The following is a 56,563-nucleotide window of genomic DNA, read 5'->3' as shown; positions in this document are numbered from 1 at the left end:
GCCCGGACCGTGGCCGACGGCGCGGCCGCACTGCGCGACGGCACGGCGCGACTCGCCCCCGGGGCCCAGGGCGTCGCCGCCGGTGCCGAGGACCTCGCGGCCGGCGCGACCGCCCTCCGGGGCGGCGTCGAGTCGGCCCGCCAGGGGTCGGTCGCGCTCGCCGACGGCGTGCGCGGCGTCGCCGACGGTGCCGGCCAGGTCCACGACGGGGCGGCCGGCCTCGCGACGCAGCTCGCCGGCCTCGCCGCCGCGACCGACGACCCCGCGCTCCGGGCGAAGCTCGAGGCGCTCGCCGGTGCGGCCGGCTCCGTCCGCGACGGCGCCGCCCAGGTCGACGCCGGGGCCACCGGGCTCGTGACCGGCGCGGCGTCGCTGCGCGACGGGCTCACGGGCGCCGCCGACGGCGCGAGGCAGCTCGACGCCGGCCTCGCCTCGCTGCGCGCCGGTGCCGCCGAGGTGTCCGCCGGAGCGGCGTCCGCGCACGACGGCGCGACGCAGGTCGCCGGGGGCGCCGCCGCGGTGGCCACCGGCGCGGCGCAGGTGTCCGCCGGCGCGCAGGACCTCGCGCAGGGCACCCAGGCCCTCGCGGGCGGGGCCGAGTCGGTGCTCGCCGGGGCGAGCGACATCTCGACCAACAGCGTGCTCCTCGCCGCCGGGACCAGCGAGCTCGCCGCCGGGTCCGCCCAGCTCGCCGGGGGCGCGAGCGAGCTGCTCGCAGGCTCCTCGGACGTCGCGGCCGGGGCGGCGAACGTCGCCGAGGGCAACGCCAGCGCCGCGACGGCCGCGTCGACCCTCGCGCAGGGCACCTGGACCCTCGCCGACGGCGCCTCCCGGATCGCGGCCGGCAACGCCCAGCTCGCGGCCAGGACGATCGAGCTCGCCACCGGGGCGGCCGAGCTCGCGACGGGCGCGACGGACCTGCGGGGCGGGACGACCCGCGCCGCGGCCGGCGCGGCGGACCTCCGGGCCGGGACGACCCGCGCCGCGACCGGCGCCGCCGACCTGTCCGCCGGGACCGACCGACTGCGCACCGGAGCCGCGGACCTGTCCGCCGGAACCGTCCGGCTGCGGACGGGCGCGGGCGACCTGCTCGACGGCACCACGCGCCTCGAGGACGGCACGCTGCGCCTGCAGAACGGCCTCACGACGCTCTCGACCGGCGCGACGACCCTCGCGGCGGGCAACCTGGCGCTCGCGGAGGGCTCCGCGACGCTCCACGCGGGCACCTCGACGCTCGCCGACGGCGCCGTCGAGCTGCACGACGGCAGCACCCGGATCGCCGAGGGCGCGGCCACGCTGCACACCGGCACCGGCACCCTCTCCGACGGCACGACGGAGCTCAAGGACAGCGTCGAGAACAGCCCGGTCGGACGGCTGTCGCTCGGCATGTCCGCGCTCGTCGGCGGGTCCGTGCTCGCGGGTGTCGCGGGCCTCGGGCTGCGCCGTCGGCTCGCGGCGGTCTGACCGACCGTCTCGCCCGGCCGGGCGGCGCTCGCCGCCCGGCCCACGACTCGGGGGCGGCCTCACGTCGACGGTGCCGCCCCCGCGGGCGGCGGTCCCGGTGGACAGGACTCCGGGACCGCCGCCCTCTTTCGTGCCCTCCGGCGTGGACCCCGGCGGGCGAGGCCGCCGTCCTGGCGGTCCGGCGCCCGTCCCGGCGCGCGCCCCACGGTGCAGCGCCCGGTCAGGGCCGATCGCACTCGGGTGCCGCGCCCGCTCAGGGTCGGCCGTGGCGCCGCGCCGCGGCGTACGCGGGGTCGCGCAGCGCGTCCTCCCACGCGTAGGTGCCGAGCCGGCGCGGGGCGCGCCGCGTGGGGTCGAACCGCACGCGGAGGTCGTCGCCGTCGTGCTCGGCCCGCTCCGGGCCGTGCAGCTCGAGCGCGCCGAACCGGTGCCACTCCCCCAGCGGTGTCGCCTCCAGCACCTCGAGCACCGGGACGCCCCGGGCGCGCGCCGCGTCCCGGTCCGGCCGCAGCGCGAGCACGCGCGGCCCGTGCGGCGACCGCAGCGGCATGAGCGTCGAGAACCACCCGCCCATCGGCTCGCGCCGCAGCAGCATCGCCCAGCGCGTGAGCCGGCCCCGCCCGGAGGACGAGAAGAGGACGTCCTGCAGCGCGCCGTCGTCGGTCCAGCGCACCGCGACCCCGACGACGTCCGGCCAGCCGCGCGGGGCACCCGCTCCGAGCGAGACACGCACCGTCGCCGGGGTCCGGCCCTGCGGCACGACGGCGGCGCCCGCCTCGTCCTCCGCGACCACGAGCGTCGCGCGCAGCAGCACTCCCCGCGCGTGCATCGGCCGCCCGCGGCGCACGCGCGCCACGGTCCCGGTCACCGCCGCGAGCGCCGCCCCGGCGGGCCGCGCGACCGCCTCCACGAGTCCCGTCATCCCGCCACCGTCGCACCGCCCCGGGTAGCCCGCACGGCTGCGCACCGGGCGCGCGCCGCGTCCCGCGGTCGCGGCACCCGAGGCGATGACACAGATGGCCGCTACGCCGACACGTTGCAGTTCCTCGACGACGCCGACCACGACCTCGGGCGCCTGCTCGTGCTGTGCCGGGATCACACCCTCATCGTGAACACCGCGCGCGTTACGCAGCTCTGCGGTGTCGATGCGACGTCCGTCGAATGATCGGTTGGTGGGAACTCGTCGACGTCCGCCGGCTACGTCTCATTTCAGCTCCCTCCGCACACGACAGCCACCAGCCAAGACCAGCCGCACGGCACGACGTACACCGCGAACCGGCAACAGGTGATGGGTGACCTCGCGGCCACGATGGCGTGGTTGAGCGAGGTCAGCGCTAGACACGTAAGGACTGGGGCACCTCGGCCAGCGCATCGAGGGCTCGGGCTCGGTAGCGCTGCCCGGACCGGGTGCTCACCGGGCGGCCACGACGCGTCAGTTCGTCGGCCAGGCTAGCGCCGGTCGCGTCGGGATTCTCGCGCGCCACCTCGACGGACAGGGCCAGCGATTCCGGTCCGGCGTCGGTCGAGTCGTCGGACGCCTTGACGGGGAACAGCGCCGGCTGGCGGCTGGCCGTCCAGCATCGAAACCGTGCGCTGCGTGACTACGCTGAGCCCGCGCCCGTGCTTGCACGCCGCGGCCTACCGATCGTGCGGCCCGAAGAACCCCTTCCCGAACTTGCGTGGCTCAACAAGCGGCAGACCGGACCCGCGTCGCCGGCGAGGCTCTTGCATGGGCCGGGCGAGCCGGTCCAGGTGCGCTTTCTCGACCCGAACGGGCGCGAGGGCTGGGTCTGGCTCTGGGCTGACGCCGCTGAGCGCGCGCGGGGCTGTGGGCCAGACCCAGTACCGTCCCCTGCAGCCAGAAGAGCCAGGCGGAGGCAGAACCTCCCCCCAGCGAGGACGCCTACGACATCGTCTTTTACGTGCACGACGACGAGAGCATGCCCGCAGAGGACTTCCTCGACTCCTGCCCCGACTCGGTGCAAGACGACTTCGCGGCGATCCTCATTGCCGTAGCCACCTCGCCTCCCCACAAGTTCGCTGGCGGTGGGATGTGGGAGGCGATGCACGGAGACATGAGGGGGTGGTACGAGGCTCGGAAGGACTTCCAGCGTCGCCACTACCGGCTCTTCTGTCTTCTGGACACCAAGGCTAGAAGTCGAGCGAAGCCGCTCCTGGTCGTCGTCGACGGCCGCGACAAGGCCCGCGGCACGGTGATCGACGACAAGGAGTACAAGAAGATCCGTTCTCTCGGGGAGCGGTACCGCAAGACGCAGCCCCGCCCGATCGCCTAGCGATCGGACGGGGCTGTGGAGAATCGTGCGCCTCGGCAGTCAGGCCACGGCAACTTCATGGTGGGCGCGCGCGCCCGCAAGCATGGGCTCGGTTGTCTCGCGCCGCTCTTCCTCACTCATGGGTACGAGCACCAGCTTGAGTCCAACGGCGGCCGCCATCTCTCCCACTGTGCCAACGGTCGGGTTGCGGGTCGAGGCGGACAGCAGCCGCCGTACGGTCGACGACTCTGCGCCGATCGCGCGCGCGACGTCAGCCTTGGTCAGTCCGAGAGTTTCGATCTGCTCAGCAAGAGTGTTCACCACCTCGTCGATCGCGCGGATGCGCGCGAGCTCGGTGGCGAAGCGCCGCGCGGACTCTGGGTCCTGCATGCGCTGGTTGTGACGGTCCCAGAAGCGTCCGGTACGTGCCATAACAGTCACCTCCTGGGGTGACGAGCAAGAGATGTGATGGTGTTGGTGATGATGGTTCGGCGTTCGTATCGGGCTTCATCGTTACGATACGAACACTGCCGATCGTGACATCTATGTCACACGGGGTCAACATGAAACACATCACTCTCGCGCGCGCATCACGGCCCCTGCAAGCCTCCGGCGAGGTCGTCGAGGTAGACCGAGAGGTTCCATGGCACAACGTGCCCAGCCGCCCTGAACTAGCGGCGACGCACGGCCGCGGTCAGCGGCGGCGGCGGCGCACGACCGCGGTCAGCGGCGGCGGCGCGCGAACGCCCAGGCCGCGCCGCCGAGGAACACCACGGTCAGGCCGGCGCACCACGCGAGCGCGAGGACCGCAGTCGTGCCCAGGTCCGTGACGGGGCGGGCGTCCGACCCCAGCCCGACGAGCAGGCCGCGGATCGTCTCGATGACGGACGTCACCGGCTGGTGCTCCGCGAACCCCCGCAGCCACGCCGGCATCGTCACCGGCGGCACGAACGCGCTCGACACGTACGGCAGGAACAGCATGAAGAAGCCGAACCCTCCCGCCGCCGCGGGCGAGCGCACGAGGACCCCGACGAACGCCGCGACGCTCGTGATCGCCACGACGTACGCCGCCACGACGCCCACCGCGGCCACCCACTCGAGCGGCGTCGCGACCGGTCGGAACCCGACGAGGAGCGCGACGACCAGCACGACGGCAGTCGTCACGAGGTTCTTCACGACGCTCGCGACCAGGTGCCCCACGAGCACCGTCGACGCCACGATCGGCATCGACCGGAAGCGGTCCATGATGCCGCCGGACATGTCCTGCTCCACCGCGATCGCCGTGTTGGACGCGCCGTACCCCGCGCACAGCAGCACGATCCCCGGCGTCGCGTACGTGACGTAGTCCGTCCCGACGCTCATGGCCCCGCCGAACACGTAGACGAACAGGATCATGAGCATCACGGGCAGCACGAGGCCGAGGACGAGCTCGTCCGGCTCGCGCCGCACCAGCCGCAGCGACCGCGCGACCATCGCGCCGGCGTCGGCGAGCACGTGCCGTCCGGGACGGGGCGTCGGGGCAGGGAGCCGCGGGGTCGTGCCCGACGGCGCGGCGAGGCTCGGGGCGGTCATGCTGCGGTCTCCTCGTGGTCGGCCGGCGCGCCCGCGCCGGGTGCGGTCGAGCCGGTGTCGCGCGGGGCGCGGGCGCGGGTGGCGTGGCCGGTGAGCGTGAGGAACACGTCGTCGAGCGTCGGCTCGCGCACCTCCCAGCGCTCCGGCTCCGCGCCCGTCGCGGCGACGGCGGCGAGGACGTCGCGCACGTGACCGACGGAGCCGTCGGTCGGGACGCGGAGCGTCGACGAGGTCGCGACGTCGGGTCCGGGTCCGGGGACGGTGGCGTGCGCGTCCGTTCCCGGCCACGTGCTCCCGACCCGCGCCGCCTCCTCGGAGGTGGCGAAGGTGAGCTCGACGCGTGCGTCGCCGACGCGGCGCTTGAGGTCGGACGGGGAGCCCTCGGCGACGACGCGGCCGTCGACGACGAGCGCGACGCGGTCGGCGAGCTGGTCGGCCTCCTCGAGGTACTGCGTGGTGAGGAACAGGCTCGTGCCGTCGGCGACGACGGCGCGGACCACCTCCCACATGGTCTGGCGGCTGCGCGGGTCGAGGCCGGTCGTCGGCTCGTCGAGGAACATGACCTGCGGGCGCGTGAGGAGCCCCGCTGCGAGGTCGAGCCGACGGCGCATGCCGCCGGAGTACTCCCCGACGCGGCGGTCGGCGGCGCCGGCGAGGTCGAACGCGTCGAGCAGGTCGTCGACGCGTGCCCGCACGACGCGGCGCGGCAGGTGCGCGAGCCGACCCATCATCGCGAGGTTCTCGCGGCCGGTCTGCTTCTCGTCGACCGCCGCGTACTGGCCGGTGAGGCTGATGAGCCCGCGGACGCGCGCGGCGTCGCGCACGACGTCGTGGCCCGCGACCGTGGCGGTGCCCGCGTCCGGGCGCAGGAGCGTCGCGAGGATGCGGACGGTCGTCGTCTTCCCCGCGCCGTTGGGGCCGAGCACGGCGAGGACCTCGCCGCGGTGCAGGGCGAGGTCGAGGCCGTCCAGCACCCGCACGGGCCGGCGGGGGGAGCCGTAGCTCTTGCGCAGGCCGCGCGCGTGGACGAGCACGTCCGAGGTCATGAGGGCTCCCGAGGTCGGGCGGTGGCGTACCGCGTCGAGAAGAAACTGTTTATGTGATCCGCTGTTCTGTGTACGGTAGACACGGTTTCGCGGGCGGTCAAGGCCCGCGGGAGGATGGGGCGATGAGCACGAGCGACCCGGCCGACCGGCGCGGCCCCGACGGACCGGACCGGGCGGCGGACCTGCCGCCCGTGATCGCGCGCCTGTGGGGACGCAGCGCTCCCCCGCGACGCGGCCCCAAGCCCGCGCTGAGCGTCGAGCGGATCGTCCGGGCCGCCGTCGACCTCGCCGACGCCGAGGGCCTGGCCGCCGTCTCGATGGCGCGCGTCGCCGAGTCGCTCGGGTACTCCTCGATGGCGCTGTACCGGTACGTGGAGAGCAAGGACGAGCTCCTCGTCCTCATGGCCGACGCGGTGGCCGAGTCCCTGACCCTGCCGCCCCTCCCCGAGGGCGACTGGCGCGCCGGGCTCGAGGCGTGGACGCGCGCCCAGATCGAGGGCGTGCTCGCCCGCCCCTGGTACCTCGACCTCCCGCTCACCACGGCGCCCGTCGGACCGCACCGCCTGCGCTGGATCGACCGCGCGTTCGCGATGCTCGAGCCGCTCGGCCTCACGATGGACGAGACGCTGCAGATCGTCGGGCTCCTCGCGCAGCACGTGCTCGGCGAGGGCCGCGTCCAGGTCGAGACGCGGCGGGCCGCGGCCGAGACCGTCCGCAGCGCCCAGGGACTGCCCGGCGACACCCCCGAGCGCGACCTCGACGAGCGCGCGCTCGCCGCGGCGAACCCGTACGCCGACTACGAGCTCGTGCTCTCGCGGCTCGCCGACCCCGAGACGTACCCCGCGCTCACGCGCGCGCTCACGACCTGGGAGCCGGCGCCGGCCGCGCCCGACGACTGGGAGAGCGACGTCGGGTTCGGGCTCGACATCGTGCTCGACGGGATCGAGGCGTTCGTCGCGCGGCGGACGGGCGGGCGCCCGGGCTCGGCAGGGCCCGCAAGGACGGCCTGACGACCGAGCGGCGCGAGGCGGACGCCCCCGCGAGCGCGCGGCCCCGGGTGCGGGGCGTCAGGGGGTCGGCTCGACGGGGGCGTCGGGCACCCGGACGTCCGGCAGGTCGGGCAGCTCCGGCACGTCGAACGTCGGGACGTCGATGCTCGGGACGTCCAGCTCCTCCATCCGGTCGCGGAGCTCCTCCTGGCGGACGCGGTTGTTCTCCTGGATGCACGCGAGGCGTCCGGCGGGACGGCCGGTGCACTCCTCGACGCCCGAGCCGGGGTCCCGCGGGGAACGCGGCGCCTGGACGTAGCGGCCGTCGGCGTCGTGCTCGCCGGGGGTGACGGGCAGCGCGGCGAGCGCGGCCCCCTCGGCGAGGAGCAGCAGCACCGTGGTCACGACGAGGACCGCGGCACCGAGCCCCGCGCGCACCGCCGCGGCCGCGCTCACCGGCGCACGCTCGTCGGACGCCGCGCGCTGCCGGGCCGCGACGCGCCATGCCGCCCACATCCCCACGACGAGCGGCAGCACGTACGCCACCGCGGCCAGCGCCGCGACGGGGCGCGCGTCCTCGCGCGCGACCGCGCCCGGGCCGACGCTCGCCACGACGACCGCGACGACGCCGACGACGAGCGCCCGTCGCACGACCGCCCCCCGCAGGCTCGCGCGCAGGGCCGCGACCCGCGCCGCGCCCGCCGCGCCCGGCGGCAGGTACCCGAGCTCGCGCGCCTGCGTGAACATCGCCGCGTGCAGCACGGCCGAGGTCACGGTCGTCAGCGCGAGCACCACCCCCAGCCCGACGAGGAACCACCGGACGGCGACGGCGTCGCGCACGACGTAGAGCAGGACGAGCCCCGCGAGGACGCCCGCCCAACCGACGGCGACCGCCACGACCGTCCCGCCGCGCAGCGGCGTGCGGCGCAGCGTGCGGCGCAGGAGGCCGCGCGGCACCTGGAGCAGGACCGGCACGACGCGCAGCGCCGTGACCGCCGTCCAGAGCAGCACGACGATCCCCCACAGCGGCACGCCGCCCACGTGCGCGTCGCTCATCGCGAACGCGACGACGAGGGCGACCGCCCCGACGAGCAGCACCGGCATCTCGACGAGCCGCAGCACCTGCTGCCACACGCCCAGGTGCAGCAGGAACCCGGCCTCGGCGTGCTCGGGGTTCGTGGCGAGGACGCCGCGGTAGCCCTGGGCGCTGCGGCTCGCGTCGAGCGCGAGGGCCGCGTCGAGGTAGAGCAGGTCCTCGTGCTCGGGCGCGACGGCGAGGCCCTGGCGCACGAGGGCGCGCGCCCGGTCGTCGTCCCCGAGGCGGGACCAGAGCCGGGCGGCCTGCGCGAGGCGGTCCGGGTGCTGCGGCGCGAGCGCGAGCGCCGCGGCGACCCGCTCGCGCGCGAGCGCCCGGTCGGCGTGACGCACGCGCCCCGACAGGTGGGCGTCGGCGAGCTGCAGGTGGTACCGCGCGTCGTCGGGGTCGAGCTCGAGCGCGCGCCGCGCCGCAGCGCGCGCTCCGGGCACGTCGCCCGTGTTCTGGCGCGCGACCGAGAGCAGGTGGAACGCGCCGTCCGCCTCCGGTCGGGCGCCGACGACCTGCTCGAGGAGCGGCAGGGCCTCGGCGGACCGCTGCAGGTGCAGGCGCACCCACGCGGCGACCACGAGCAGCCGCGGGTCGTCGGGCGCCGCGGCGAGCGCGGCGTCGACCTCGTCGAGCGCACGCTCGGCGCGGCCCGCCTGGACCAGCAGCTCGGCGCGCGCGACGACGGCGCGCGGGTCGGTCGTGGTGGTCACCGTCAGCGGCCTCGGCGGCTCAGAGCATGCGCCGCGCGCGCAGGTACGCGGCGAGGTCGTCGTAGCGGCCGTCGTCGTTCGCGAACGTCACGACGTTGCGCGCGGACTGGAGCCACGCCGTCGTGGACGGCCGCACGTCGGCGAGCGCCGACTCCAGGTCGGCCATCGTGATCGGACGGACCTGGCCGGTCGCGATCGAGTCCATCATCGCCTTCTCGGCCGCCGTCGCGGCGAGGTGCTCGAGGTCGGCGCCGGAGAAGCCGTCGGTGCGCCGGACGACCGCGCGCAGGTCGATCCCCGCGAGCGGCCGGCCCGCGAGGTGGTGGCGCAGGATCGCCTCGCGCGCGGGCTCGTCCGGCGGGAGCACGAGCACGACGCGGTCGAACCGTCCCGGGCGCAGGAGCGCCGTGTCGACGTCCCACGGGTGGTTCGTCGCGCCGAGGACGAACAGGCCGTCGTTGTCGGAGCCGATGCCGTCCATCTCCTGGAGGAGCTGGTTGACGACCGTCCGCATGCCCGACGAGCCGGAGTACTGCGCGCGCCTGCCGCCGATCGCGTCGACCTCGTCGAGGAACAGGACGGCCGGGGCGAGCCGGCGCGCCCTCTGGAACAGGTCGTGCAGGTTCTGCTCGCTCTCGCCCATGTACCTGTCGAGGACGTCCGCGAGCGTCACGGTGAGGAACCGCGCGCCGAGCTCGCCCGCGACGGCGCGCGCCATGAACGTCTTGCCCGTCCCGGGCGGCCCGTAGAGCAGGAGGCCCCCGCGTAGCGACTTGCCGAACGCCCTCGCGATGGCCTGGTTGCGCATCGGCTCGAGGAACGCCTCGCGGATGCGCTTCTTCACCGGCTCCAGCCCACCGACGTCCGCGAGCGTCACCGTCTCGCGCGAGACCTCGAGCAGCCCCGACCCGTCGTCGGGTGCGTCGTCGCGCGCGGGGACGAGGAACGGCTTGCCGCCCGTGGGCTCGGTGCCCGGGGCGTCGTGCGGGCGGTCCGCGTCCGGGGCGGGCGACGTCGGGCGGGGCGACGCCGGGCCGGGCGTCGGGCCGGGCGTCGGGCCGGGCGTGGAGTCGACGCCGTCCACGAACGGCGGCGGCACGCGCACGTCGAGCTCACCCTCGAGCCGCTCCCAGTCGATGCCCGACGCGGGCGCGTCCGGCGCCGCCGCCGGCGCCGGGGCGGGCGAAGGGGCTGGATCGGCGCCCGGCGCGGGGGCCGGCGCGGGGGTCGCGGGACGCGTCGCCGCCGCGGCGGCGGAGTCCTGCACGAGGCGCAGCGCCTCGCCGTCCGCAGGGTCGATCCGCAGCGCGGCGCTCGCCTGCTCGAGCGCCTCGACCGACCGCCCGGCCGCGAGCAGGAGGCTCGCGTAGTGCACGCGCAGCGGTGCGCTCGTGGGGGCTGCCGCGACGGCGGCGGCGAGCGCGGCGAGGGCGTCGGACATGGGTCTCCTCCGGGAGCGGGGGTCGAGGCGTCGCACGCCCCGGGCTGGGTCGGTGCCGGGATCAGTCTGCCCGGACCGCCGTCGGCCCACCAGGGGGAGAAGTCACCACGGCAAGTACTTGCCAGTCTGGAAAGTAGATGCTTGACTGGCATGCATGAACAGCGCCGACCAGCCCGCCACGCCGCCGCACGTCCCCGACCCCCGCGAGGCGGCGGAGGTCCTCGAACGGGTCTCGCGGCTCGCCGGACGGACGCGCGCCCAGGGGTGGCGCTGGGTCCGCCTCTACCTCACGGGGTGGGCCGTCGCGAGCGTCGGCCTCGTGCTGGCGATCGGGCTCGGCGGGCGCGTCGGGTTCTTCGTCGGCATGGGCGCCTGGGCTGTGATCGTCGCCGTCGGCACCACGTGGGCCAACCGCCAGGGCGCGACCGCACCGGGCACCGCGCGCCGGATCTTCGCCGGCGCGATCACGTGGGCGGTCGTCTACGGCGTCACCATCTTCGTCGGGACGACCCTGTGGCCGGGTCTCGTCACGTTCTGGGTCCCGGCCGCGCTGGTCAGCGCCGTCCCGCTCCTCCTCGCGGCGTGGCGCCCCGTCCCGCGCGACGTGACGGTGCCCGCATGACCGCCGACCGCCCCGGGAGCAGGTCCGACGTCGAGCACCACCCGCGCCACGCGCTCGACGACGTGCTCCAGTCCCCCGTGCGCCTGTCCGTCGTCGCCGCGCTCTCGGGCGTCGAGCGGGCCGACTTCACGACGCTGCGCGACACCATCGAGGTGTCCGACTCGGCCCTGTCGAAGCAGCTCACCGCGCTCGAGGACGCCGGCTACGTGGAGATCACGAAGGACCGCGTCGCGCGCCGGGCCCGCACACGCGTCCGCCTGACCGACGCCGGGGCCGCCGCCCTGCGCTCGCACCTCGCCGCGCTGCGCGCGATCGCCGAGCTCTCGCTGCCCGCCGCCGCCGACTGAGCCGGCGGGGCCGGCCACCCTGGCCCGGCCGGGGACGACGACGGGCCCGGCAGCAGGTGCTGCCGGGCCCGTCGTGCGGTGCTCGTCAGGCGGGGGACGCCGCCCCCGCGCTCACGGGCGGCGGCTCAGGCGCTCAGCACGTCGCCCCGGCGTACGGGACGTCCGCCGTCGCGACACCCCCGTCCGTCGTGACCTCCACCTGCGCCGTCCCCGCCGCGACCTGACCGGCGCGCGCCGAGAACGTCGCGTACGCGGCCCGGCCCGGGGCGACGTCCGCGAACGTGCGCGACCCGTGCGCCGTCGTGATCGCCACGTCCGCCGTCTCCTCGGGCCGCACCACCACCGCGACGTACGCCGTGCCGGCCAGGCACCGCACGGTCGCCTCGGCGTCGATCTCCGCGCCGCCGGGCGTCGTGCCGCGCACCTCGACGTCGTACAGCGACAGCCACGGCTCCATCGCCTTCGCGGTCACGGTCACGCGCAGGTGCCGCGCCGTCGTCGGCTCGACGGTCACGACGTCGGTCCGCGCGGCCGCCTCCATGCCCGTGCGGGACGCGACCTCGGTCCACGTGGTCCCGTCGTCGGACACGTCGAGGCGGAAGCCGGACGCGGACGCCCGCTCCCACCGCAGCGTCACCTCGTCGATCGTGCGCGGCTCGCCGAGGTCGACCGCGAGCCACGGCTGCGCGGAGTAGTCCGCGGACCAGCGCGTGCTCGGGTCGCCGTCCACGGCGTGGGCGGGCACGAACGTCGTGCCCGGCTCGGTGCCCGACGCCGTCACCGCCGCGCCCAGCGCGAGGTCCGGGCGCCCGAGCACCGACAGGCGCCACGCCCCCAGACCCTGGTCGGTCGCCGGCACGACGGCGGTCAGCCGCACCCACCGAGCGGCGTCGCCCGGCAGGTCGACGCGGTCGACGCCGGGACCCGCCACCGTGTGACGCGCGGCGCGCGTCCAGGCCGAGCCGTCGAGCGACGTCTCGACGTCGTACGAGGCGGGGTGCGCCGTCGTCCACTCGACCTCGACCGCGCCGACGCGCTGCGGCGCCCCCAGGTCGACCGTGATCGTGGCCGGGTCCGTCGCTGCCGTGGCCCAGCGCGTCGTCGTCTGCCCGTCGGTGAGGTGCGCGGCGTCGTGCCCGGCGTCGGCGGAGGACGCCGTCACCTCGGCACCGTGGCTCAGCTCGCCGGGGCGCTCGCTGCCGCCCGTGAACTCGACGACGTCGATCCCCGGCCCGAGGCCCAGCGTGCGCGTCAGCGCCGAGAAGCCGGAGAACGGGAGGTCGGGCGTGCGGGCGGCCCACGTCTTCTGCGCCATCGCGGGGAAGGTCAGCTCGACGAGGCCGTGCACGTCCTGCTCGGTGTAGTCGGCGTGCACGAGGTCGTTCCAGACCGCGAACATCGCGCCCTGCGGCGCGCCGGGAGCGACCGTGACGTTGCCCGCCACGTGCGGCAGCCACGTCTCGTAGATCCACCGGTCGTCGAGACCGTTGCCGTGGTAGTAGTCCGCGAACGGGACCACGTAGTGAGTGGCGTCGTTGGTGTTGATGAAGTCGTACCCGTCGGCGACGGCCGACGCGCCCGAGTACCACCCGTTGTTCCAGGCGTTGATCGTCACGTCGCGGTCGTAGCCCGCCGCGCTGCCGTGCATCTGCGTGAAGCTGCCCCACGCGCGCGGGTGCTTGCCGAGGTCGCGCAGGTGCGCGGCCATCGTGTTGAAGTACTCGCGGAACAGCGCGGGCGACGCGAAGTACTCGTCCACGCCCATGTGCACGTCGGGGCCCTCGAACCACGGCACGAACTCGTCGTAGATCGCCTTCATCGTGGCGGTCGTCTCCGGGTTCGCGAGGTCGAGGTGGTCCGAGTTGCCGCCGGCGAGCCCGACCTCCGGCTTCCACCGGATGACCGACCGGGCGTGCGCCGGACCCTCGATCTCGGGGACGATCTGCACCCCGTGGGCCGCGGCCGCGTCCTCGAACGACTGCCAGTCCTCGCGGTCGTACGCGCCGTCCGTGGACGCGAGACCCGCGAACGCCGGGTCGTCGCTCGCGAGGCGGAAGCCGTCGTACGCCGCCGACCAGTCCCCGCCCGCCGGGCTGATCTCGTTGTCCATGAGGTGGATCTGGAACTCGTTGAGCTTGAACCAGCCCATCATCGCGATGTAGTCGCGCACGAACTCGGGCGTGAAGAACCGCCGCCCCACGTCGAGCATGAAGCCGCGCGTCTCGTAGTCCGGCCAGTCGAGGCTCTCCCCCACCGGGACGGCCGAGCGCGCGTCGTCCTGCACGAGCACCTGGAGCACGCTGCGCGTGCCGTAGTAGACGCCCGTGCGCGTGGGGGCGGTGATCGTCAGGACGTCGGGATCGACGTCGAGCGCGTAGCCCTCCTCGTCGAACCGCTCGCCGCCGGGCGCGTGCCCGAGCGCCGGGTCGAGCACGAGGACGACGTCGCCGTCGCGCGGCTCCGCGCCGACCGCGACGTCCACGCGGTGCGCCGTGAGCTCGAGGACCTCGTCCGCGAGCTGCTCACCGAGGTCCGAGAGCGCGGCGGGCACGACGACGCGCGCGCCGTCGTCGAGGCGGAACTCGCCCGTGCCGCCGGTCCACTCGCGCAGGGACGGCACGACGAGCGGCGCGGCGTTGACCGGCTCGTCGGCGAGCGCGGGCGCGGTCGTCGTGAGCGCGGCCACGGCGGCGAGGCCGGCGACGGTGACGGCGGCCGTCGCCGCGGCGCGCGGGCGGCGCGCGGAGCCCGGTCTCGGGGGCGTGGGGTCGGGTCGACGTGCGGACGCGTGCTGCATGGGACCTCCGTTGGTCCGGGAACCGGGCGTCGCGCGCCGTTCCCGCTGGTGACGTTTCCGTTCGTTCGGAAGGGGTACGAACCCGTCCGGCGCCAGTTCAGCGGAGGTGGAAGAGTCTGTCAATACCTTGGCCAAAACACGCAGAAACACGCAACGCGTCCTCGCAGACATCCGGCCGTCCCTCCGCAGGGAGGGTCCGCAGCGCCGGACGTCCCCGTCACCGCCGCGGCCTGACGGGCGGTCCGGGCCGACTTCGGCGGTTCGTGCCGGGATCGGCAGTCGCACGTGCCGATCCCGGACGGAGATGCCGATCTCGCCTCGCGCCGAGTCCAGCCGACCACAGGGCACGGCGGCGGCAGTCCCGTCCACAGGGCGCTGAGGGGGCGCGCGCCGTGTCGGCAGGGCGGGGCACAGTGGTGCCATGACGACCGAGACCGGCTCCGCGCCGACGACGCCCCTCGCGGTCCCCGACGACGTACCCGAGCAGCCGCCCGTCGGGGCGCGGTGCTTCGGCGACGGGGACCCGCTCTACGAGGAGTACCACGACACCGAGTGGGGGGTCCCGGTCCACGGGGACACCGCGCTGCTCGAGCGGCTGGCGCTGGAGGGCTTCCAGTCCGGCCTGTCCTGGATCACGGTGCTGCGCAAGCGCCCCGCGTTCCGCGAGGTGTTCGCCGGGTTCGACCCGGAGGTCGTGGCCGGGTTCGGGGAGCAGGACGTCGATCGGCTGCTCGGCGACGCCCGCATCATCCGGAACCGGCAGAAGATCGGCGCGACGATCGACAACGCGCGCGCCCTGGTCGCGCTCCACGACAGCGGGCGCACGCTCGACGAGCTCGTGTGGTCGTTCGCGCCCCCGCCCCGGGCCCACCGCCCCGTCGCATGGGGAGACGTCCCGGGCTCCACGCCCGAGTCGACCGCGCTGTCGAAGGCGCTCAAGAAGCTCGGGTTCCGGTTCGTCGGGCCGACGACCGCCTACGCCGCGATGCAGGCGTGCGGGCTCGTGGACGACCACCTCGCGACGTGCCCCGTCGCCCTCCGACGCCGGCCGGGCGCCGCCGGGGCCTCCTCGGCGGGCGAGGGCTCGCGCTAGGGACGTCGACGACGGAGACGCCCTCGGGGGGACGCACGTCCGGGCCGAACACCTGTCCCGAGGCGGCCACGGGGTGGCCGGGCGCTCCGGGCGCCGGCCGACGGGGCGCCCGACGACCGCCCGGGCTCGTGGTGCGGTGCGACGATGGACCGCATGAGCACGTACGTGTCGGTCCTCGACCTCTTCTCGATCGGCGTGGGGCCGTCGAGCTCGCACACGGTCGGGCCGATGCGGGCGGCGACGGCGTTCGTCACCGCGCTCGCGGAGCGGGGCATGCTCGACCGGGTGGCCGGACTGCGCGTCATGCTGTGCGGGTCGCTCGGTGCGACGGGCGTGGGGCACGGGACGCCGGACGCGGTCGTGGCAGGCCTGCTGGGCCTGGACCCTCAGACGTGCGACCCGGACGTCGTGCCCGGCTCGTGGGAGAAGCTCGGCGACGGCGCCTCCGTGCCGCTGCTCGGCCGCCACCGCGTCACGATGTCCCGCGCCGACGTGCGTCTCGCACCCCTGACGCGCATGCCGGGCCACCCCAACGGCATGCGCTTCACGGCGCTCGACGCCGCCGGGGACGTGCTCGCCGAGGAGGCGTACTACTCCGTCGGGGGCGGGTTCGTGCTCACCGCGGCCGAGCTCGAGGCGGCCGCGACGACCGAGGCCGCGCAGGTCGGCGCGGAGCTCGCGGGCGAGCCTGTCGACCCGCGCGACGAGCCGACCGGGGTGCCGTACCCGTTCGCGAACGCCGCCGAGCTGCTCGCGGTGTGCGCACGCGAGCGCACGTCGATCGCCGCGGTGGCCTGGGCGAACGAGTCGGCGCTGCGGCCCGCGAGCGAGGTCGAGGCGGGTCTCGACCGCATCTGGGACGCGATGAGCGCGTGCGTCGACGCGGGTCTCGACCGGGACGGCGTGCTGCCGGGCCGCCTCGCGGTCCGCCGCCGGGCGCGGGCCCAGCGCGAGCGTCTCGAGGCCGCCGACGAGCGCGGCGCCGACACGACGATCGAGTGGCTCCAGGCGTTCGCCATGGCCGTCAACGAGGAGAACGCCGACGGGCGGCGCGTCGTCACCGCCCCGACGAACGGCGCCGCGGGCATCATCCCCGCCGTGGGCCGGCACTTCCTGCGCACCCACCCGGACGTCGCCGCCGACCCGGCCCGGCGGCGGCGTGCGATGCGCACGTATCTCCTCACGGCGGCGGCGATCGGCGCGCTGTACAAGCGCAACGCGTCGATCTCCGGCGCGGAGGCCGGGTGCCAGGGCGAGGTCGGCTCGGCGTGCTCGATGGCCGCGGGGGCGCTGTGCGCGGTGCTCGGGGGCACGCCGGCGCAGGTCGAGAACGCGGCGGAGATCGCGATGGAGCACAACCTCGGCCTCACGTGCGACCCCGTCGGCGGGCTCGTCCAGGTGCCGTGCATCGAGCGCAACGCGATCGCCGCGTGCACCGCCGTCTCCGCCGCGCGCCTCGCGCTGCAGGGCGACGGCTCGCACGTCGTCTCGCTCGACACCGTCATCGAGACCATGCGCCAGACCGGGGTGGACATGTCGACCAAGTACAAGGAGACGTCGACGGGCGGCCTCGCGGTCAACGTCGTCGAGTGCTGAGCCGGAGCGCCCGCGAAGCCAGCGCAGGCACAGCACGACCACGAGCACCAGTGCTGAGCCGGAGCGCCCGCGACGCCGGCGCGGTGGCAGGCACACGTCGAGCCCCGCACCGGGTGCGGGGCTCGACGTGCATCGGACGGTGCTGCGCGGCCTGTCAGCCGCAGGTGGGTGCGTCGTACGACGCCCGGACGGTCGCCTCACGGCCGTCGTCCGCCGTCACGGTGACGGTGGCGACGCCCGGCTCGGCGTCGCCGCGGACCGCGAACGACTGGTACGCGTTGGCGCCGGGCGCGACGGCGGTGAAGGTCTTCTCGCCGTAGGGCGTCGAGAGCTCGACGTCGAGCGGGACCTCGTCGGCGTTGGTCGCCCGGACCGCGAGGTAGGGCGCGCCGGCGAGGCAGCGGGGCTGTGCGACGACGTCGACGGCCAGGTCGGAACCCGCCCCCGCGGGGGTGAGGGTCCAGAACCGGTCGGCGGTGGCCTCGTCGGTCGCCGTGGTGGTGCCGCCCGCGCCGCCGCCGACCGTGACGGTGCCGTCCCGGCCGTTGCCGGACGAGTCGGTGACGGTCGCGCCCCCGGTCTCGTCGAACGCGTAGTGCAGCACGTCGCCGTCCGCCGGCTGGCCCGACGCGAGCGCCGCGACGTCCTCGGCCGAGAGCGCGCGGCCGTAGAGCGCGAAGTCGTCGATCGCGCCGTCGAACGCGGGGTCGCTGCCGTACTGCGACTTGCCGAGGTAGTTGCGCCCGGTCGTGTCGCCGAGCTCGGCGGGCGACGTGGTGATCGTGCCGGTCGCGACGGCCTGCCCGTTGACGTACATCGTGCCCGTGGTCCCGGCGACGGTGATCGCCACGTGGGACCACTGGTCGAGCGCGAAGTTCTGGCCGCTGTAGTTGAGCTGCTGCTCGCCGCCGGCCCCGTTCGTCGTGATGGCGAACCGCGGGCCGTTGCCCGCGTTGACCGTGAGGAACATGCTCCGGCTCGAGCTCGCCCCGAGGTCGAGCACGCGGGCCCAGGTGGGGAGCGCGGACGGCTTGATCCACGTCGAGACGGACCAGTCGCCGTCGAGATCGCCGAGGGTGCCGTTCGGCAGCGTCACGTACGACGCGCTCTGGCAGAAGTCGAGCGCGGTGCCGATCCGGCCCGGTCGGCGGTCGCCGTCGGCGCGGCAGTTCGACGTCGGAGACCCGTCGGTCCACTGGATGACCGGCGCCCCGGGCTCGGTGCTCATGTCGCCGACGCCGAGCGTGAGCCCGGTGCCGTAGTTCGCGAGCCGGACGCGCCCCTCGGGGTCGGGGACGAGCTGCCAGAGCTGGTCCTCGCTCCCGTCGTCCTCGCGGACGACCGCGGCCGCGCCCGTCTCGGTCGACCCGCCCTCGACGCCGAGCACGAGCCCGGTGGCGGCGTTGACGACGCGGTAGAGGCCGGAGCCCGCGTCCTCGACCCGCCACGCCTGGGTGGGGCCGCCGTCGGCCTCGGCCTGGACGACCGGCGTCCCCGGCGTCGTGCCGCCGTCAGCCGTGTCGAGCACGAGGTCGCTGTTGCGGTTGGTCAGCGTGTAGGTGCCGGCGAGGTCCGGCGTCTCGGCCGCGGGCGTGACGACCACGTGGTAGCCGTAGGCCGGGTTCATGACGACGGGCACGGTGATCGAGCCGTCGTCGCCGACCTCGTACGTCGTCTCCGAGATCGTGATCGGGCCGGGCGTCGGGACGGTGCGCCCGTACGACGGCGTCGTCTCGAGCGTGACGTTCACGGTGTCGCCGAGCGCGAGCTCGTCGAGGCCGTTGACGACGATCGACGTCGGGCCGCTGTTGCCGCCCGCGATGATCTTCACCTCGTCCCGCGCGTCGTTGACCGACGCGGCGCCGTCGAGCGGGCTCTCGTTCGACGGCGGCACCGTGGTGACCATCTGGCCCTCCATGTCCGCGTACCAGGTGTAGAGCCAGTACGCGCCGTTGGGGGCGCCGCCGCGGGAGACGAGCAGGTCTCCCAGGGTCCCGGACTGGTTCCAGAACGCGAGCTCGGCGCGGTGGATGCCGTGCCGTTCGAGCTCGGCGATGTAGCCGACGAGCGGGCCGGGCAGGCCGACCTCCTGCGGGGAGGCGTACTCCGCGATGTCGATGGGCAGGTCGGGCAGGCCGAGCTCGTCGAGCATGGCGCGCACGGACTCGACGTCGCCCTTCGTCTTGGACGCCCGGATGAGCTCGTGCCACTCGAGCACGTCGGGGACGGTGTCCGTCTCCTTCGCGAACTCGAGGAACTCGCGCATGCGCGAGATGTTGTCCGAGAAGCTGGGGCCCTGGATCGGGACGTCGGGGCCGATCTCCTCGCGCAGCACGTCGTACGTGAACTTCCAGGCGTCGAGGAAGTCGCCGTTCTCCGTGCGCCACGTGATGTCGGGCTCGTTGAACGGCGCGTAGGCCACGACGTTCGTCGCGCCCGACGCCTCGACGTCGGCGACGACGTCGCGGATCACGTCCTCCCAGCCCTTGCGGTCGGCCGTGGTCTCCCAGCTGAACTGGTACGGCCAGCCCGGGTAGTAGTCGATGATGCGCACGACGATCCCGGCGCCGTGGCGCTCGGCCGTGCGCCACACCTTCGCGGTGTCACCGGTCGGCTGCTGCCGGCCGTTGGGCGGCATCTGCATGAAGGTGTTGGGCTTGATGGGTGCGATGAGGTCGTCGGACGGGACGCCCTCGTCGGCGATCCCGTAGAGCGATCCCGTCGCGACGTGCGACACGTCCCGGAAGGGCTGGTCGGCCTCGACGACGAGCGTCGAGGCCGGGCCGGGCGCTGCCGTCGCCGACGTCGCGGAGACGCCGATCCCGGCCGCCGTGAGGGCGAGCGGGGCGACCAGGGCCGCGGAGACGGCCGCGGCGGTGCGGCGTCGCGCGCGGGGCGCGGGTGTGGTGGTTCTGCGTGACACGGGTAAGTCCTCCGTCGTGGGAAGCGGGTCCGGGGTGCGCGACGCACCCCGTCGGTCCGTGCTGCCGGGTCCACGTGCTGCGGGCGCCGGCTCCGTGCGTGGCCGCGCAGAGGCGACCGTCCTGGGGTTCCTCCTTCCGTCGACGAGTCGGTGCGTGCGGTGGCGACTGGCTGCCCCGCGCGCCGAGTGGTCTCGGACGTCTTCGTCCGATCTCGTGCTCCGGCCGGGCGATCGTCGGTCGAACCGGTTCGACGACCGGCCTGTCCCGAGCACGGGGGTGGGGCGCGCGGCACCGCGCGCCCCACCGCGTCAGGGAACGGGTGCGCCCGGCGGGACCGCGCCCGTGGTGCGGCCGACGACGTGGTCCAGCGCGCCGTCGCGCAGGAAGACGGGGACGACGTCGAGCGGCGCCTGCGCGCGGACCGTCCGGCCGCCGTCGTGCACCTCGCCGGTCGCCGCGTCGGTCCACCGCGCGCCCGCGGGCAGCCAGACGTCGCGCTCGCGCGCCCCGGCCTCCAGGACCGGCGCCACGAGGACGTCCGGGCCGAGGAGGAACTGGTCGTCCACGTCCCACGCGCGCGGGTCGTCCGGGAAGTCGTGGAAGAGCCCGCGCATGACGGGCTGGCCGTCCGTGTGCGCGGCGCGCATCACGTCGCGCAGGTACGGGCGCAGCGCCTCGCGCAGGTGCACGTAGCGCTCCAGCACGCGGTACACGTCCTCGCCGAAGCTCCACAGCTCGTTGGGCCCGCCCGAGCGCAGGCGGGGCGAGCCGTCCGCGGCGGTCACGTCCTCGTACGGCAGGCGGTCGCCGTGCAGGCGCATCACCGGGCTGAACGCGCCGAGCTGGAACCAGCGCACGAGGAGCTCGTGGAACGCCGGGTCGGAGACGTCGCCGCGGTGGAACCCGCCGATGTCCGTGGTGAACCACGGGATGCCCGCGACCCCCATGTGGATGCCCGCGGTGACCTGGCGGGCCATGTCCTGCCACGTCGAGCTGATGTCTCCGGACCACACGAGCGCGCCGTACCGCTGGCTGCCCGCCCACGCGCACCGCACGAGGTTGACCACCTCCTCCTCGCCGTCCGCGCGCTGACCGTCCCAGAACGCGCGCGCGTAGAGCTGCGGGTACAGGTTGCCGACCCGCAGGTTCGACCCGAGGTGGTAGCGGTAGGCGTCGAAGTCGTAGACCCCGTACTCCGGCTCGGCCTCGTCGAGCCAGAACGTGCGCACCCCGAGGCTGCCGTAGTTGCGACGGCACGTCTCCCACAGCCAGCGCCGCGCCTCGGGGTTCGTCACGTCGAGGAACGCGCTCGGCCCCTGGAACGCCATCTGCACGTCGAGGCCGCGCTCGGCGCGCACGAGGAGGTTCTCGCGCCGCAGGTGGGAGTAGTTCTCCGACTCGACCGAGACCTGCGGCCAGACGGAGACCATGAGCTCGACGCCGAGCTCGCGCAGCTCGGCGACGAGGCCCGCCGGGTCGGGCCAGAACTCCTCCTCGAACCGGTAGTCGCCCATGCGCGGCCAGTGGAAGAAGTCGGCGACGATCACGTCGAGCGGCAGGCCGCGCCGGCGATGCTCGCGCGCGACGTCGAGGAGCTGCTCCGCGTTCCAGTAGCGCAGCTTGCACTGCCAGAACCCGAGCCCCCGCTCCGGCATCATCGGCGCGTGCCCGGTCGCGTCGGCGTACGCGCGCGTGATCTGCGCGGGCGAGTCGCCGGCCGTCACCCAGTAGTCGAGCTGGCGCGTCGCCTCCGCGTGCCACTCGGTGCGGTTGCGCGCGAACGTGGCCCGGCCGATCGCCGGGTCGTTCCACAGGAACCCGTACCCGGCGCTCGACAGCACGAACGGCACGCTCGCCTGGGAGTTGCGGTGCGCGAGCTCGAACGTCGACCCCTTGAGGTCGAGGACGTGCTGCTGGTACTGCCCCATCCCGTAGAGCTTCTCGTCGGGGTCCGACTCGAACGACGCCGTGAGCTCGAGGTCGCCGCCGAGGCGCGGGCGGAACCGGCGCGCCTGGAGGTCGAGCGAGCCGCCCCGGTCGAGCTCGCGCAGGAGCAGGCGGCCCTCGCGGTCGTAGAACGCGACCTCGCAGTGCGAGCGCTCGTACCCCACGGGCTCGTGGAACCACGTCGTGACGCGGAGCTCGACGCGCAGCGCGCCCGTGACGAGGGTCGCGCCGTCGGCGCGCAGCTCGACGCGCGCGTCGGGCGCGGGCGGGACCTGCTCGCGCGGCAGGAGCGCGTGCTCGCTGTCCACGACGTCCCCCATGAGGGTCGCGCGGACGCGCACGGCGTCGGGCCCCCACGGCTCGACGACGAGCGTCTCGCCGCCGCCGCGCCACTCCAGGCGCGTGCCGTCGGCCCGCACGGGGCTCTCGGTCGGGTGATCGGTGGTCACCGGGTCTCCTTCGACAGGTGGGTGGTTCGAGTCAGAGGGTGGGGAGGAACACGCGCATGGTCGACGGCCCGCGCTCGGCCCACCGGTGGTAGGGCACGAGCACGAGGTCGACCTCGTCGCGCGGCGCCGGGGTGGGCGGGGCGCTCGGGTACGGCAGGGACGACCGGTCGGTGCGGTGCGCGACCACGGTGGCGCGCACGACGGCGCCGTCCTCGTGCGGGCGCGGAGCGACGCCGGGGTCGACGCGCACGTCGTCGACGGTCACGCCCGCGGGCAGGTCGACGGACTCGAGGCACAGCACGACCGGCCCGCGCTCGACGGCGACGCAGCCCCGGACGGCGTCGATCCGCGGGTCGGGCCACGTGAGCCGCGGCGCGACCGGGAGGTCGAGCACGACGAAGTCCCCCGCGCCCAGCGCACCCCGCACCTCGGCCCAGCCCGGGGCGACGAGCCGCGCGACGCCGTCGGGACCGGTGAGCGTCGCGCCGTGCGCCCAGGACGGCACGCGCAGGCGCAGCGCGACCTCGCGCCCGGGGGCGTCGAGGACCTCGACGCGCACGACGCCGTCGGCCGGGTACTCGGTCGTCACGCGCACGGCGAGCCGTCCGCCCGCGTCGAGCGCGACGTCCACGTCGCACGCGGCGTGCTGGAGCAGGGACAGCTCGTCACCGTCGACGGACGCGACGTACGCCTGCCACGACGCGAGGGTGCGCGCGACGTTCGTCGGGCAGCACGACACGTCGAACCAGGGCGCGCGGACCCCGCCCTCGGCCCGCGGGTTCTCCGCGTCCGCGGCGACGTCCTGCCCCGCGACGCGCTGCTGCAGCGGGTTGGCGTAGAAGAACGCGCGGCCGTCGGCCCGCGGGGACGTGGCCACGACGTTGAGGTAGGTGCGCTCCATGAGGTCCGCGTACCGCACGTCGCCCGTCGCGAGGTAGAGCCGCCACGAGACCATGGCCGAGGCGATCCCCGCGCACGTCTCGCAGTACGCGCGGTCCGCGGGCAGCTCCCAGTCGTCGCCGAACCCCTCGTCCTGGTGCCGCGAGCCCATGCCGCCCGTGAGGTAGGTGCGCCGCTCGACGGTGCGCTCCCACTGCCGCACGACTGCGCCGAGCAGCTCGTCGTCGCCCGTGTCCACCGCGACGTCGACCGCGCCCGCGGCGAGGTAGAGGGCGCGCACGGCGTGCCCGCGCCACACGTCGGCCTCGCGCACCGGGACGTCGTCCTGGAAGTACGCGGGGCTCAGGAGCGGGATCGGGGCGAGCGTGCCGTGGCCGCGACGCTCCACGAAGACGCGCGCCTGCTCGGTGTAGCGCGGCTCGCCGAGCGCGCGGCCGAGCTCCGCGAGGCCCACCTCGATCTCCGGGTGCCCGCAGATGCCGGCACGCCCGTCCGGGCCGAACTCGCGGCACACGAGATCCGCCGCGCGCCGCGCGACCTGCACCAGCAGGTCCTCGCCCGCGGTGCGCACGCGCGCGACGGCCGCCTGGAGCAGGTGGCCCACGCAGTACAGCTCGTGCCCGCGCTCGAGGTCCGTCCAGCGACCCGGCTGGCCGGCGTGGCCGAAGCACGTGTTGAGGTAGCCGTCGTCGTCCTGCGCGGCGGCGACCCGCTCGACGAGCCGGTCGTACCGCGCCGCGAGCGCCGCGTCGTCGGAGCGCGCGAGCTCCCACGCCATCGCCTCGAGCAGCTTGTAGACCTCCGAGTCGGAGAACTGCCACCCCGGCCGGTGGCCGCCCGTCGTGCCGTGCGCGACGGCGTCGAAGCTCGCGATCCAGCCGAGCCGCTCCATCCACTGCTCGCAGTGGTCGATGGTCGCGCGGGCGTTGGTCTCCTGCAGGTCGCCCCAGAAGCCGCCGTCGAGCCGGACCTCGCCGACGCCGAGCCCGCGGCGTCCGCGCGTCGGCGGCTGGACGGGGCGCGCCGCGGGGTCGGCGAGGAGCGCGGTCCCGCCCGGGCGGGCGACGGCGGTGGCGGTCGTGGTGGAGCGGTCTGTCACGGTCGGTCCTTCTGACGAGGTGCGGGAGCTGCGGGGCGGGACGGCTCAGTCCTTGACGGCCCCGGCGGTGACGCCCGCGGCGACGAAGCGCTGCGCGAGCACGAGGAGCACGGCGGCGGGCACGGACGCGACGACGGCGGTCGCCATGATGGCGTTCCACTGGGTCGTGTTGTTCCCGATGTAGCTGTAGATGCCGAGCGTGATCGGCACGAGGCTGCCGTTCCGGTTGAGCGTCGACGCGAAGATGAAGTCGGACCACGCCCACAGGAACGCGAAGAGCGCGACGGTCACGGTGGAGTTGCGGCTCACGGGCAGCACGACCGAGACGAACGTGCGCCAGGGGCCCGCGCCGTCGACGCGCGCGGCCTGGAGGAGCTCGCGCGGGATGCCGGACATGAACGCGGTGTACAGGAGCACGCCGAACGGGACGGCGATCGTCGAGTCGGCGACGATGAGGCCGCCGACCGTGTTGAGCAGCCCGAGCCGCACGTAGATGGCGTAGAACCCCATCGCCATGACGACGGCCGGGATCATCTGCGCGACGAGCAGCAGGAAGCTCAGGGTCTTGCCGCCGCGGAGGTTGAGCAGCGCGAGCGCGTACCCGGCGGGCGCGGCGATCGCGACGGTGAGGACGACGCACCCCGCCCCGACGAGCAGGCTCGTGCCGAGCGCGGGGAGCTGCTGCGCGAGGACGGCCTCGTAGCCCTCGAGCGTCGGGGCCCAGGGGAACCAGTGCGGCGGGTCGGCGCGCAGGTCCCTCGTGCGGGTGAGGGAGACGTTCACCATCCAGTAGACGGGGAACAGCATGAGGGCGGTGAAGACGACGCCGAGGACGGTCTTCCACCACGGGCGGGTCGCGGTCATGACGCCTCCTGACGGCGCTGGAGCTGCAGGTGCAGGAACCCGAAGACGAGCGCGACGAGGATGAGGATGTTGCCGACGGCGGCGGCGGGCGAGAAGTCGGGCTGCCCGGTGCCGAACGCCTCGCGGTAGGACCACACGGCGAACGTCGTGGACGCGTTGCCCGGGCCGCCCGTCGTCATGATCCAGATGACGTCGACGACCTTGAGCGTGTAGATGAGCCCGAGCAGGATCGTGATCGCGGAGACGGGCCGCAGGAGGGGCAGCGTGATGCTGCGGAACTGGCGCCACGCGCCCGCGCCGTCGAGCGACGCCGCCTCGTAGACCTCGCCCGGGACGTTCTGCAGCCCGGAGTAGAGGATCACGAGGTTGAACGGGATGCCGAGCCAGATGTTGGCGATCGTCACGGCGATCAGCGCGGTGTCGGGCGACGTGAGCCAGTTGATCTGTCCGATCCCGAACGACTCGAGCACCGAGTTGACGATGCCGTTGTCGCTGTTGAGCATCCACGCCCACGTGGACGACGACACGATGAGGGGCAGCAGCCACGGCACGAGGAACAGCGCGCGCAGGAAGCCCGACAGCCGGAAGCTCGACCGGAAGAAGACCGCGAGCGCGAGGCCGATCGTGAACTGGAACGCGATCGACACGACCGTGAAGAACGCGGTGTTCCACAGCGCCGCGGGGAACGTCGACGACGCGAACACCGCCGCGAAGTTGTCGAGGCCCACGAACTCCGGGTCGCCCTGGACGAACGCGCGGATCGTGTAGTCGTGCAGGCTGAGGTCGACGTTGCGCCACAGCGGGTACGCGTAGAAGAGCACCAGGTACACGAGCAGCGGGGCGGCGAAGCCCACGGCGGCCCACTGGCTCGCGCTCGGTCCCCGTCGGCGGCGCGGCCCCGAGGGGGCGGCGGGCGTGCTGCCCGCCGCTCCCCCGGCGTCCTCGCGCGTCCCGACGGCGGTCGGGAGGGTGGTCATGGTCATCCTTCGTCAGTCCTGTGATCGTTCACATGCGACGTGCGTCGCACATGGTCAGCTCGTCGCGGCCTCGGCGTCGGCCTGCGCGGCCGAGAGCGCCTCCTGCGGCGTCGCGGAGCCGGACAGCGCGTTCTGGACCGCGGTCCACAGCGCCTCGGAGATCTTCGGGTAGTCAGTCCCGAGGTTGTCGCTCGTGCGGCCCTTCGCGCTGCGCACGGCCTCGACCCACGTCTCGAGCTCGGGCGACTCCGCGAGGAGCTGCTCCTGGCCCTCCTCCGTCGGCGGCACGTAGTACGCGAACGTGTTCGCCGTCTCGACGAAGCCCTCGGGCGTCGTCATGCACTCGACGATCTGGCGCGTCACCTCGTAGCGGCCCTCGTCGGACTGCACGGGCGCGACGATGAACTCGCCACCCGTGGGCGCGGGCGCGACGCCGCCGTCCTTCGCGGGGAGCTGCACGACGCCCGTCTCGAAGTCCGCCTCGGCGGCGCTGTTGACCTGCCACGTGCCGTTCTCCACGAACGCGAAGTCCCCGGTGAGGAACTCCTCCCACGTCGTGTTCTGCGAGTTCTGGATGACCGAGTTCGGCGCGTAGCCCGCGTCGAGCCAGCCCTTCCACAGCTCGAGCGCCTCGACGGCCTCGGGCGAGTCGAGCTGGGTGAGGTCGGCGCCCGCGCCCCAGAACCACGGCAGGAACTGGAACGAGCCCTCCTCGGTGCCGATGCCCGCGAACGTGATGCCCTTGTGCCCGGCACCCGTCACGGCCTCGAGCGCGGCGGTGAGCGACGCCCAGTCGGTGATCGACGCGGGGTCGACGCCCGCGGCGTCGAGGATCTCCTTGTTGTAGTAGAGCGCGAGCGTGTTGGCCCCGATGGGGATGCCGTACGTCTCGCCGTCCACCACGCCGGCGTCGAGCAGGTTCGCGTCCACGTCGGCCGTGTCGAGGCCGAACTCGTCCATCGTGGTGAGCATGCCCGTCTCGGCGAGCGTGGAGACGGCCGGGTTGTCGAGCAGGATGACGTCGGGCGACGTGCCCTCCTGCGCCGACAGCAGCGCCTGGTTCGTCAGCGCCGTCGTGTCGTACGCGGTGCGCTGGATGGTGACGCCGGCCTCCTCGCCGCACTGCTGGACGCGCGCCTCCCAGTCGGACGACGCGTCGTGCTGCGGGTACGGGTCCCACCACGTGTACGTGGTGCTGTCCCCGCCGGACGCCTGCCCGCCCCCGGCCCCACCGGACGAGCACGCCCCGACGAGGGCGAGGGTCGCGGTGCCGAGGACGGCGGTCACCAGGGTGACCGGCTTGCGGCGCGTGTGGTGCATCTCGGGTTCCTCCTTGAACGAGTCGGTCGACGACGCCGACGACCTCCTTGCGTCCGCGCCCGCCGTCGGTCGGCGGGGCGGTCGGGGCCTAGGCCCCGGTGCGCCGGGGCGGCGCCCCCGTGCTTCCCCGGTCGACGAGCTCGGGCGAGACGAACCGCACGACGTGCGGCTCGTCAGCCCCGACCTCCCCCTCGATGCGCCGCACGAGCTGGCGCACGGCCATGCGGCCCAGGCGGTCCGGCGCGGACTCGACCGAGGAGAAGGGCAGGGAGAACGTGCGGGCGAACTCGTCCGAGTAGCGCCCGACGACGGACAGGTCCCGCGGCGCGGACAGGCCGCGGTCGTGCAGGACGGTGGGCAGGGCGGCCGCGGCCGCCTCGTTGTTGATGACCAGGCCGGTGGCCCGGGGGTACGCGTCGAGGAGCGCGTGGAGCTCGCGGCCGACCTCGGGCTGGCCCGACGACGCGTACGTGGCGTGCAGGACGACGCCGCGCGCCCGCGCGGCCTCGACCGCGGCGTTCTGGAGGCGCCACACGTACGCGCCACCGCGCTCGACGACGTGCTCGGGCTGCGAGACGAGCACGACCTCGCGGTGCCCGAGGCGGTGGAGGTGGTCGACCATGAGGCGGCCGGCCTCCTCGAAGTCGAGGTCGAACACGTCGACGCCCGTGCAGTCCGCGGGCAGGCCGACGAGCGCGCCCGGCTGGGGCGCGGCCCGCAGGATCGGCAGGCGCTCGTCGTGCTCGGCGACGTTGAGCAGGACGACGCCGTCGACCATGCGCGAGTCCGTCATGCGGCGCAGCGCGCGGGTCCCGTCGGCGTCGGTGGCGAGCAGGATGTCGTAGCCGTGCTCGCGCGCGGTGTCGGAGACGCCGAGCATGTACTGGAGCATCGCGGGCGCGAACTCGTCCGGGAGGAACTGCGCGAGCAGCCCGATGACCATCGTGCGCGTCGTGGCGAGCGCGCGCGCCCCGGCGTTGGGCGTGTACCCGAGCGTCCGGACGGCGTCCTCGACGCGACGGCGCACGTCCGCCGAGATCGCCCTCTTCCCCGAGAGCGCGTACGACGCCGTGCTGCGCGAGACCCCCGCGACCCGGGCGACGTCTCCGATGGTGGCCACTGTGCCTCCTCTGATCGAACCGGTTCGACAGTAGCGTGAGCGTTAACATCCGCGCAAGCCCGAGTTCTCGGCGTATTTCCGCGGCACGAGCGCCCGATCGTCGAACCGATTCGCCCGTCACCGGGGTGGACGGGCCCGTCAGCGTGCAGGCGTCGTGGTCTCCGAGCAGCTCGGCGGGCGGCTCGGCCGTCGGCTCACCAGGCGCGTCGCACGGCCGCCTTGGTCCCGGTCACCAGGGTGCGCGGCGGGACGTCCTCGGCGACCACCGCGCCGGCGGCCACGACGGCGTCCCGCCCGATCGTCACGCCCGGCAGGATCGTCGCGCCCGCGCCGATCCACACGTTCTCGTGCACGTCGATGGGCCCGCCGGTCAGCCAGACCTTGCGGTCGTCGGTGTCGACGGGGTGCCCGACGGTCACGAACGTGACCCGCGGCGCGACCATGACGCGCTCCGCGAGCCGGATGCCCGCGTAGTCGAGGAACGTGCAGTTCTGGTTGACGAAGACCCGCTCGGCGAGGTCGAGGTTCAGCCCGTGGTCGGTGAAGAACGGCGGGTAGATCGTCACGCGCGGCGGCAGGGGACGCCCGAGGATCTGCTCGAGCAGGCGCGCCCGGCCGTCCTCGTCGTCGAACGGCAGGACGTTGAGCCGCGACGTGAGCTCGGTCGCGCGCAGCACGCGCTCGGACATCGCGCGGAACTCGGGGCTCTGGATCCTCAGGAGCAGGTCGCCGGGCATCCCCCGATCCTGCCGCACGTCAGCGCGCGACCGGCTCCCGCGCGGCGACGACCTCCTCGACGACGTCGACCACGCCGTCCTCGCCCGGCGAGGCGGCGATCCGCTCGCCGAGCGCCGCGCTCGCCCGGGCGTAGGCCGGGTCGTCGAGCAGGCGGCGCACGGCGCGCCGCACCTGGGCGGGGCGCGGCGTGCTCGTCCGCAGCCGCACGCCCGCGCCCGTCCACGCGACGCGCGCCGCGACCTCCGCCTTGTCCTCGGTCTTGCCCGCGACGACGACGGGCACGCCGTGCCGCAGCGCGTGGTGCACGCCCCCGTAGCCGCCGTTCGTCACGAGGACCGAGGTGCGCGGGAGCAGCGCGTCGTACGGGAGGTACTCGGCCGCGCGCGCGTTCGCGGGCAGCGCGCCGAGCGCCTCGACGGGGCGGCCGCCCGTCGCGGCGACCACGAGCACGTCCTCGTCGGCGAGCGCGCGCAGGGTCGGGACCAGGAGCTGGGTCGGGTCCTCGTTCGCCACGGTGCCCTGCGTGACGTGCACGACCGGCCGGCGCGTGTCGAGGTCGCCCCACCACGGCGGGAGCGTGCCGTCCGAGGGCGCCGGGCGCGGCGGGCCGACGAACCGGACCGGCGTCGTGACGTCCGGTCGCGGGTACTCGAGCTCGGCCACCGTGAGCTGCACGACGGCGTCCGCGTCGGCCGGCCAGCCGAGGAAGAACGTGCCGTTCGGCTCCACGCCCGCGGCCCGGACCATCTCCTGCGCCGTCCGCTGCGGCTCCGCGAACGCGACGCGCTCGACGAACCGGTACAGCGCGCGGTTGCGCAGGACGCCGAGCCGGCCGCGCGCGGGCAGCACGCCGAGCCCGAACGGGGCCGTGCGCTCGCTCCTGAGCCCGAGCGGCACGATGCCGAGCGTGAGCACGGGCGGTCGACGGTCGGCCGGGCTGGCGACGAGCGCCATCGCGCCGAGGAACAGGGGCTCGACGAGCACCGCGTCCGCACGCCGGCGCGCGAGCGCGTCGAGCACCGCGCGGTGCTGCGCGGCACCGGGCCGCACGAAGATCTCGAGCATGTCGTGCCGGATCGCGTCGAGCCCGGTGCGCCCGGCGCGGCCGGGGAACGCTCCGGCGAGGTCGAGGTCGTCGAAGTCGGCCTCCGCCGGGAGCGGCACGTGCTCGGCGCCCGCGGCCTGGGCGGCGGCGGCGAACCGGGCGCCGGTGAGGAAGCGGACGTCGTGCCCGCGCGCGACGAGCGCGCGGGTGACCGCGAGCAGGGGCGTGACGTGCGCGTGCACGGGGGTGGAGCAGAGCAGGACGCTGGCCATCGGTGGTGCCTCTCTCGGACGGCGCGGGTGCGCCGAGGGAACGGGACGGGCGCAGGACCGGGCCGTCTGCGCGGGATGCCGCGGGGGAGGCGGCGTGTGAGAGGATCGATCAACCGTCAGGAGTATTCATCACCCTAGAAGGGTAGTCAATAGTGGTCCCCCGTGCGTACACGTCCGACCTCCGCGCCGAGCAGGCCGCCCGGACGCGCGAGCGCGTCGTGCGCGCCGCGGCCGAGGAGCTCGCCGACCGCGGCTACGAGCGCACGACCCTCGCGCGCATCGCCGAGCGCGCGGGCGTCTCGCTGGAGACGGTCAAGGCGCACGGCCCCAAGCGCGCGCTGCTGCTCGCCGCGTTCGAGCTCACGTTCGCCGGGTCGGAGGGCAAGGAGTCGCTCGCCGCGCGCCCCGAAGGCCGCGCGGTCGCCGCGACGAGCGACCCCGAGGCGTTCCTCGACGGCCTCGTCGACCTCGTCGCGGCGGCGAACGCGCGCGTGAGCGGTCTCTGGTCCGCCTTCACGTCGGCCGCGCGCGGCGACGAGGCGGTCGCGGCGGAGCTCGACGCGCTTCTCGAGCGCCGCCGGGCCGACCTGCGCGCGAGCGTCGACGTGCTCGAGGCCCACGGCTTCCACCCGTACGCGCCGCGCGACGAGGCCGCCGAGTCGCTCTCCTACCTGCTCGGGGTCGAGGGGTACACGCACTTCGTGGTGGGCGCGGGCTGGTCCGCCGCGCGCTACCGGGCCTGGCTGCGCGACGCCGTCGTGCGCCTCGTCGCGGCCCCGCCCGGCGCGGACGTCGCGACCTGACCCTGGCGCGTCGCGGCTCGTGGCGCCTACCGTGTGCCATGAGCACCCTCACCCCCGGCTTCCACGGCCGGCCGCGTCCGCAGGGCGTGGCACTCCCGCCGGGCCAGTACGTCGAGACGGGGTTCCCCGTGCTCTCGGCCGGGCCCACACCGCGCCTCGACACCGCGTCGTGGCGCCTCGACGTCACGACCGAGACCGGCGTGACGCGCTCGTGGTCGTGGGCGGAGCTCATGGCGCTCCCCCAGGACGAGCCCACCGTCGACATCCACTGCGTGACCCGCTGGTCCAAGTTCGGCACGACGTGGCGCGGCGTCTCGCTCGACACGCTCCTCGCCGAGGTCGAGTCGACGGCCGACTTCGCGATGGTCGGCTCCTACGGCGGCTACACGACCAACCTCCCGGTCTCGGAGCTCCTGGGCGGCAAGGCGTGGATCGCGCACACGTTCGACGGCGCGCCGCTCCACCCGGTCCACGGCGGCCCGGCACGGCTGCTCGTGCCGCACCTGTACTTCTGGAAGTCCGCGAAGTGGGTCAACAGCATCACGCTCATGCCCATGGACCGGCAGGGCTTCTGGGAGCGCCTCGGGTACCACGACCTCGGCGACCCGTGGCGCGAGCAGAGGTACCAGGGTGACTGAGGCGCCCGCCCGGCTCGGCGCCCGGTACGCGCGGCCGTCGGGCTGGCAGGTCGCGACGCTCGTCGACGCGTGGGCGGAGAGCCCGTCCGCGCGCACGCTCGTGCTCGAGGTGGCGCACTGGCCGGGCCACATGGCCGGGCAGCACGTGGACCTGCGCCTCACCGCGCCCGACGGCTACCGCGCCGAGCGGAGCTACTCGGTCGGGAGCGCCGCGACGCGCTCGACGGTCCCCGAGGGCAGCGCGCTCGACGGCGCCGCGCCCGCGCGCGTCGAGCTCACCGTCCAGCGCGTGGCCGGGGGCGAGGTCTCGACGTACCTCACCGACGTGTTCGCCGTGGGCGACGCGATCGAGCTCCGTGGACCCGTCGGGGGCTGGTTCGTGTGGTCGCCCGAGCGCGACGCCGGGACGCCCGTGCTGCTCGCGGCCGGCGGGTCCGGGCTCGTGCCCCTCATGGCGATGCTCCGCACGCGGCGCGAGGCGGGCGACCGCACGCCGGTCCGGCTCGTGTACTCGGTGCGCCGGCCCGAGGACCGCCTCTACGTCGACGACCTCGACCGGCTCGTCGCCGCGCACGACGGTCTCGACGTGCAGGTCGTCTACACGCGCTCGACGCCGCTCGGCTCCGTCCGGGGGCCGGGGCGCCTCGAGCGCCGCGAGCTCGCCGCGTGGGGCTGGCCCGCCGAGATCGAGCCGGCCTGCTTCGTGTGCGGACCCACGGGCTTCGTCGAGGCCCTCGCCCGGCAGCTCGTCTCGCTCGGGCACGACCCGGCACGGATCCGGACCGAGCGGTTCGGGCCGGCCGCGGACTGACGGCCGCTACGCGGGCGGCGGCGCCCAGCCGGCCCGGGCCCGCGCGTCGCGCTCCGCGAGCACGCTGCGCAGCAGTCGGATCGTGAGGACCAGCGCCCAGATCACCAGGACGGCGATCGTCGCGAGCACCGCGACGTAGAGCAGGATCAGCAGCGGGTAGATCGGCCCGATTCCCATGCCCGGACCCTAGCCCGCCGGGCGGCACGGACCGCGGCCGACCCCCCGCGCGCCCGCGCCGTCCCTTGACGACCCCGCACCGCGCCAGTAGCGTTCTTGCGAGTTGATGCAAGAAATCAACACTCTGTTGTGCGGTGCGGCACAGCAGCGTCGCAATTCTCGAAGGTACTGACCCGAGCCATCCGGCCTCACGCCGGACGTGCGCCGCAGGGCCGTCCTCCGACCCGGGCACCCGGTCCGGTGCGGGACCGCCCCGGCGCGGCCTGACACCCGTCGACGAGGACGGGAGATCGAGGACATCGATGAGACATCGACCCAGCACGTCGAACCGCACCCGCGCGCCGCGCCGCGGGCTCCGCCTCCTCGCCGCCACGGCGACGGCGACCGCCCTGCTCGTCCCGCTCGGCCTCACCACGACGGCGACCGCGGCGCCCACCGTGCTGTCCGCCGGGAAGCCGACGGCCGCGAGCAGCAACAACGCGCCGTACCTGTCCGAGAACCTCACGGACGGCGACCCGAGCACCTACTGGGAGTCGACGAACTCCACGTTCCCGCAGTGGGCGCAGGTCGACCTCGGCACCCCTGCCGCCGTCGAGGACGTCGTGCTCACGCTCCCCGCCGGGTGGGAGGCGCGACAGCAGACGCTGAGCGTGCAGGCGAGCACGGACGGCGCGGCCTTCACGACGCTCACCGCGAGCCAGGCGTACACGTTCGACCCGGCGTCGGGCAACACCGTGACCGTGGACGTGCCGGACACGTCGGCGCGGTACGTCCGCGTGCACGTCACCGCGAACACCGGCTGGCCGGCGGCCCAGCTCTCGGAGCTCCGGGTGCGCGGGACCGCCGGAACCACCGACCCCGGCGACCCCGGGGACCCCGGCCAGCCGACGGGCTCGAACCTCGCGTCGGGCCGGCCCGCCGCGGCGTCCTCGACCGAGTGGCAGTACGTCGCGGCGAACGCGACCGACGACGACACGTCGACCTACTGGGAGGGCGCGGGCGGCCAGTACCCGAGCACGCTCACGGTGTCGCTCGACGCCGCGGCCGAGCTCACCGCCGTCGTCGTGAAGCTCCCGCCCGCGGCGGCGTGGGGCCCGCGCACCCAGACGTTCGAGGTCCAGGGCCGCGAGTCCGCGGCCGGGGCGTGGCAGACGCTCGCGGCGTCCGCCGCCCACGCGTTCTCGCCGGGCACGGGCAACACCGTGACCGTCCCCGTGACGGGTACCGCGAAGGACGTGCGTCTGCGGTTCACGGGCAACACCGGCTCGGGCAACGGGCAGGTCGCCGAGCTCCAGGTGTTCGGCACCGCCGCGCCCAACCCCGACCTCGTCGTCACGGGCGTCACCGCGACCCCCGCGTCACCGCTGGAGTCGCAGGCCGTCACGCTCTCCGCCGTCGTGCGGAACATCGGCACCCAGGGGTCCGCCGCGACGGACGTCGCGTTCACGCTCGACGGGCAGACCGTCGCGACGGAGCCGGTCGGCGCGCTCGCCGCCGGTGCCGAGGCCACCGTCACGGCGGACTTCGGCGCGCGCCCCGCCGCGAGCTACACGATCGGCGCGGTCGCCGACGCCGGCGGCACGGTCGCCGAGCAGGACGAGAGCAACAACGCGTACACGAACCCGACGCCGCTCGTCGTGACCGCCGTCCCCAGCTCCGACCTCGTCCCGACCGTCACGTGGTCCCCCACGAGCCCCGCCGCGGGCAGCACCGTGAGCTTCTCCGCGACGCTCGCCAACCAGGGCAACGTCGCGACCTCGTCCGGTGCGCACGGCCTCACGGTGACCGTGACGAACACCGCGACGGGCGCCGTCGTGCGCACCCTCACCGGCTCCGTGAGCGGAGCGATCGCCGCGGGTGCGAGCAGCGCGAGCGTGTCCCTCGGCACGTGGACCGCCGCGGACGGCACCTACGACGTCGAGGTCGTCGCAGCGCCCGACCCGACGGAGGTCGCGGCCAAGCGTGCGAACAACGCCGTCACGCGCCCGCTCTTCGTCGGCCGCGGCGCGAACCTGCCGTTCGACACCTACGAGGCGGAGGACGGCGTCACGGGCGGCGGCGCGACGGTGCTCGCGCCGAACCGCGTCGTGGGCGACCTCGCGGGGGAGGCGTCGGGCCGTCGGGCCGTCACGCTCGACCAGACCGGCGCGTACGTCGAGTGGACCACCAAGGCGCCGACGAACACGCTCCTGACCCGCTTCTCCATCCCCGACGCGGCGGGTGGCGGCGGCACCGACGCGACGCTCGCGATCTTCGTCGACGGCCAGTTCCTCAAGAACATCGACCTCACGTCGCGCTACGCGTGGCTCTACGGGAACGAGACCAACCCCGGCAACCAGCCGGGCCAGGGCGCGCCGCGCCACGTCTACGACGAGGCCAGCACGCTGCTCGGCACGACCGTCCCCGCAGGCTCGACGATCCGCCTGCAGAAGACCGCGCAGAACACGTCGCAGTACGCGATCGACTTCGTCGACCTCGAGCTCGCGACACCGCAGGCGAACCCCGACCCGGAGCGGTACACGCAGCCCACGGGCTTCACGCACCAGGACGTCCAGGACGCGCTCGACCGGGTCCGCATGGACACGACCGGGACGCTCGACGGCGTCTACCTCCCCGCGGGCGACTACCAGACCGCGAACAAGTTCCAGGTCTACGGCAAGGCCGTCGACGTCGTCGGGGCGGGCCCGTGGTTCACGCGGTTCTTCGCGCCGCAGAGCCAGGAGAACACCGACGTCGGCTTCCGCGCCGAGGCGAGCGCCAACGGCTCGACGTTCCGCGACTTCGCGTACTTCGGCAACTACACGTCGCGCATCGACGGGCCGGGCAAGGTGTTCGACTTCGCCGACGTGAAGAACATGACGATCGACAACATCTGGGTCGAGCACATGATCTGCATGTTCTGGGCGTCGAACATGGACGACTCGGAGGTCAAGAACTCGCGCATCCGCAACACGTTCGCCGACGCGATCAACATGACGAACGGCAGCGCGAACAACCACGTCCACAACAACCAGGCGCGCGGCACGGGCGACGACTCGTTCGCGCTCTTCGCGGCCACCGACAACGGCGGCTCCGGCCAGCGCGGCAACGTGTTCGAGAACCTCACCTCGACGAACACCTGGCGCGCCGCAGGGCTCGCGGTCTACGGCGGGCAGGACAACACGTTCCGGAACATCTACGTCGCGGACACGCTCGTCTACTCGGGCGTGACGATCAGCTCGCTCGACTTCGGGTACCCGATGGAGGGCTTCGGGCCCGCGCCGACGGTGTTCGACGGGCTGACGGTCGTGCGCTCCGGCGGGCACTTCTGGGGCGACCAGGTGTTCGGGGCCGTGTGGATGTTCTCGGCGTCGAAGGCGTTCGGGAACATCGAGGTGCGGAACCTCGACATCGTCGACCCGACGTACTCCGGGATCATGTTCCAGACGAACTACGTGGGCGGCCAGCCGCAGAACACGTTCCAGAACCCGACCTTCACGAACGTCACCATCACGGGCGCGACGAAGAGCGGCGACCAGTACGACGCGCGGTCCGGGTTCGGCATCTGGGTCAACCCCATGCCGGAGCCGGGCCAGGGCCCGGCCGTCGGCACGGCGACGTTCACCGACCTCACGTTCTCGGGCAACTACCGGGACATCGAGAACACGACGTCGACGTTCACGATCACGCGGAACTGACGTCCGCACCCACCCCGCACGACGCCGCAGCCCGCCTCACGAGGCGGGCTGCGGTGCGTCCGGGGCACCGGCCGGCGCGGCGTCCCCGAACCGCCACCGCATCGCCGCGTGCTCGGCCGTGCGCTCGTACGCGAACACGACCTCGGGCCGCACCGCGAACACGAGCGCCGGGTCGCCGTCGTGCACGAACGCCCCGTCCGCGACGTCGAACGTCCACTCGTCGCCGTACTTGCAGCGCCACCGCTCGGCCGGGCGGCGCAGCGCCGCGTCGTCCGTGACGCGCACGGCCGTGCCCTCCACGACGACGTCGAGCGCGTCCTCGAACACGTTCGTGCCCGTCGTCACCACCACGTGCGGGTTCTGGGCGAGGTTGCGCGCCTTGCGCTCGCCGGGGCCGGTGGTCACGTGGAGGCACCCGTCCGCGACGACCGTCATGAGCGGCGTGACGTGCGGGCGCCCGTCGGGGCGCACCGTCGAGATCCACGAGATCTCCGCCCGTTCGAGCGCGCCGCGCACGGTCTCCCACGCGACGGGCCTCGCCCCCGGGGAGCTGAAGCCGGGGATGAGCGTCCCCTCGGGGGCGGCGGGTGCGGCGGGCTGGGCTGCGGTGCTCATGCGTGTCCTCTCGTCGGTCCTCCCTCGGACCGGCGAGCACGCCGGAACTCATCGGCGCCGCGGCGACCGGCGCGACCCGTGCCCGGTCGGCGTGCGGGCGTGGACCGACGCCGGGCCTACCGGACGTCCTCGGGCGCCGCCTCGTGGCCCGCGCGCCCGGCCGTGCGTCGTTCCTGCTTCATCCGCGCCTCGAACAGGTGCCGCGCGCCACCCGCGAGCGCCTCGCGCGCGGCACGCTCGTGCTCGCGGAACACCGACCAGTAGGTGTCGTCGTACGCCTCGACGACCTGGAACGTCCAGTGCCCGGGGATGACGTTGCGCCCCACGAGGTCGGTCGCGATCCGGTCCGCGACGTCCGCGTGCCCGGCGGCGCGCAGCTTCTCGACGGCCTCGCCGAGCGCGAGGTCGGCCTCGCCCGTGAGCTGGTGGAACGTGTAGAGGTGGCCCCGGGCGCGCTCCGTCGTCTCCAGCGCCTCGCTCAGCGCGCCGAGCGCGTCGACGGTCGCGTCGCTCACGCCGTCCGGCACGGCACGGCTCGGCAGGTCACGGGGGTCGTCGTCGCTCACGCCGCCACGCTAGGCACGGCCCCGCCGGCCCGCACCCCGTCGCCGGACCGCGTGCGTCGGCGCCCTGTGACAGGGTTGACCCGCCACCCCCGACCGAGGACACCGTCGCGAGCCATGCCACAGACCGCACCCGTACCGACCGTCACGACCCAGGCGACCCCGAGCCAGCGACCCCACCGGGCGGCGCGGATCGAGGACCGGTGGCGCGCCGTCGTCTCGCGCCTGCAGAAGGCGCGCGGCTGGCGCCCGCGGGTCGAGCCGTTCGCGGGGTACGGCAGCCCGCGGCGCGTGCGCGTGCTCGGGCGCGTGCTGCTCGCGAGCCCGGCGTTCGACCCCGCGCTGCACGAGCGCGAGTCCGCCGACCGCCGGGGCTGGCGGTACTTCTTCACCGCGCCCGCCCCGCGCGAGGAGGTGCGCGTCCACGTCGGTGACGTGACCGTCGACCTCGTGTCCGACCGCGGCGGGTACCTCGACGCGACGATCGACGTCGCGCTCGCACCGGGCTGGCACGACGTGACGTTCCGGCCGTCGTCGGGCGCGGTCGCGAAGGGCCGCGTGTTCGTCGTGGCGGACGGGCGGCGGCTCGGCGTCGTGTCGGACATCGACGACACCGCGATGGTCACCGCGGTGCCCCGCCCGCTCATCGCCGCGTGGAACACGTTCGTGCGGCACTCGAGCGCACGCGTCCCCGTGCCGGGGATGGCGGCCCTGTACCGCGGGATCGCGACGGAGCGCCCCGGCACGCCGTTCGTCTACGTCTCGACGGGCGCGTGGAACACGGCCGCGAACCTGCGCCGGTTCCTCCAGCGCCACGGCTTCCCGCCCGGCCCGCTCCTGCTGACGGACTGGGGCCCGACGAACACCGGGTGGTTCCGCAGCGGCCCGGAGCACAAGGACACCGCGCTCGAACGCCTCTTCCGCGAGCTGCCCGACGTCGACTGGCTCCTGATCGGCGACGACGGCCAGCACGACCCGGAGATCTACGCGCGTGCCGCGCGGCGGTTCCCGGACCACGTCGCGGCCGTCGCGATCCGCGAGCTGACGCCTGCGCAGCAGGTCCTCGCCCACGGCTCGCCGCTGCCTGCCCCGGGCAGCCTCCCGGGCGAGGTCGGCACCGGCGTCCCGACGGCGTTCGGCCCCGACGGCGACGCGCTCACCCGCGCCCTCGCGCGCGCCCTGCGCCGCTGACGGGACGACCGCGTCCGCCGAACATGGGGTCACCGCCCGTTCTGAGGTCGTGACGGGCGACAACCCCATGCTCGGCGGGCCGCCGCGCCGGGATGCCGATGTCAGGAGCGGGTGATTGCCTGAGGGAATGACGACGCCGCAGGACCCGTTCCCCGTGCCCGAGCCCGAACCTGCCGAGCGGACGCGCCGCACGTGGCCGTGGATCGTGCTCACGGTCGTGGCGGTGCTCGTGATCGCCCTGGTCGTGTGGCTCGTGAACCGCCCGCCCGGCGCCGAGCCCGCGGCGGAGACGCCCGCGCCGACGGCCACGGAGACGGGGGACGCGTCGCCGACCGACGCGGCCTCCCCGAGCGACGACGCGTCGACCCCTGCCGCGGAGGGCTGCCCCGCGGCGGGCGACGGTCCGCCCGCCGGCGCGGACACGCACGAGATCGTCGACGTCGACGGCGACGGCCGCCCGGACACCGCGTGGCTGACCGGCGGCGCGGACCGCGCGTTCGGCATCACCACCGCCTCGGGCGCGACGTTCTCCGCGCCGATCGAGTCCGCGAGCCCCGTCCCCGCGAGCGCGGTCGTCAACCTCGTGGCCGCGGGCGACGCGACCGCGCCGATCGCGCTCGTCGACACCGGCCGTGAGGTCCTGCTCTTCTCCGCCGCCGACTGCGCCGTGACGCCCACGCAGAACGCGCAGGACGAGCAGTACACGTTCGACAAGGGCTTCGCCGGCTTCGGCACGGGCGTCGGCTGCACCGAGGTCGACGGCGCGCTGCACCTCGCGGGACTGAACGCCGTGTCCGACGACGGCACGACGTTCACCGTGTCCCGCACCTTGGTGGACCTCGACGCGGGCGCGACGCGGGCGACGAACGGCGAGGAGGAGACCGTCGCGCAGGACGCGCCCGCGGACGACCCGGTGGTCACGACCGCGCAGGAGACGAGCTGCGGCGACCTCGTCGCCGGGCAGGACGGCCCCGTCGAGCCCCAGTAGGGCCACGCACCCGCACCCCGCCGCCCCGCACGAGGCGGGAGTCCGGCGGGGCGGGTCGTGGCGGCCGGGCGTCACCCGCGGCTGCACGTGCGGCACGTGCCGCGGCGGCGCAGCCAGTAGGCGTAGGTCGCGGCGCCGAGGGCGACGGACCACAGCGGCCACAGGAGCATCGGGCCGACGGCGCCCCACCGGTCGGCCGTGAGCGCGAGCTGGCCCTCGCCGAGCCCGAGCGCGACGAGCGAGACCCCGGCGGGCAGGACGGCGACCGCGACGACCGTCGCCGGGACGACCGCGAGGCCGACCGGGACGCGCCGGCCCGCGAGGCCGAGCATCCAGCGCGGGAACCGCTCGCCCCAGTGCTGGTAGAGCCCGAGCGTGAGCACGGCGCCGACGAACGCGAAGCCGCCGAGGCCGAGCGCCGCGATCCAGCCGTCGTCCCCGGCGAGGTCGGCGACGTCGTCGGGCGAGAAGCCGAGCGGGATGCCGAGGACCCACGCGATCCGGGTGAGCGCGTAGAACGCGGGCGCGGCGGCTGCCACGAGCGCGGCGCGACGTCCCCAGCCCGCGGAGGCCTCCGGCGTCGTCCACGCGTGGTCGTGGCCGTCGTGGCGGCGGCCGCACGACTCGCACGCGCCCGCGGCGCGGCGCACGAACCGCCACGTCGAGGCGACGAGCAGCGCGCCGCCCGCGAGGAGCGCCACCTGGAGCAGCGGCCCGGCGCCGACGAAGTCCTGGAACGCCGCACGCATCACCGGGTCGAACGGGGCCATGACGAGCGTGACCGGCAGGTAGCCGAGGCGCGCGAGGATCGAGGCGTCGGTGAGGGCGAGGACGCCAAGACCGACGACGGCGGTCGCCGCGACGGTGAGCGCGCGGTCGCCGCGCGCGACGAGCCCGTGCCGGCCGCCGAGCCACGCCCGCAGCGCCGTGGCGGCGCCGACGAGCCCGAGCACGGCGACCCACGGCGTGAGCGTCGCGCCGGGCACGGGCGTGAGGACGCCGAACGAGAGGTCGTTCGCGTCGCCGACCGCGAGCGTGCCGCCGGTGAGGGTGACGGCGAGCGCGGCGAGACCGCCGGCGGCCCACAGGACCGCGGCTGCCGGGCCGACCCAGCGCCCGCGGGGCACGTCCGCCGCGCGGGCGGGCGGGGCGGCCCCGGGTGGTGCGGCGGCGTCCTGGTTCCGGCGGCCCGGGCCGCGGGTCGGGGTGGGGACGGGGGTGCGTGGTGTCGAGGTGCTCATGACTCGACCCTCGCGCCGGGCGACGCGACGGGGATCCCCCGTGGCGGCGGCCTGGCTCCCCCGCGCGGGGGATCAGTCCCGCGAGCGCGCGTCGCGCAGCGCCCGCAGCGCGCCCGTGGACCACAGCGCCCACGCCATGAGCACGGGCTGGAAGAACAGGCGGCCGAAGCGCTTGGCGTCGGTGTCGAGGCCGAACCCGTCCTTGTGCTCGAGCCACTGGCCGACGTTGCCGGGGAAGATCACGACGAAGAACGCGGCCGCGACCAGGCCGACCGCGACCCGCCACCGCGTCAGCACGACGAGCGACGCGCCGAGCACGATCTCGACCGCCCCCGAGGCCAGCACCGTGACGTCCTCGTCCACGGGGAACCAGGACGGGACCTGCGCCTGGAACTCCTCGCGCGAGACGGTGAGGTGACTGACGCCGGCCCCCACGAGGGCGAGGCCGAGCCCGACGCGGGCGAGCGTCGCGACGAGCGGGACGCGCGGGGCGGGGCGGGTGATCGCGGAGAGGTCCATCGCGCGATCGTCGCACCCGGCCCGCCTGCCCGCAGCGCGGCCGAGCGCCGGTCAGACGGGTCGCACGAAACCCGACTCGTACGCGCGCACGACGGCCTGCGTGCGGTCCCGCACGCCGAGCTTCGCGAGCACGTTCCCGACGTGCGTCCGCACGGTCTCGACGCCCAGGTACAGCTCGGCGGCGATCTCCGCGTTCGACAGCCCCTGCGCGACGAGGCGCAGCACCTCGCCCTCGCGCTCGGTGAGGCGCGCGTCGCGCAGCTCGTCCCCCGCGGGCGGGCGCGCCGTCGCGAGCCGGCGCACGGCGTCGGGGAACAGCAGCGACTCACCGCGCGCGACGACGCGCACCGCCTGCACCACCTCCTCGGGCCGCGCCCGCTTGAGCAGGAACCCGTGCGCGCCCGCCCGCAGCGCGTCGAGCACGTGGTCGTCGTTCTCGAACGTCGTCACGACGAGCACCCGGGGCGCGGGCTCCCGGGCGAGCAGCGCGCGCGTCGCCGCGATGCCGTCGACGCGCGGCATCCGCACGTCCATGAGCACGACGTCGGGCCGCTCGCGCGCGACGACGCCCGGCACGTCCGCGCCGTCCCCCGCCTCGCCGACGACCTCGAGGTCCGGCTCCGCGTCGAGGATCACGCGCAGCCCCGCGCGCACGAGCGGCTCGTCGTCCACGAGCACCACGCGCGTCGTCGTCATGCGCCCCCTCCTCGTCGTGCCCGGCGCCGGGCCGCGCCCGCGCGACGGCGGTCGACGGCCGTCCCGGGACGCCTCATCCTCCCGCACCCGCTCCGGGGAACCGCGCCCGCACGACCCAGGCCCCGCCGTCGGGCGTGGGACCGGCCGTGACCTCCCCGCGCAGCAGGTGCGCGCGCTCGCGCATGCCCGCGAGGCCGCGGCGCTCGCGCGCCGGGCCGGGTCCCGGCCCCGGCCCACGCGCGGCGTCCAGGGGGTTGCGCACCTCGACGGCCAGCGCGCCGTCGTCCGCCGCGACGTCGACGGTGACGGGCGCGCCCGGCGCGTGCCGCAGCGCGTTCGTCACGGCCTCCTGCACCACGCGGTACGCCTCCTGCGACACGGCGCGCGGGACGTCGGGCGGCGCAGCCCCGTCGCGCGCGCGCCGCACGTCGGCGCCGGTGCGGCGCGCGTCGTCGAGCAGGGCGTCGAGGTCGGCGAGGGTCCGGGCCGGGCGGGCGGGCGGACCGCCGGGCGTCGCGGGAGCGTCCGCGCGGAGCAGCCCGAGGACGTGGTCGAGGTCCGCCATCGCGGACCGCCCGGTGTCCTCGATCGCGGCGAGCGCCCGGCGCGCGGCGGCCGGGTCGGCGTCGAGCAGGCGCGCGGCCGCGGCGGCCTGGAGCGTCGTGACGGTCAGCGCGTGCCCCACCGAGTCGTGCAGCTCGCGCGCGAGGCGGCCACGCTCGGCCGCGCGGTCGGCGGCAGCCTCCAGCTCGGCGATGCGCTCCGACTGGTCCGGCCCCAGCAGGGGCGGTGCGGCCTGCCGCAGCACCGCGCGCGCGAGGGCGACGACGTACGGGACGGCGAGCAGCACGAGCGCGGCCATCACCAGCCACGCCCACGCGGGCAGCGCGTCCCACGGTCGCCAGTCGGCGAGAAGCACGGTCTCGACGCCCGCCGCGGACAGGACGAGCTGCGTCGCGACCGGGATCCCGACCAGCAGGGCGAGCACGACCGCGGCCCCGAGGGCGAGGTGCAGCGCGTACCACGCCGCGGCGCGCCAGCGCGTCGCGGCACCGGGAGGTGCCGCGCCCTGCACCGGCAGGGGCACGTCCACGTCGAGGAACGTCCGCACCGCCGCGATCTCGAGCGTGCGGACCGGCGCGAGGAACGGGGGCGTGCTCACGAGCACCGCGGAGACGAGCGCGAGCACGACGACGGCGACACGCGGGGTCTGGAGCGACGCGAACATCTGCACGAACCCCGCGACGAGCGTCACGTACGCCCCGGCGACCACGCCGCCGACCACGAGGTACACCCCCGCGCGCACGGTCGCGGCGCTGCGCAGCGGCGCGACCACGCTCCCCCACGCGCCGCGCGGTCGCGCACCGGACGCCCGCACCCGCCGGACGTCGTCGCGCACCATGCCCCCAGTCTGGCCGGGCCGCCGGGGTCGCACATCCCCCGGACGGGTGACGCGCGCGCCGCGCTCAGGCCGTCAGGCGGCGAGCTCCTGGCCGCTCATGCGGTGGATCGACGCCATGACCTCGTCGGTGAGCTCGCGGCGCGCCTGCGCGGGCTTGGTGCCCGCCGTGATCTGCCGCTGCGGGTCGATGGGCTTGCCGAAGTGCACCTCGACGCGGTGCAGGCGCGGCAGCCGCTTGCCGATCGGCTGGACCTTGTCCGTGCCGCGCACCGCGACGGGCACGACGGGCGCGTGCCCGGCGAGCGCGAGCCACGCGACGCCCGTGCGCCCCTGGTGGAGCTTGCCGTCGCGCGAGCGCGTGCCCTCGGGGTAGATGCCGAACGCACCGCCGCGCCGCAGCACCTCGAGCGCGTCCTCGAGCGAGCGCTGCCCCGCGCGCGGGTCGTCGCGCTGCACGGGGATCATGCCGACCGTCGTGAAGAACCAGCGCGACAGGCGGCCCTTGAGCCCGCGCCCCGTGAAGTACTCCGCCTTGGCGAGGAACGTGACGTGCCGCGGCGCGACGATCGGGATGAGGATCGAGTCGATGAACGACAGGTGGTTGCTCGCGAGGATGACCGCGCCGTTGCGCGGGACGTTGTTGCGTCCCGTCACCTGGGGTCGCAGCAGCACGAAGGCGAGCAGCGACAGGACGAGCCTCAGGACGCGGTAGGTCATTCGTTCATTGTGCACCGTCACCGCCGCACGTCCGTGCACGCGGCGTCCCGCACGCGCGGTGCGACGGGTCTCCCCGCGACCGCCGCGTCAGCCGTCCTGGCCGGGCACCGCCCCCGCGGCACGGCGCGCCCGGACCCCGCGGGTGGCCGCGTAGACGGCGAGGATCACGAGCACGAGGCCGGCGGTCGACACGAGCTGGGCGCGGGCGGCGTCGTCGGTCAGCATGAGGACCGCCAGGGCCGCGAGCCCCACGAGCACGGCCCACGTGAGCCAGGGGTAGCCCCACATGCGCAGCGTCATGGGCTCGCCCGACGCGCGCGCCTGCTCCTCGATCCGGCGGCGCAGGCGCAGCTGCGAGACGGCGACGAGGACCCACACGACGAGCAGCGCCGCGCCGACCGCGTTGAGGAGGATCCCGAGCAGCGCCTCGGGCAGGAGCCAGTTCAGCCCGACGGCGACGAGCGCGAAGAACACCGAGACGAGCACCGACACCCACGGGACGTCGCGCCGCGAGACGCGGCGCAGCGCGCGCGGCCCGTCGCCGCGACCGGCGAGCGAGTACGCCATGCGCGACGTGCCGTAGACGTTCGCGTTGAACGCCGACAGGAGCGCGACGACCACGACGACCTCCATGAGCCGCGCGGCCCCCTGGAGCCCGGCGAGGTCGAGCACGGCGACGAACGGGCTCTCCGCGAGCAGGGGCGAGTCCCACGGCAGGACGAGCACCATGATCGCGACGGAGCCCAGGTAGAACACGAGGATCCGCCACACGATGCTGCGGGTCGCGCGCGCGACGGCGGTGCGCGGCTCGCGCGCCTCCGCGGCCGCGATCGTCACGATCTCGATGCCGCCGAACGCGAAGACGACGACGAGCAGCCCCGCCGCGATGCCGCTCCAGCCCTCGGGCGCGAACCCGCCGTGGCCGAGGAGGTTGCTCGTCCCGACGGGCTCCGTGCCGGGCAGCAGGCCGAGGACGAGCAGGACGCCGACGACGAGGAACCCGACGATCGCCGCGACCTTGACGAACGCGAACCAGAACTCGAGCTCGCCGAACTGCCGCACGCCCCGCAGGTTGATCACGGCGAACACGACGACCACGGCGAGCGCGACGCCCCACTGGGGCACGTCCGGGTACCAGCCGGTGACGATCTGCGCGGCGCCCGTGATCTCGGCGCCGAGCACCATGACGAGCATGAACCAGTAGAGCCAGCCGAGCAGGAACCCGGCCCACGGCCCGAGCGCCTCCTCGGCGTACACGGAGAAGGAGCCGCTCGCGGGGCGGGCGCTCGCCATCTCCGCGAGCATCCGCATGACGAGGATGACGACGACGCCCGCGATCGCGTAGGACACGAGCACGGCGGGCCCGGCGGTCGCGATCCCGACGCCGGAGCCGAGGAACAGGCCGGCCCCGATCGCGGAGCCCAGGCCCATCATCGTCAGGTGCCGCGTGCGCAGCCCCCGCCCGAGGTGGTCGGCGGAAGGGTCCGTGGCCGTGCCGTCGGACGGGGCGTCGGACGGGGCGGAGGGCCCGGACGGTGCGCGGCTCGCGGTCGCTGCCGGGCGTTCGGGCGTGGGGGTGCTCATGGTGCGGTCCTGCGTTCGGGGAGGGTGCGTCGTGCTCGGCGCCGACCCACGACGCTACACGCCGTGGCACGACGACGCCCCGCACCCGGCGCGAGGGGGTCGCTGGGGTGCGGGGCGACGTCGGGCACGACGCTGTGCCTCCGAGCGGTACCCCTACGGGGTCGCGGTGCGCGGGAGGGGCGCGGCGGCGTGGTGCCGCGGGTCGGCGCTCTCGTCGCGGCCCGGCTCGGGCGTGCCGTCCACCGACCGTCCGCCGGCGTGCTCGCCGTCGGACGCCCGGCCGTCGGTCGGCGCGGTGTCGGTCGGGGCGGTGGCCGTGGTGTCGGGGGCGGTCGCGCCGGCGACGGGCCGGCGGGTCGAGCCGTTGATGACGCCGTCGTCCTCGAGGTCCTCGAGGTCGTCGTCGTCGACGGCCCCCGCACCGTGCTCGGCTCCCGCGGCGAACACCGACGGGTCGGGCGGCGTGCCGAACTTGAGGTGGTTGAACAGCAGGTTGAGCAGGATCGCCATGACGGCGGCCGAGCTGATGCCCGAGTGGAAGATGATGCCGAACCACGTGGGGAACTGGTCGTAGAAGTCGGGCTTGGCGATCGGGATCATGCCGAACGAGATCGACGCCGCCACGATGATGAGGTTCATCGGCCGCGAGTAGTCGACCTTGGCGAGCGTGCGGATGCCGGACGCCGCGACCGACCCGAACAGCACCACGCCCGCGCCGCCGAGGACGGGCGTCGGGACGGCGGCGACGACGCGGCCCAGGACGGGCAGCAGGCCGAGGACCACGAGGATCGCGCCGCCCGCCGCGACGACGAACCGCGACTTGACGCCCGTGATGGCGACCAGGCCGACGTTCTGCGCGAACGCGGACTGCGTGAACGAGCCGAAGAACGGCGAGACGACCGACGACGCCATGTCGGCGCGCAGGCCGTTCGCGATGCGCTTGCGGTCGACCTTGGTGCCGACGATCTCGCCGACGGCGATGATGTCCGCCGTCGTCTCGGTGAGCGTGACGAGGATGACGATGAGCATCGAGATGATCGCCGCGATCTCGAACGTCGGGGCGCCGAAGCCCAGGAACGACGGGAACGCCGCGACCGGTCCGTCGCCCACGCCGGAGAAGTCGGCCTTGCCGAGGGCGAGCGCGATGAGCGTGCCGACGACGATGGCGATGAGGATCGACAGGCGCGAGACGGTGCCGCTGCCGATCTTCGACAGCAGGATGACGATGGCGAACGTCAGCGCGGCGAGGCCGATGTTGCTCACCGACCCGTAGTCGGGGGCGTCGGCGCTGCCGCCCATCGCCCAGTTGGCCGCGACGGGCATGAGCGTGAGGCCGATCGTCGTGATGACGACGCCGGTGACCACCGGTGGGAAGAACCGGATGATCTGCGCGAAGAACGGCGTGATGAGCAGGCCGATCGCGGACGCGACGAGGACCGCGCCGAGCACCCCGGGGATCCCTCCTCCGCCGTTGACGATCGCGACCATGGTGGACACGCCCGCGAACGACACGCCCTGCACGAGCGGAAGCTGCGACCCGAAGAACGGGATGCCCACCGTCTGCAGGATCGTCGCGAGGCCGCCCATGAAGAGCGACGCGGCGACGAGCGTCCCGATCTCGGCGGGCGTGAGCCCTGCCGCGGAGCCCACGATGAGGGGCGGGGCGATGATGCCGCCGTACATCGTGAGCACGTGCTGGAACCCGTACCCGAACGTGGCCCCGACGGGCAGCCGCTCGTCCTCGGGGCGTCCTGGCCGGCGTCCGGCGCCGTCCGCGGCCTTCGTGGCTCGCGCGTTCATAGCGGACCTCCTCGTCAGCCATCGTTCCGCTTAGCGGAAAACTACTTCCGCTATTCGAACTCCAAGTGTGACCTGTGTCAAGTCCCTGCCGCCAACTCGCGCGTGGCCTGCGACGACGGGCACGGCGGGGAGGAGCGCGCGGCGCCCCTCCCCGGCGCGTCCCGGGCTCAGCCCGCCACGAGGCGGCGGGCGGCGGCGGAGTGCTCCGCGACGAGGGCCCCCAGGTCGAGGTCCGGGACCGCCCCGTCGACGACGCGCCACGCGCCGCCCACCATGACCCGGTCCGCCCGGTCGGCGCCGCACAGCAGGAGCGCCGCGACCGGGTCGTGCGAGCCCGAGAAGCGCAGCTCGTCGAGGCGCCACAGCGCGAGGTCAGCCTGCTTCCCCACGGCGAGCACGCCGACGTCGTCCCGGCCGAGCACGCGCGCCGAGCCGCGCGTGCCCCACCCGAGCGCGCGCGTCACGGGGATGTCGGCCCCGTACCTCAGCCGCTGCAGGTAGAGCGCCTGGCGCGCCTCCAGCACCATGGTCGACGCGTCGTTCGACGCCGAGCCGTCCACCCCGAGACCGACGGGCGCCCCGGCGTCCTCCAGCTCGACGGCGCGCGCGATGCCGGACGCGAGGCGCATGTTCGACGTCGGGCAGTGCGCGACGCCGGTCCCCGCCGCCCCGAGCCGGCGCACCTCCTCGTCGTCGAAGTGGATGCCGTGCCCGAGCCACGCGCGGTCCGTGAGCCAGCCGACCGACTCGAGCTAGTCGACCGTGCGCATCCCGAACCGCTCGCGGCAGAAGTCCTCCTCGTCGATCGTCTCGGCGAGGTGCGTGTGCAGGCGCACGTCGAGGGCCTCCGCGAGCGCCGCGCTCTCGCGCATGGCGTCCGTCGTCACGGAGAACGGCGAGCACGGCGCGAGCGCGATCTGCACCTGCGCCCCCGCACCCCGCTCGTGGTACGTCTCCACGAGGCGCTGCGAGTCCGCGAGGATCGTCCCGAGGCCCTGGACCACCGACTGGGGCGGCAGGCCGCCGTCGTCCTGGCCGAGGGTCATGGACCCGCGCGTGAGCGTCGCGCGCATGCCGAGCCGGCGCACCGCGGCGACCTGGATGTCGATCGCGTCGTCGAGGCCCGCGGGGAACACGTAGTGGTGGTCGGCCGCCGTCGTGCAGCCGGAGAGCAGGAGCTCGGCGAGCGCGACGGTCGTCGCGAGCTCGTGGTCGCGCGGCGTGAGTCGCGCCCACACCGGGTACAGCCGCTGCAGCCAGGGGAAGAGCGGGGCGTCCGCGACGGGCCCCCAGGCGCGCGTGAGCGTCTGGTAGAAGTGGTGGTGGGTGTTGATCAGCCCCGGCGTGAGCACGTGCTGCGACGCGTCGAACGTCTCGTCGACCGGCGTCGCGGGCTCGGCCCCCGCCGCGACGACCTCGGCGACCACCCCGCCCTCCACGACGATCCCGCCGCGCGCGTCCGGCGCGCCCGGCGAGTCGTCGGCGGTGAACACGCCGAGCGGGTTGCGGATCCACGTCCGGGTCGTCCCGGAGCTGACTGAGGTGCTGGTCATCGGTGCCTCCTGGTGGCTCGTCGCTCACCGGGGCGCGGGCTCCGGCGCCACGGTGCGCCGGCTCAGTGGTCCTGTCTGCCGATCCAGGTGCCGCGGGACCCGCGGCTGGGCCGACGGTAGGACGGGGTGCGGCGCGCGTCAAGGGTGGCCGGGCCCGCCGGGACCCCGGTCCTGCTCCCGCCGCGCGCGACCTGCGGCGCTGCGCGATCCTGGGACCGCCGTCCGCCGACTCCCGGAGCCCGCCGTGAACGTGTACGCCCCGCTCGTCCCGGTGTTCGTCGTCGCCCTGCTCGCACCGCTGGTGTCGGGACTCATGCCGGTGCGGTCGCGCGTGCCGCAGGTCGTCGTGCTCCTGCTCGGCGGGATCGTCATCGGTCCGTCGATGCTGCACCTCGCGTCGCCCGACGACGTCGCGCTGCTCTCCGACCTCGGCATGGGGTTCCTTTTCCTGCTGGCCGGGTACGAGCTCGAGCCGAACCTGCTGCGCGAGCGCATCGGGCGGCGCGCGGCGGGGGCGTGGCTGACCTCGCTCGTCGTCGGCGCGGCCCTGGTCATCATGCTCGTGGGGCGCGACTCCCCGCACGCCGTCGCCGCGGGAGGCATCGCCCTCACGACGACCGCCCTCGGCGTCGTGCTGCCGATCCTGCGCGACGGCGGTCAGCTCGGGTCGCGGCTCGGCCGCACCGTGCTCGTGGTCGGGGCGGTCGGCGAGCTCGGGCCGATCGTCGCGATGGCGCTCCTGCTCGGCACGCGCGAGAGCGGGGTCGCCGCGGTCCTCCTCGTCCTGTTCGCCGTCGTCGCGATCGGGCTGTCGGCGCTCCCGGGCCGGCTCGGGCGGCTGGGTGACCTCGGCGGCGGTCGGCTCGTCGCCGCGGCCGAGCACGGCACGGGCCAGAGCACGCTGCGGCTCACCGTCCTGCTGCTCGTGGCGCTGCTCGCGCTCGCGTCCGGGCTCGGGTTCGACGCGGTGCTCGGCGCGTTCGTCGGTGGCATGGTGCTGCGGCGGTGGGCGCCGGGCGACGTGGAGGCGCTCGAGAAGAAGCTCGACGCCGTGGCGTGGGGCGTGTTCGTGCCCGTGTTCTTCGTCAGCTCCGGCATGAACCTCGACATCGCGTCGATCGTCGCGGCGCCGCTGCTCCCGCTGACGTTCTTCGCGCTCATGGTCGTGGTGCGCGGCGGTCCCGTGCTGCTGTGGTTCCGCCGCGAGCTGCCGCCGGTCGAGCGCGTCCAGACGGCCCTCTACGCCGCGACCGCGCTCCCGCTGCTCGTCGCGCTCACCGAGATCGCGGTCTCGCAGGGCGCGATGTCGTCGCGCGTGGGCGCGGCGCTCGTCGGGGCGGGCGTGCTGTCGGTCGTCGTGCTGCCGATGGTCGCGAGCCGCCTCGGCCCGCGCGCGCCGGCGCCCGTCGACCCGACGGCCGAGGACCGCGCGACCGGCTGACCGGCCCGGCTCCGCGCGGGGAGCCGGGCCGGACGGGGAACGGGGCCAGCCCGGTCAGAACGTCCACTGCTGGTTCGGCGCCCCGTGGCAGTCCCAGATCACGAACCGCTGGCCCTCGTGGAGCGGGTTGCCGCCCTCGGCGTCGAGGCACCGTCCCGACTGCGGGTTGCGCAGCGTCCTCGCCCCCGCGTCGTACGCCCACCTCTGCGCGCCCGTGCCGTTGCACGTCCACAGCTGCACCGGCGTCCCGTTCGCCGTGCCGCTGCCGCTCACGTCGAGGCACTTCCCGAGCGCCCGGACCGTGCCGTCGCTCCCCCGCGTCCACGACTGGGCGGCGTTGCCGTTGCACGGCACGATCTGCACGCGGTTGCCGTCGTGCGTCTGGCCCCACGGCACGTCGAGGCAGAACCCGTTGGCGATGCGGATCGTGCCCGTCCCGGTCGGCAGGCCGCCCGGGTCACCGGGGTTCGTCGTGCCCGACCCGTTGTCGTAGACGCGCACGTAGTCGACCTTCATCTGCTGCGGGAGCTGGGTGGTGCCGTCGGGGTAGCCGGGCCACTGGCCGCCGACCGCGACGTTGAGGATGAGGAAGAACGGCTGGTCGAACACCCACGCGTTCGCGCCGACGCTCGCGCGCGTGACGCGGTGGAACTGCTGGCCGTCGACGAACCAGGTGATCTCGCCCGGCTTCCAGTCGACGGCGAACGTGTGGAAGTCGTCCGCGAACGACCAGCCCTGCGGGTGCTGGTACATGCCGGTGATCCCCGCGCCGCCCGAGTAGCCGGGGCCGTGCACGGTCCCGTGCACGCGGTGCGGCTCGAAGCCGACGTTCTCCATCACGTCGATCTCGCCCGACGCGGGCCACTCGGTGCCGGGGAAGCTCCCCCCGAGCATCCAGAAGGCGGGCCAGATGCCCTGGCCGCGCGGGATCTGGATCCGCGCCTCGACGCGCCCGTACTGCGGCTGGTACTTCCCCTGGGTCGTCATGCGCGCGGACGTGTACGACCCGTCGGCCTCGCGTCGCGCGGTGATGACGAGGTTGCCCTGGCCGTCGAGCGCCGAGTTCGCGCGCGACGCGGTGTAGTTCTGGAGCTCGGCGTTGCCCCAGCCGTGCGCGCCGGTCTCGTGGTTCCACACCGCCGGGTCGGGCGCGGAGCCGGCGGCGCCGTCGAACTCGTCGGACCAGACGAGGTCGCCCGGCGCGGCCTCCGCCGACGACGCGGGGACGGTCACCGCGAGCGCCGCGGAGGCCGCGGTGAGCGCGGCGAGGGCGGCACCCGCGAGGCGGCGCCGCCGGGCGTGGCCGTCGGGTCCGGTGGGCGTGGTGGGCAGGGGGCGCTGACGTGCGAGGTCCATCGATCCTCCAGGTCCGGCGGCCGGTGCCGCCTTGCGTCTCGCCACGGTGCGCGACGTGCTCGGCGCGCCAGTGCACCGGGCGGGGGCCGGTTCCGACCCTCCGCCCGCGAACCTACGGGCACGCCTCGGGCCTGAGCAAGCGCTCTCTCGGTGTGTCGTGGGATCGCTCCCACATTCATGAGCAGGGCGGCCGAGAGGCTCAGCGTGGGGCGACGCCGTCGAACAGGTTGTCGACGAGCGCGTCGAGGAACGCGGGGGTCACCGGCTCGTCCGGGACGAGGAGCCGGTGGTACACCGCGCCCCAGAGCTGGTCGACGAGCACGCGGACGTCGACGTCGTCGCGGATCTCCCCGCGCTCGCGCGCGCGAGTCAGGCGCTCGTACGCGAGCTCGCGGCGCCCGGAGGAGTACAGGCGCCGGTACGCCGCGGCGAGGTCGGCGTCGGTCTGCGACGCCCCGATGATCTCGAGGAGCGCGCGGCCGCCGGGCGTCGCCATGACGCCGGCGAACGAGTGGAGCTGGTGGCGCAGGTCCGCACGCACGTCCTGCGTGTCGTCGAACGCGAGCGTGTTCTGCACGGCGTGGAAGTAGCCGTCGAGCGCGAGGGCGCCGCGCGACGGCCACCACTTGTGCAGGGTCGTGCGGCTGGCGCCGGCCAGCCGCGCGACGCGCTCGAACGTGAGGTCGGCGATCCCCTCGGCGAGCACGATCCGGCCGACGACCGCGAGCACGTCGGCGCGTACCTCGTCGGCGGGTCGCCTGCCGCGCCCCCGCGGGCGCGGACGTGCGGTTCTGTCGTCCTGTGCCGTGCTCACTCGTCCTCGCTCCCGTGCCGTCGACGTGCGGAGTCTAGGTCCCGGGCGCCCGCGCCGGCGGTCGCCGGGCGCGGGCTCAGGCGAGCCCGCCGTTGGCGAACAGCACCTGCCCGTTGACCCAGCGCGCCGGCCCGGCGAGGAACGCGACCGTCTCGGCCACGTCGTCGGGCTCGCCGAGGCGCTCGAGCGGCACGAGGCCGGCGAGCCGCGCGACGGTCTCCTCGTCCTTGCCCTCGAAGAACAGCGGCGTCGCGACGGGACCCGGGGCGACGGTGTTGACCGTGACGTCGCGGCCCCGCAGCTCGCGCGCGAGGATCAGCGTCAGCCCCTCCACCGCGGCCTTGGTCGAGACGTACGCGCCGTAGGTGGGGTGCTGGGCGCGGGTCTGGCTCGTCGAGACGTTGACGAGCGCTCCCCCGCGGCGCAGCCGCCGCGCGGCCTGCTGGGACACCACGAACGTGCCGCGCAGGTTGGTGCGGTGCATGCGGTCGAACGCGTCGAGGTCGAACGTCTCGACCGGCCCGAGGACCATGATGCCCGCGGTGTTGACCACGACGTCGATCCCGCCGAACGCGGCCTCGACGGCGTCGAACGCGGCAGCCATCGCGTGCTCGTCCGCGACGTCACCGGTGACGGTGATCGCCCGGCCCCCGCTCGCGACGACCTCCTGGGCGACCTGCTCGGCGCGGTCCGCGTTCCCCGCGTAGTGCACGGCGACGGCGAACCCGTCGGCCGCGAGACGGCGCACGACAGCGCGGCCGATGCCGCCCGACCCCCCGGTGACGAGGGCGACGCGCGTGTCCTGGGTGGCCATGGTTCCTCCTGGGCTGGAAGTGGACGTGCTGTTCATATAAGCATGTAATGAACGGCGTGTCCATATCTATTCCCGAGGTCGCTCCCGACATGAACCGCCCGGCGTGCGCGACGGACCCGTACGGGCGCGGGTCAGGCCGCGGCGGGTGTCGGCACGTCGAGGATGCGCTCGGCCGCGCGTCGCGCGCGCCGGGCCACCTCGAGGTCCTGGGTGATGGCCGCCGTCGTCTGGGCGCCCTCGGCGAGCAGCACGACCTGGAGCGCGACGTCGTCGGGCAGCCCAGCCTCGGCCGCGAGGTCGCACGCGTAGCGCTGGAACGACTCCTTGTGCTCGCGCACGGCGTCCGCGACGCCGGGCGACGTGGCACCGAGCTCGCCGAACGAGTTGATGAAGGCGCACCCGCGGAAGCCGTCCTCGCGGAACCACGCGTCGAGGAAGTCGAACACGGCGAGCAGGCGCTCGCGGGGCGTCACCGCGTCGGCCGCGGCGGACGCGATGCCCTCGTCCCACCGCCGGGTCCGGTGCCGCAGCACCGCGACGACGAGGTCGTCCTTGGAGGGGAACAGCGCGTAGATGCGCTTGAGGGAGACGCCCGCCTCGTTGCGGACGGCATCCATCCCGACGGACTGCACCCCCTGGGCGTAGAACAGCCGGTCGGCCGCAGCCACCACGGCCGCGCGTGCGCTCGCGTCGTCGAGCATGCGTGTCATCTCCTGTCGCTCGGCCCCCCTTGCGCGGAGAACCATCGTTCTCTAGTGTAGCGACCACTGAGAGAACGACCGTTCTCCCAGCCGCCACGAAGGGAGCACGACCATGGGGTACATCACCGTCGGGCAGGAGAACTCCACCGACATCGAGCTCTACTACGAGGACCAGGGCGCCGGGCAGCCGGTCGTCCTCATCCACGGCTACCCGCTCGACGGGCACAGCTGGGAGCTCCAGAAGCGCGAGCTGATCGACGCCGGGTACCGCGTCGTCACGTACGACCGCCGCGGGTTCGGCGCGTCGAGCAAGGTCGGCACCGGGTACGACTACGACACCTTCGCCGCCGACCTCAACACGCTCCTCGAGACCCTCGACCTGCGCGACGTGATCCTCGTCGGGTTCTCCATGGGCACCGGCGAGCTCGCCCGGTACGTCTCGCGCTACGGGCACGAGCGGGTCGCCAAGCTCGCGTTCCTCGCGTCGCTGGAGCCGTTCCTCGTGCAGCGGGACGACAACCCCGAGGGCGTCCCGCAGTCCGTGTTCGACGGCATCGTCGAGGCCGCGCGCGCCGACCGCTACGCCTGGTACACCGAGTTCTACAAGAACTTCTACAACCTCGACGAGAACCTCGGGAAGCGCATCAGCGAGGAGAACGTCCGCGCGAGCTGGATCACCGCCATCGGCTCCGCGCCCGTCGCCGCGTACGCCGTCGTACCCACGTGGATCGAGGACTTCCGTGCCGACGTCGAGGCCGTGCGCGCCTCCGGCAAGCCGACGCTCATCCTCCACGGCACGAAGGACAACATCCTCCCGATCGACGCGACCGGCCGCCGCTTCCGCCAGCTCGTGCCGGACGCCGAGTACGTCGAGATCGAGGACGCGCCGCACGGCCTGCTCGTGACGCACGCCGCCGAGGTCAACGAGGCCCTCCTCGCGTTCGTCCGCCGCTGACCGCGACCCGTCCGCCGGGCCGCGACCGGGCGCCGTCCCCCGGCGCCCGGCCCCGCGCCCGGCTCGCCTCGCGTCAGGCGACCGTCACGCGGTAGTCGTCGGCGTCGTCGTCCCACGCCAGGTCGACGGCGCCGGCGGCCTGCGCGGCCTTGCAGAACTGCAGGAAGCCCCGGTACCCGAGGGCCTTCTCGCTGAAGTCCGGGCGCTTCTTGCGGATCGCGTTCTTCAGCCCGGACAGCACGGTCGACCCGCCCTCCTCGCGCACCACGTCGCGCACGAGCGCGAACGCCTGGTCGGTGTCGCCCTGCGCGGGCAGCGACACCTCCGGGTCCCCGGTCGCGGGCCCGGGCGCGAGCTCGACGAAGCTCCGGTCGGCCAGGAACCGCAGGAACTCGCCGAAGTTGCGGAACCCGTAGTCGGCCTCGCTGAACGTGGGGTCCTTGCGCAGCAGCGTGCGCTTGAGCACCGACGCGGTCACCGGGCCGCTCGTGGACGCCTCCAGGTCGGCGAGCGTCTGCGCGACCCGCACCTCCATGGGCACGTCCTCGCCCGTCGGGGCGTCGTCGTCGGCGTCGGCCGCGGGCGCCGCGGCCGCCTGCTCGACGGGGTCCTCGACCGACGTCGTCTCGCCGTCCACCTGAGCGTTCTCCGTCACGACCGGCTCGCCGCGGCGCGTCGTCCGGCTCACCGCCTCCCCGAGCTCCGCGAGCGCCGCCGCAGCGGGCGTCTCGGCCTCGGGCTCCGCGATCTCGGTCGCCTTGCGGCGCCCGGACGTGCGCCCGCCGCCCCGCTTCGGCTTGGCCGCGCCCGACGTC

Annotated in this window: 46 protein-coding genes and 2 pseudogenes (1 of these 48 cut by a window edge); 16 read left to right on the top strand and 32 right to left on the bottom strand. The window is 74.8% G+C overall.

Annotation, left to right across the window (positions count from 1 at the left end; translation table 11 throughout):
• Positions 1–1,464, top strand: a pseudogene (locus GJV82_RS03245) (hypothetical protein); the annotation flags it as partial.
• Positions 1,465–1,717: 253 nt separating this feature from the next.
• On the opposite strand, the gene GJV82_RS03240 reads toward GJV82_RS03245, so the two are convergent.
• Positions 1,718–2,386 carry a hypothetical protein gene (locus tag GJV82_RS03240; protein ID WP_051471795.1) on the bottom strand — a complete coding sequence of 223 codons (669 nt, stop codon included), beginning with the start codon at positions 2,384–2,386 and terminating at the stop codon, positions 1,718–1,720.
• A 114-nt stretch (positions 2,387–2,500) separates the two neighbouring features.
• Between GJV82_RS03240 and GJV82_RS20410 the strand changes: the two genes are divergently transcribed.
• Positions 2,501–2,629, top strand: a complete 129-nt coding sequence (locus GJV82_RS20410; RefSeq protein WP_263971378.1) for a hypothetical protein — start codon at positions 2,501–2,503, stop codon at positions 2,627–2,629.
• A gap of 757 nt (positions 2,630–3,386) precedes the next feature.
• Positions 3,387–3,758, top strand: a complete 372-nt coding sequence (locus tag GJV82_RS03235) for a hypothetical protein (protein ID WP_225873031.1) — start codon at positions 3,387–3,389, stop codon at positions 3,756–3,758.
• 39 nt (positions 3,759–3,797) lie between these two features.
• Here GJV82_RS03235 and GJV82_RS03230 read toward each other — a convergent pair whose 3' ends face one another.
• The 3 genes from GJV82_RS03230 to GJV82_RS03220 form a co-directional block, all read right to left on the bottom strand.
• Complete coding sequence (locus GJV82_RS03230) at positions 3,798–4,169, bottom strand: helix-turn-helix domain-containing protein (RefSeq protein WP_024841375.1); 372 nt, start codon at positions 4,167–4,169, stop codon at positions 3,798–3,800.
• 291 nt (positions 4,170–4,460) lie between these two features.
• Entirely contained in the window at positions 4,461–5,309 is an 849-nt protein-coding gene (locus GJV82_RS03225; protein WP_155098207.1) for an ABC transporter permease, read from the bottom strand.
• Positions 5,306–6,355, bottom strand: a complete 1,050-nt coding sequence (locus tag GJV82_RS03220) for an ATP-binding cassette domain-containing protein (protein WP_155098206.1) — start codon at positions 6,353–6,355, stop codon at positions 5,306–5,308. Before GJV82_RS03220 ends, GJV82_RS03225 begins: the two co-directional genes overlap by 4 nt.
• A 122-nt stretch (positions 6,356–6,477) precedes the next feature.
• Here GJV82_RS03220 and GJV82_RS03215 point away from each other — a divergent pair, with 122 nt between their 5' ends.
• Positions 6,478–7,365: a TetR/AcrR family transcriptional regulator gene (locus tag GJV82_RS03215; RefSeq protein WP_155098205.1), complete on the top strand. Its 888-nt coding sequence runs from the start codon at positions 6,478–6,480 to the stop codon at positions 7,363–7,365.
• 57 nt (positions 7,366–7,422) lie between these two features.
• Here GJV82_RS03215 and GJV82_RS03210 read toward each other — a convergent pair whose 3' ends face one another.
• Complete coding sequence (locus GJV82_RS03210) at positions 7,423–9,141, bottom strand: tetratricopeptide repeat protein (RefSeq protein ID WP_155098204.1); 1,719 nt, start codon at positions 9,139–9,141, stop codon at positions 7,423–7,425.
• A gap of 19 nt (positions 9,142–9,160) precedes the next feature.
• The gene (locus GJV82_RS20405) at positions 9,161–10,582 is read right to left on the bottom strand and encodes an ATP-binding protein (protein WP_155098203.1); all 1,422 of its coding nucleotides are present in this window, start codon (positions 10,580–10,582) and stop codon (positions 9,161–9,163) included.
• 154 nt (positions 10,583–10,736) lie between these two features.
• Between GJV82_RS20405 and GJV82_RS03200 the strand changes: the two genes are divergently transcribed.
• Entirely contained in the window at positions 10,737–11,204 is a 468-nt protein-coding gene (locus GJV82_RS03200; protein WP_024841381.1) for a hypothetical protein, read from the top strand.
• Positions 11,201–11,551, top strand: a complete 351-nt coding sequence (locus GJV82_RS03195; RefSeq protein ID WP_024841382.1) for a transcriptional regulator — start codon at positions 11,201–11,203, stop codon at positions 11,549–11,551. Before GJV82_RS03200 ends, GJV82_RS03195 begins: the two co-directional genes overlap by 4 nt.
• Positions 11,552–11,684: 133 nt before the next feature.
• Here GJV82_RS03195 and GJV82_RS03190 read toward each other — a convergent pair whose 3' ends face one another.
• Complete coding sequence (locus tag GJV82_RS03190; RefSeq protein WP_196217171.1) at positions 11,685–14,348, bottom strand: galactose-binding domain-containing protein; 2,664 nt, start codon at positions 14,346–14,348, stop codon at positions 11,685–11,687.
• A 421-nt stretch (positions 14,349–14,769) separates the two neighbouring features.
• On the opposite strand from GJV82_RS03190, the gene GJV82_RS03185 reads away from it, so the two are divergent.
• Positions 14,770–15,441, top strand: coding sequence for a DNA-3-methyladenine glycosylase I (locus tag GJV82_RS03185; RefSeq protein WP_155098201.1), 672 nt, complete (start codon positions 14,770–14,772; stop codon positions 15,439–15,441).
• A gap of 153 nt (positions 15,442–15,594) precedes the next feature.
• A complete protein-coding gene (locus GJV82_RS03180; RefSeq protein ID WP_155098200.1) occupies positions 15,595–17,037 on the top strand; it encodes an L-serine ammonia-lyase in 1,443 nt (480 codons plus the stop codon).
• Positions 17,038–17,191: 154 nt separating this feature from the next.
• On the opposite strand, the gene GJV82_RS20620 is transcribed toward GJV82_RS03180, so the two are convergent.
• The 9 genes from GJV82_RS20620 to GJV82_RS03135 form a co-directional block, all read right to left on the bottom strand.
• The gene (locus GJV82_RS20620) at positions 17,192–19,960 is read right to left on the bottom strand and encodes a LamG-like jellyroll fold domain-containing protein (RefSeq protein ID WP_196217170.1); all 2,769 of its coding nucleotides are present in this window, start codon (positions 19,958–19,960) and stop codon (positions 17,192–17,194) included.
• Positions 19,961–20,269: 309 nt separating this feature from the next.
• The gene (locus tag GJV82_RS03170; RefSeq protein WP_318657223.1) at positions 20,270–22,357 is read right to left on the bottom strand and encodes a glycoside hydrolase family 31 protein; all 2,088 of its coding nucleotides are present in this window, start codon (positions 22,355–22,357) and stop codon (positions 20,270–20,272) included.
• A 31-nt stretch (positions 22,358–22,388) separates the two neighbouring features.
• On the bottom strand, positions 22,389–24,356 hold the full coding sequence (locus tag GJV82_RS03165; protein WP_318657222.1) for a glycoside hydrolase family 127 protein: 1,968 nt from the start codon (positions 24,354–24,356) through the stop codon (positions 22,389–22,391).
• A 45-nt stretch (positions 24,357–24,401) separates the two neighbouring features.
• Positions 24,402–25,220 (bottom strand): carbohydrate ABC transporter permease, encoded by an 819-nt coding sequence (locus tag GJV82_RS03160; RefSeq protein WP_024841016.1) that lies wholly within the window; start codon positions 25,218–25,220, stop codon positions 24,402–24,404.
• Positions 25,217–26,197: a carbohydrate ABC transporter permease gene (locus tag GJV82_RS03155; RefSeq protein ID WP_024841015.1), complete on the bottom strand. Its 981-nt coding sequence runs from the start codon at positions 26,195–26,197 to the stop codon at positions 25,217–25,219. Before GJV82_RS03155 ends, GJV82_RS03160 begins: the two co-directional genes overlap by 4 nt.
• A gap of 54 nt (positions 26,198–26,251) precedes the next feature.
• Positions 26,252–27,517, bottom strand: a complete 1,266-nt coding sequence (locus GJV82_RS03150; RefSeq protein ID WP_024841014.1) for a sugar ABC transporter substrate-binding protein — start codon at positions 27,515–27,517, stop codon at positions 26,252–26,254.
• Between the two features lie 88 nt (positions 27,518–27,605).
• Positions 27,606–28,637, bottom strand: coding sequence for a LacI family DNA-binding transcriptional regulator (locus GJV82_RS03145; RefSeq protein WP_024841013.1), 1,032 nt, complete (start codon positions 28,635–28,637; stop codon positions 27,606–27,608).
• Positions 28,638–28,831: 194 nt separating this feature from the next.
• On the bottom strand, positions 28,832–29,374 hold the full coding sequence (locus GJV82_RS03140) for a DapH/DapD/GlmU-related protein (RefSeq protein ID WP_024841012.1): 543 nt from the start codon (positions 29,372–29,374) through the stop codon (positions 28,832–28,834).
• Positions 29,375–29,393: 19 nt separating this feature from the next.
• The gene (locus tag GJV82_RS03135) at positions 29,394–30,692 is read right to left on the bottom strand and encodes a glycosyltransferase (protein WP_155098199.1); all 1,299 of its coding nucleotides are present in this window, start codon (positions 30,690–30,692) and stop codon (positions 29,394–29,396) included.
• Between the two features lie 152 nt (positions 30,693–30,844).
• Between GJV82_RS03135 and GJV82_RS03130 the strand changes: the two genes are divergently transcribed.
• Genes GJV82_RS03130 through GJV82_RS03120 form a run of 3 tightly spaced genes read left to right on the top strand, consistent with a single transcriptional unit; the run spans position 30,845 to position 32,944 of the window.
• A complete protein-coding gene (locus tag GJV82_RS03130) occupies positions 30,845–31,495 on the top strand; it encodes a TetR/AcrR family transcriptional regulator (protein WP_312028602.1) in 651 nt (216 codons plus the stop codon).
• 38 nt (positions 31,496–31,533) lie between these two features.
• On the top strand, positions 31,534–32,133 hold the full coding sequence (locus GJV82_RS03125; RefSeq protein WP_024841009.1) for a sulfite oxidase-like oxidoreductase: 600 nt from the start codon (positions 31,534–31,536) through the stop codon (positions 32,131–32,133).
• Entirely contained in the window at positions 32,126–32,944 is an 819-nt protein-coding gene (locus GJV82_RS03120) for a ferredoxin reductase (RefSeq protein ID WP_318657221.1), read from the top strand. Before GJV82_RS03125 ends, GJV82_RS03120 begins: the two co-directional genes overlap by 8 nt.
• 6 nt (positions 32,945–32,950) lie before the next feature.
• On the opposite strand, the gene GJV82_RS03115 is transcribed toward GJV82_RS03120, so the two are convergent.
• Positions 32,951–33,121: a hypothetical protein gene (locus GJV82_RS03115; RefSeq protein ID WP_155098198.1), complete on the bottom strand. Its 171-nt coding sequence runs from the start codon at positions 33,119–33,121 to the stop codon at positions 32,951–32,953.
• A 302-nt stretch (positions 33,122–33,423) separates the two neighbouring features.
• On the opposite strand from GJV82_RS03115, the gene GJV82_RS03110 reads away from it, so the two are divergent.
• Positions 33,424–36,798: a discoidin domain-containing protein gene (locus tag GJV82_RS03110; protein ID WP_155098197.1), complete on the top strand. Its 3,375-nt coding sequence runs from the start codon at positions 33,424–33,426 to the stop codon at positions 36,796–36,798.
• A gap of 36 nt (positions 36,799–36,834) precedes the next feature.
• Here GJV82_RS03110 and GJV82_RS03105 read toward each other — a convergent pair whose 3' ends face one another.
• The gene (locus GJV82_RS03105) at positions 36,835–37,413 is read right to left on the bottom strand and encodes a pyridoxamine 5'-phosphate oxidase family protein (RefSeq protein ID WP_155098196.1); all 579 of its coding nucleotides are present in this window, start codon (positions 37,411–37,413) and stop codon (positions 36,835–36,837) included.
• A gap of 116 nt (positions 37,414–37,529) precedes the next feature.
• Positions 37,530–37,979 carry a hypothetical protein gene (locus GJV82_RS03100; protein WP_024841005.1) on the bottom strand — a complete coding sequence of 150 codons (450 nt, stop codon included), beginning with the start codon at positions 37,977–37,979 and terminating at the stop codon, positions 37,530–37,532.
• A gap of 114 nt (positions 37,980–38,093) precedes the next feature.
• Between GJV82_RS03100 and GJV82_RS03095 the strand changes: the two genes are divergently transcribed.
• The gene (locus tag GJV82_RS03095; RefSeq protein ID WP_024841004.1) at positions 38,094–39,167 is read left to right on the top strand and encodes an App1 family protein; all 1,074 of its coding nucleotides are present in this window, start codon (positions 38,094–38,096) and stop codon (positions 39,165–39,167) included.
• A gap of 127 nt (positions 39,168–39,294) precedes the next feature.
• Entirely contained in the window at positions 39,295–40,155 is an 861-nt protein-coding gene (locus tag GJV82_RS03090) for a hypothetical protein (protein WP_155098195.1), read from the top strand.
• Positions 40,156–40,226: 71 nt separating this feature from the next.
• Here the strand turns inward: GJV82_RS03090 and GJV82_RS03085 are convergent, their stop codons facing one another.
• The 8 genes and pseudogenes from GJV82_RS03085 to GJV82_RS03050 form a co-directional block, all read right to left on the bottom strand.
• Positions 40,227–41,396, bottom strand: coding sequence for a hypothetical protein (locus tag GJV82_RS03085; RefSeq protein ID WP_155098194.1), 1,170 nt, complete (start codon positions 41,394–41,396; stop codon positions 40,227–40,229).
• A 72-nt stretch (positions 41,397–41,468) separates the two neighbouring features.
• Entirely contained in the window at positions 41,469–41,915 is a 447-nt protein-coding gene (locus tag GJV82_RS03080; RefSeq protein ID WP_155098193.1) for a DoxX family protein, read from the bottom strand.
• A 51-nt stretch (positions 41,916–41,966) separates the two neighbouring features.
• Positions 41,967–42,611, bottom strand: coding sequence for a response regulator transcription factor (locus GJV82_RS03075; protein WP_155098192.1), 645 nt, complete (start codon positions 42,609–42,611; stop codon positions 41,967–41,969).
• Positions 42,612–42,684: 73 nt separating this feature from the next.
• A complete protein-coding gene (locus tag GJV82_RS03070) occupies positions 42,685–44,013 on the bottom strand; it encodes a sensor histidine kinase (protein ID WP_155098191.1) in 1,329 nt (442 codons plus the stop codon).
• Positions 44,014–44,085: 72 nt separating this feature from the next.
• Positions 44,086–44,730 (bottom strand): lysophospholipid acyltransferase family protein, encoded by a 645-nt coding sequence (locus tag GJV82_RS03065; RefSeq protein WP_024840997.1) that lies wholly within the window; start codon positions 44,728–44,730, stop codon positions 44,086–44,088.
• Between the two features lie 87 nt (positions 44,731–44,817).
• Positions 44,818–46,314 (bottom strand): amino acid permease, encoded by a 1,497-nt coding sequence (locus GJV82_RS03060; RefSeq protein WP_155098190.1) that lies wholly within the window; start codon positions 46,312–46,314, stop codon positions 44,818–44,820.
• 153 nt (positions 46,315–46,467) lie between these two features.
• Entirely contained in the window at positions 46,468–48,114 is a 1,647-nt protein-coding gene (locus GJV82_RS03055) for a nucleobase:cation symporter-2 family protein (RefSeq protein WP_155098189.1), read from the bottom strand.
• A gap of 167 nt (positions 48,115–48,281) precedes the next feature.
• Positions 48,282–49,667, bottom strand: a pseudogene (locus GJV82_RS03050) (8-oxoguanine deaminase).
• A 244-nt stretch (positions 49,668–49,911) separates the two neighbouring features.
• Between GJV82_RS03050 and GJV82_RS03045 the strand changes: the two are divergent.
• A complete protein-coding gene (locus tag GJV82_RS03045) occupies positions 49,912–51,108 on the top strand; it encodes a cation:proton antiporter (protein ID WP_203231783.1) in 1,197 nt (398 codons plus the stop codon).
• A gap of 54 nt (positions 51,109–51,162) precedes the next feature.
• Here the strand turns inward: GJV82_RS03045 and GJV82_RS03040 are convergent, their stop codons facing one another.
• The 4 genes from GJV82_RS03040 to GJV82_RS03025 form a co-directional block, all read right to left on the bottom strand.
• Positions 51,163–52,464, bottom strand: coding sequence for a glycoside hydrolase family 16 protein (locus GJV82_RS03040; protein ID WP_155098188.1), 1,302 nt, complete (start codon positions 52,462–52,464; stop codon positions 51,163–51,165).
• Between the two features lie 199 nt (positions 52,465–52,663).
• Entirely contained in the window at positions 52,664–53,194 is a 531-nt protein-coding gene (locus GJV82_RS03035) for a TetR-like C-terminal domain-containing protein (RefSeq protein WP_318657219.1), read from the bottom strand.
• A 160-nt stretch (positions 53,195–53,354) separates the two neighbouring features.
• Positions 53,355–54,092 carry an SDR family oxidoreductase gene (locus GJV82_RS03030; RefSeq protein ID WP_155098187.1) on the bottom strand — a complete coding sequence of 246 codons (738 nt, stop codon included), beginning with the start codon at positions 54,090–54,092 and terminating at the stop codon, positions 53,355–53,357.
• 131 nt (positions 54,093–54,223) lie between these two features.
• Positions 54,224–54,802, bottom strand: a complete 579-nt coding sequence (locus tag GJV82_RS03025) for a TetR/AcrR family transcriptional regulator (protein ID WP_318278736.1) — start codon at positions 54,800–54,802, stop codon at positions 54,224–54,226.
• A gap of 103 nt (positions 54,803–54,905) precedes the next feature.
• On the opposite strand from GJV82_RS03025, the gene GJV82_RS03020 reads away from it, so the two are divergent.
• Positions 54,906–55,748, top strand: coding sequence for an alpha/beta fold hydrolase (locus GJV82_RS03020; protein ID WP_115941450.1), 843 nt, complete (start codon positions 54,906–54,908; stop codon positions 55,746–55,748).
• 73 nt (positions 55,749–55,821) lie between these two features.
• Here the strand turns inward: GJV82_RS03020 and GJV82_RS03015 are convergent, their stop codons facing one another.
• A protein-coding gene (locus tag GJV82_RS03015; RefSeq protein WP_024840987.1) for an NYN domain-containing protein crosses the window boundary here: on the bottom strand, positions 55,822–56,563 show its 3' portion. 533 nt of this gene lie beyond the right edge of the window; the window shows 742 of its 1,275 coding nt (coding positions 534–1,275); the start codon falls outside the window, past its right edge; the stop codon is at positions 55,822–55,824.

Source organism: Cellulosimicrobium composti (assembly GCF_009711085.1).
Classification (GTDB): domain Bacteria; phylum Actinomycetota; class Actinomycetes; order Actinomycetales; family Cellulomonadaceae; genus Cellulosimicrobium; species Cellulosimicrobium composti.
This window is presented reverse-complemented; position numbering and strand designations above follow the sequence as displayed.

Coding starts and splice junctions, on each gene's coding strand:
- GJV82_RS03240 (WP_051471795.1), bottom strand. CDS start 2,386: ATGACGGGACTCGTGGAGGCGGTCGCGCGGCCCGCCGGGGCGGCGCTC.
- GJV82_RS03230 (WP_024841375.1), bottom strand. CDS start 4,169: ATGGCACGTACCGGACGCTTCTGGGACCGTCACAACCAGCGCATGCAG.
- GJV82_RS03225 (WP_155098207.1), bottom strand. CDS start 5,309: ATGACCGCCCCGAGCCTCGCCGCGCCGTCGGGCACGACCCCGCGGCTC.
- GJV82_RS03220 (WP_155098206.1), bottom strand. CDS start 6,355: ATGACCTCGGACGTGCTCGTCCACGCGCGCGGCCTGCGCAAGAGCTAC.
- GJV82_RS03215 (WP_155098205.1), top strand. CDS start 6,478: ATGAGCACGAGCGACCCGGCCGACCGGCGCGGCCCCGACGGACCGGAC.
- GJV82_RS20405 (WP_155098203.1), bottom strand. CDS start 10,582: ATGTCCGACGCCCTCGCCGCGCTCGCCGCCGCCGTCGCGGCAGCCCCC.
- GJV82_RS03200 (WP_024841381.1), top strand. CDS start 10,737: ATGAACAGCGCCGACCAGCCCGCCACGCCGCCGCACGTCCCCGACCCC.
- GJV82_RS03195 (WP_024841382.1), top strand. CDS start 11,201: ATGACCGCCGACCGCCCCGGGAGCAGGTCCGACGTCGAGCACCACCCG.
- GJV82_RS03190 (WP_196217171.1), bottom strand. CDS start 14,348: ATGCAGCACGCGTCCGCACGTCGACCCGACCCCACGCCCCCGAGACCG.
- GJV82_RS03185 (WP_155098201.1), top strand. CDS start 14,770: ATGACGACCGAGACCGGCTCCGCGCCGACGACGCCCCTCGCGGTCCCC.
- GJV82_RS03180 (WP_155098200.1), top strand. CDS start 15,595: ATGAGCACGTACGTGTCGGTCCTCGACCTCTTCTCGATCGGCGTGGGG.
- GJV82_RS03160 (WP_024841016.1), bottom strand. CDS start 25,220: ATGACCGCGACCCGCCCGTGGTGGAAGACCGTCCTCGGCGTCGTCTTC.
- GJV82_RS03155 (WP_024841015.1), bottom strand. CDS start 26,197: ATGACCACCCTCCCGACCGCCGTCGGGACGCGCGAGGACGCCGGGGGA.
- GJV82_RS03150 (WP_024841014.1), bottom strand. CDS start 27,517: ATGCACCACACGCGCCGCAAGCCGGTCACCCTGGTGACCGCCGTCCTC.
- GJV82_RS03140 (WP_024841012.1), bottom strand. CDS start 29,374: ATGCCCGGCGACCTGCTCCTGAGGATCCAGAGCCCCGAGTTCCGCGCG.
- GJV82_RS03135 (WP_155098199.1), bottom strand. CDS start 30,692: ATGGCCAGCGTCCTGCTCTGCTCCACCCCCGTGCACGCGCACGTCACG.
- GJV82_RS03125 (WP_024841009.1), top strand. CDS start 31,534: ATGAGCACCCTCACCCCCGGCTTCCACGGCCGGCCGCGTCCGCAGGGC.
- GJV82_RS03115 (WP_155098198.1), bottom strand. CDS start 33,121: ATGGGAATCGGGCCGATCTACCCGCTGCTGATCCTGCTCTACGTCGCG.
- GJV82_RS03110 (WP_155098197.1), top strand. CDS start 33,424: ATGAGACATCGACCCAGCACGTCGAACCGCACCCGCGCGCCGCGCCGC.
- GJV82_RS03105 (WP_155098196.1), bottom strand. CDS start 37,413: ATGAGCACCGCAGCCCAGCCCGCCGCACCCGCCGCCCCCGAGGGGACG.
- GJV82_RS03095 (WP_024841004.1), top strand. CDS start 38,094: ATGCCACAGACCGCACCCGTACCGACCGTCACGACCCAGGCGACCCCG.
- GJV82_RS03090 (WP_155098195.1), top strand. CDS start 39,295: ATGACGACGCCGCAGGACCCGTTCCCCGTGCCCGAGCCCGAACCTGCC.
- GJV82_RS03085 (WP_155098194.1), bottom strand. CDS start 41,396: ATGAGCACCTCGACACCACGCACCCCCGTCCCCACCCCGACCCGCGGC.
- GJV82_RS03080 (WP_155098193.1), bottom strand. CDS start 41,915: ATGGACCTCTCCGCGATCACCCGCCCCGCCCCGCGCGTCCCGCTCGTC.
- GJV82_RS03075 (WP_155098192.1), bottom strand. CDS start 42,611: ATGACGACGACGCGCGTGGTGCTCGTGGACGACGAGCCGCTCGTGCGC.
- GJV82_RS03070 (WP_155098191.1), bottom strand. CDS start 44,013: ATGGTGCGCGACGACGTCCGGCGGGTGCGGGCGTCCGGTGCGCGACCG.
- GJV82_RS03065 (WP_024840997.1), bottom strand. CDS start 44,730: ATGACCTACCGCGTCCTGAGGCTCGTCCTGTCGCTGCTCGCCTTCGTG.
- GJV82_RS03060 (WP_155098190.1), bottom strand. CDS start 46,314: ATGAGCACCCCCACGCCCGAACGCCCGGCAGCGACCGCGAGCCGCGCA.
- GJV82_RS03055 (WP_155098189.1), bottom strand. CDS start 48,114: ATGAACGCGCGAGCCACGAAGGCCGCGGACGGCGCCGGACGCCGGCCA.
- GJV82_RS03040 (WP_155098188.1), bottom strand. CDS start 52,464: ATGGACCTCGCACGTCAGCGCCCCCTGCCCACCACGCCCACCGGACCC.
- GJV82_RS03030 (WP_155098187.1), bottom strand. CDS start 54,092: ATGGCCACCCAGGACACGCGCGTCGCCCTCGTCACCGGGGGGTCGGGC.
- GJV82_RS03025 (WP_318278736.1), bottom strand. CDS start 54,802: ATGACACGCATGCTCGACGACGCGAGCGCACGCGCGGCCGTGGTGGCT.
- GJV82_RS03020 (WP_115941450.1), top strand. CDS start 54,906: ATGGGGTACATCACCGTCGGGCAGGAGAACTCCACCGACATCGAGCTC.